The following is a 55245-nucleotide window of genomic DNA, read 5'->3' on the forward strand; positions in this document are numbered from 1 at the left end:
CGACACCTTTGTCGCCGACATCAACCTGCCGCCCGGCTCGGTGCTGGTGACGACCGACGCCAACGGCACCATCATCTCGCGCCGCCCCGATCCCGAGCGCTGGTTCGGCCACAAGGTCTCGAACACCATGCGCGACGCGATGCGCGAATCGATGAAGGGCAGCGGCCGGCGCGCCGTGGTGGTGCGCGACGACGACGACGTCGAACGCCTGCACACCTTCGCCCGCGTGGGCGCGCCTTCGCTGTCGGACTACACGGTCACGATCGGCATCCCGGTCGACACCGTGACGGCCGGCGCGCGCCGCGCCCAGCTGATGTCGCTGATCGGCCTGGCCGCCACCACCATGCTGGCCCTGCTGGCCGCCTGGCTCGCGGGCGACGTCTTGATCGTGCAGCGCGTGCGCAAACTGATGGACACGGCGCGCCGCATCGCCGCCGGCGACCTCGATGCCCGTTCCGGCATCGCCTACGACCGCGAAGAGATCGGGCGCCTGGCACTGGCCCTGGACGAGATGGCCGCGACGCTACAAAAGAAGGAAGCGGCGCGCGGCTTGGCCGAGCGCGAACTGCGCGCGGCCGACCAGCGCAAGGACGAATTCCTGGCCATGCTGGCGCACGAGCTGCGCAACCCGCTGGCGCCGATCAGCACCGGGGCGCACCTGCTGAAACTTCTCCACTCGGACAATGCGCAGATCACGCAGACCTGCGCCATCATCGCGCGCCAGGTCGAGCACATGACCGGCCTGGTGGACGATTTGCTGGACGTCTCGCGCGTGACGCGCGGCCTCGTTTCGATCTCGACCCAGGTGCTCGACCTGCGCAAGGTGATCGACGACGCGGCCGAACAGATCCGGCCCCTGATCACGACCCGGCGCCACAGCGTCGTGCTCGACCTGCCGCCGAATGCGGCCACCGTCAAGGGCGACCACAAGCGCCTGGTGCAGGTGGTGGCCAACCTCCTGAACAACGCGAACAAATACACGCCCGAGGGCGGGCACATCGCGCTGCAGCTGGTCGAGGACGGTCCGGACTACGTGCTGACCGTGAGCGACGACGGCATCGGCATGGAGCCGCAGCTGGTGGCGCGCGTATTCGACCTGTTCACCCAGGCCGAGCGCACCCCGGACCGCTCGCAGGGCGGCCTGGGCCTGGGCCTGGCGCTGGCGAAAAGCCTGGTCGAACTGCATGGCGGCACGGTGCAGGCACAGAGCCCCGGCCTGGGCCAGGGCAGCACCTTCACCGTGCGCCTGCCGCGCCACACCCAGGAGGTGCTGGCGCCGGTAGCCCAGACCAGCGGCCACACCCAGCTGGTGAAGCCGCTGAAGGTGCTGCTGGTCGACGACAACCTGGACGCCGCGCACACGCTGCAGCTGTTCCTCGCCGCCGGCGGCCACCATGTGGAGATCGCGTATTGCGGGGCCGACGCGGTGGACCTGGCGCGCGTGTTCGTCCCCGACGTCTGCCTGCTCGACATCGGCCTGCCCGACTTCGACGGCAACGAACTGGCGCGCCGCCTGCGCCGCCTGCCGCAGGCCACCGGCGCCATCCTGATCGCGATGACCGGCTACGGCCGCCAGCAGGACCGCGACGCGGCGATGGATGCGGGCTTCGATCATTACATGGTCAAGCCGGTCAATACGGTGGAGTTGTCGGATTTGCTGGCGGAGGCCGGGGCGGAGAAGCATCCGCGGTGATACGCCGCGTATCGCCGCGCGGGCATGCCCGCCCTACGGTGCACCGCCGTTCGTAGCAAGTTCACGGAACCGTGGCGTAACGTAGGGCGGGCATGCCCGCGCGGACGTACCGATGCGCTGCCCGTCCGACGCGCTCTGCCGCATTCCCGTATCATGCCGTTTCGACATGAAGGAGAATGAATGGAATCGGTAGGCGTCGTCCTCGCAATGCTGCTGGCGGTCATCGGCAGCGGTTACCTGGTGCGCCTGCTGCCCTTTGCGGTGCCGCTGCCGCTGGTGCAGATCGCCCTCGGCGCCGTGATTTCCGGGGTGTTCGGCCACGGCGTGGCGCTCGATCCCGAGATCTTCTTCCTGCTGTTCCTGCCGCCCCTGCTCTTCCTCGACGGCTGGCGCATCCCGAAGGTCGGCCTGTTCCGCGACAAGGGCACGATCCTCGAACTGGCGCTCGGCCTGGTCGTGTTCACGGTGCTGGGCGCCGGCTTCCTGATCCACTGGCTGGTGCCGACCATGCCGCTGCCGGTGGCCTTTGCGCTGGCCGCGATCGTGGCGCCCACCGATCCGGTGGCCGTGTCCTCGATCGCCGCGCGCGTGCCCATCCCGCACCGCCTGATGCACATCCTGGAAGGCGAGTCGCTGCTGAACGACGCCACCGGCCTGGTCTGCTTCCGCTTCGCCGTGGCCGCCGCCATGACCGGCGCCTTCTCGCTGGCCGACGCCTCGCTGACCTTCCTCTGGGTGGCCCTGGGCGGCATCGCCTGCGGCGTGGCGATCACCGTCAGCGTCGCCTTCATCCAGCGCGTGGCCGGCCAGCGCCTGGGCGAGGAGCCCGGTTCGCCGATCCTGGTCAACCTGCTGATTCCCTTCGGCGCCTACCTCGCGGCCGAACACCTGCACGCCTCCGGCATCCTGGCCGCGGTGGCGGCCGGCATCTCGATGAGCTATGTCGAACTGTCCGGACGGGCGCTCGCCACCACGCGCGTGCGCCGCGCCGTGGTCTGGGACACGGTGCAGTTTTCGCTGAACGGCGTGATGTTCGTGCTGCTGGGCGAACAGCTGCCCGACATCGTCGCGCGCGCCCTGCACGACGCCCGCCTCGACGAGAACATGACCGAATGGACGCTGCTCGGCACCGCGCTCCTGATCAGTCTCGGCCTGATCGTGCTGCGCCTGGTGTGGGTGTGGGTCTCGCTCAGGCTCACCATCCTGAAGGCGCGCCGCCACGGACGCCAGATCTATCGGCCTAACTTCCGGCTGGTGGTGGCGACCTCGCTGGCCGGCGTGCGCGGCGCGATCACGATGGCCGGCGTGCTGACCCTGCCGCTGGCGCTGCCGAACGGCGCGCCCTTCCCGGGCCGCGACCTCGCCATCTTCTACGCCAGCGCCGTGATCATCGTCTCGCTGCTGGTGGCCAGCATCGGCCTGCCGCGCGTGCTGCGCAACCTGGAAGTGCCGGAGGAATCGGCCGAACTGGCCGAAGAAGACCGCGCGCGCCACGACGCGGCGATTGCCGCCATCAATGCCATCGACAAGGCGGCGCACCTGCACGCCGAGCACCAGGAAGACGCCGACGTCCACGCCAGCGCCATCGACCACGTGCGCGGCGTGTACGAGCACCGCCTCGGCGTGGGCGGCCTGTACGACCCGTCGCGGGTGCGCGTGGCGGAACAGGCCGAGCGCGAATACCGTCTCGCCGCCCTGCAGGCCGAGCGCAAGGCGATCCTGGCGCTGGTGCACGGGCGCGAACTCTCGGACGAGATCGCGCGCAAGCTGCTGCGCGAGATCGACCTGGTCGAAGCGCGCTATGGATGAGGACTAGCGCGCCACGCCTGCCAGGATCGCCGCCAGCGCTTCGAGATCGACCGGCTTGACCAGGTGGTGGTCGAAGCCGGCGGCCAGCGTCGCCTTGCGGTCGTTCTCCTGGCCGTAACCGGTGACGGCGACCAGCACCGCGTCCGCCGTTTCCGGCTGGGCGCGCAGGCGCCGCGCCAGCTCGTTGCCGTCGATGCCGGGCAGGCCGATATCGAGCAGGAACACGTCCGGCGCCTCCGCGCGGCTGCGCGCCAGCGCCTGGAAGGGATCGTGTTCGACCGCCACCCGGTGGCCCGAGGCCTCGAGCAGCATCGCCAGCATGGCCGCCGCGTCGACGTTGTCGTCCACCACCATCACGCGCAGCGGACCGGCCGCCGGCGGCGTCTCTCCCGCCTCGTCGGCCGCATGGGCGCCGGCGCCCTCTTCCTGCACCAGGCGCGGCAGGCGCACCGTGAAGCGGCTGCCCTTGCCGATACCGGCGCTGCTGCAGGTGACCGCGCCATGATGCAGCTCGACCAGGCTGCGCACCAGCGCCAGCCCGAGCCCCAGTCCGCCCGAGGCACGGTCCGAGCTGCGCCGCGCCTGCGCAAACAGCTCGAAGGCGCGCGCCGCCAGTTCCGGCTCCATGCCGATGCCGTCGTCCTCGACCGCGATCACCACCTCGACGCCCTCGACGGCGACGTCGAGCTCGATGTGGCCGCCCTCGGGCGTGTACTTGGCCGCGTTGTTGAGAATGTTGACGATCACCTGCACCAGGCGCTTTTCGTCGCCCATCACCATGACCGTCCCGGACGGCAGGCGCAGCTTCAGCGTGTGGCCGCGCGCCTGGATCGGCGGCATGGCCTGTTCGACGGCATTGCCGGCGATGGCGCGGATGTCGAGCGCCTCGTTGCTGAGTTCGACCAGGCCGCGCGAGACGCGCGAGACGTCGAGCAGGTCGTCGATCAGGCCCGTCATGTGGCGCACCTGGCGGCTGATGATCCGGCTGCTGTGCTGCACCCGCTCGGCGTCGAGCCGGGGCGCCTGCAGCAGCTGCGCCGCCGCGCTGATCGGCGCCAGGGGATTTCTCAGCTCGTGCGCCAGCATGGCCAGGAACTCGTCCTTGCGCCGGCTCGATTCGCGCAGCCTTTCCTCGGATTCCTTGCGGGCGGTGATGTCGCTGGCGGCGCCGATCCATTCATAGATCTCGCCGGCCGCGTCCAGCATGGGAACGGCGCGCGAAAAGGCCCAGCCGTAGCTGCCGTCGAGGCGGCGTACGCGGTGCTCCAGTTCGTAGACGGTCCGGGTGCACATCGCCCGTTCGATCGCTTCGTGGACCAGCGCATGGTCCTCGGGCGGGATGTAGGCGTCGATCCACAGGCGGCGCGGATCGCTCGTGTCCTGCAAGAAGCCGCGCCCTTCGAGCTGGTGCAGTTCGGTCCAGTCCGGGCTCTTGCGGTAGACCACTTCGGCGCTGGCGCTGACCAGGGCCCGGAAGCGCTTTTCGCTCTCGCTCCTGGCCACCTCCGCGCGCACCATGGCCGTGACGTCGCTGGTGCTGTGCGAAATGCAGACCAGCTGCCCGTCGGGACCGAAGATCGGCGTGCTGACCGCATTCCAGAAGCGCTCCTCGAAGCGCACCTCGCCCGAGGGCAGCTCGACGCGGATCGGGTAGCGGATCGCCGGCAGGATATCGACCTGCCCGGTCGCGGCGACGCGCGCGAGCGAACGGCGCAAGTCGTCCTCGCCGGTATCGTTCGGGTCCTCGGCATTGCGCGGAAAGGCGACGAACAGGCTGGTGCCGACCAGCTCCTCGCGCCGCCGTCCGGATGCGTTCAGGAAGGCGTCGTTCACCGCGAGGATCGTTGCCTCGGGCGTGGGCGAAAGCAGATAGTGCCCGGTCGGGGAGGCATTGAAGACTGCTTCGTAGAGCGCTACTGGAACCATCGGCGGGAATACCCTGGGTAATGAACATTCGAACAACACGTCATCGGGCATCTTATCCGATTCCCGTGCAGCGGGGAACGTTAAATCGTGCCGGGAGAATGTCACAGCCGGCCTCGCCCCCATGCATGCGCCTGCGTTAGCTCCCGAACGGTGCGCGCCCGTGAGAAGCGTAAGATCGGCCGGGCCTGTTTCCAAGTTTCCACTGCGAGCCTCCTATGACCCTCGACGCCCAGACGCCGCAAGACCCGGCCCCGCTCAGCGATCCGCCCGCCGCCGCCAAGGCCGCCGGCCTGCGCTACGTCCACGACGACCGGCCCGGCATCCGGCGCGAGCCGGCCAAGGAAGGATTCGATTACTTCTCCTCCAAGGGCGAACCCGTCGAGGACGAGGCGACCCTGAAACGCATCAAGTCGCTCGCCATCCCGCCGGCCTGGACGGAGGTCTGGATCTGCCCCCAGGCCAACGGCCACCTGCAGGCCACGGGACGCGACGCGCGCGGACGCAAGCAGTACCGCTATCACCCGAAATGGCGCAGCGTGCGCGACGAGGTGAAGTACGAGCGCATGATCAATTTCGGCAAGGCCCTGCCGGCCATCCGGGCCGAGGTCGACCGCGCCCTCAAACTGCCCGGCCTGCCGCGCGAAAAAATGCTGGCGACCATCGTCTACCTGCTCGAGGCGACCATGATGCGGGTCGGGAACGAGGAATATGCGCGCACCAATAAATCCTTCGGTTTGACCACATTACGCAACCGCCACGTGAAGGTCGACGGCAGCGACGTCGAGTTCAAATTCCGGGGCAAGAGCGGCGTGTACCACAAGATCCACGTGCACGACCGGCGCCTGGCGCGCATCATCCGCAGCACGCGCGACCTGCCGGGCCAGGAACTGTTCCAGTACATCGACGAGGACGGCGAGACGCGCAGCATCGATTCGGCGGACGTCAACGATTACCTGCGTTCGATCACGGGCGAGGACTACACGGCCAAGGACTTCCGCACCTGGTCGGGAACCGTGCTGGCGGCGCTGGCCCTGCAGGAATTCGAGAAGTTCGATTCCGAGACCCAGGCCAAGAAGAACGTCGTGCGCGCCATCGAATCGGTGGCGCAAAAGCTCGGCAACACGCCCTCGGTCTGCCGCAAGTGCTACGTGCACCCGGCCGTGCTCGACGCCTACATGGAAGGCGCCGTCATCGAAGCCATGCGCGAGCGCACCGAACAGGAACTGGTCGAGGACCTGCACGCCCTGCAGCCCGAGGAAGCGGCCGTGCTGGCCATGCTGCAGCAGCGCCTGGCGCACGAAGCCGAAGCCGCCAACGGGACCCAGAAGAAAGCCGCATGATCCACCCAACCATTCGAAAGAACTTCATGACCGATAAAAACACCGTCGATTTCCAGGAAGGCCGCTGCAGCATCGAGTGCGTGGCCCAATTCGAGCACCAGGTGACCGGCGTCACCGTCTCCGAAGACAATCGCATCTTCGTCAACTTCCCGCGCTGGACCGAGGACACGGCGGTGTCCGTGGCCGAGCTGCTGGCCGACGGCAGCGTCAAGCCCTACCCGGACGAGGAATGGAACGCCTGGCGCAACGCCCGCAAGGACGAGCTGACGCCGGACGACCACTGGGTCTGCGTGCAGAGCGTCGTCGCCGACGGCCGCGGCAGCCTGTGGGTGCTCGATCCGGCCGCCCCGGCGCAAAGCCACGTGGTCGACGGCGGACCGAAGCTGGTGCGCATCGACCTGGCCACGAACAAGGTCAAACAGACCATCGCCTTCGACGAGGAGGCAGCGCCGCAAGGCTCCTACCTGAACGACGTGCGCTTTTCGCTAGAGGGCGACTATGCCTACATCACCGATTCCGGCGTGAAGGGCGCGCTGCTGGTCGTCGAGGTCGCGAGCGGCAAGGCGGCGCGCGTGCTCGACGGCGACGAGTCCACGCAAATGAAGAAGGGACTGGACGTGAAAGCCGACGGCAAGGTGCTGCGCCGTCCGGACGGACGCGGCGTCGAGTTCTCGGCCGACGGCATCGAGCTGTCGAACGATGGGCAATACCTGTACTGGCAGGCGATCAAGGGCGACACGCTCTACCGCATCAAGACCGACGCACTGCGCGGCGCCGGCATGCGCGGCGAGGATGTCTCGGGCGAAGTCGAGAATTACGGCACCAACGGCGTCAACGACGGCCTGCTGATCCCGCGCGGCACGAATCGCATGCTGCTCACCAGCGTGGAAGAGAATGCCGTGCGGATGCGCGACCTCGACAAAGGCCCGCAAGCGCCGATCCAGACCCTGGTCCAGGACGAACGCCTGCGCTGGCCCGACACCTTCAGCCAGGGACCGGACGGCACCGTCTACGTGACGACCTCGCACATCCAGGATTCGGCTTTCTTCAAGCCGGATGCGCCGCCCGCTCTGCCGACGCAGCTGTGGAAACTGCAGCCGGCCTGAGGAAGCCGTGAGCGAGGCCCTTGGCCTCGCCCCCCCCTACGACCCCGTGTGCTGGAACACCTGGCGCAGGTAGGCCATGAAAGTCTCGTCGGTGCACATCGACTTGCCGGGCGTGTCCGACAGCTTGGCCACCGGCTGGTTGTTACAGCGCGTCAGCTTCATGACGATGTTCAGGGCTTTATATGGCGTGTCGTTGGTGAGCTGGGTGCCGATGCCGAAGCCGGTCTGGGTGCGGTCGGCGAAATGGCGGTACAGGGCCAGGGCCTTCGGCACCGTCAGCGCGTCCGAGAACACCAGGCGCTTGGTTCGGGCGTCGATGCGCAGCCTGGCGTAATGCGCCAGCGCCTTTTCTCCCCACTCGGTCGGGTCGCCCGAGTCGTGGCGCAGGCCGTCGAAGAGCTTGGCGAAATACAGGTCGAAGTCGGCAAGAAAAGCGTCCATGCCGACCACGTCGGTCAGCGCGGTGCCGAGGTCGCCGCGGTATTCCTGCACCCAGTCCTCGAGCGCCGCCTTCTGGAAGTCGCGCAGGCGCACCGGGAAGGCCTGGAAGGCCTGCATGTACTCGTGTGCCATGGTCCCGATCGGCACCAGGTTGTATTTTCTCGCCAGGTGCACGTTCGAGGTGCCCTTGAAGAACTGCGGCAGCTCGCGCGCCAGCGTCGACACGACCTCGTCCTGCCACTCGCCCGAGAAGCGGCGGCGCACGCCGAAGTCGAAGAATTCGAAGGGATTGGCCCGCTTCGGCTCCGCATCGAAAGCGCGGAACTGCTCGACCTTCAGCGCCAGGCGCTTGCGCGCCTCCTCGATCGCGGCTTGCTGGTCGAAGCGGCGGAAGTACAGCTCGTTGACGATGTAGAGCACGTAGATCTCGAAGCCCATCACGTGCACGATCGGGCCGGTGGCGCGGATGCGCAGGTGCGGGCCGTCGGTCTCCACCGTGATGAACTTGCGCTGGAAGCGGAACACGGTCAAAAAGTCGGCGAAGTCGCTTTTAATGAAGCGCAGGCCGCGCAGGTAGGCGATCTCCTCGTCGGTGAACAGCATCTCGCACAGGTGGTCGAGTTCGCGTTCGACTTCTTCCTTCAGCTCGGCCAGCGGATACTCGGGCTGGTTCCGGCACAGGAATTCGTACTCGCCGTGCGCGTTCGGATGGCGGTGCAGCAGCGCCTGCCACATCGTGAATTTGTAGAGATCGGTTTCCAGCAGGCTGCGGACGATGGGCTTCATGGGTCTTCCTTTACGCCTTTTTCTTTGCGCGTTTTTTCGGCGCCAGCATGGTGCCGGTGCAGCCGGGCGTGCCGCAGCGGCACTCGAACAGCTTTTTCAGGGCCGGCGTGTGACGTTCGTCGTAGACGAGCGCGTAATTGTAGTTCAGTTCCTGGCCCGGCTCGATCGGATGCAGGGCGTGGATGTAGACCCGGCCCTCGTCCTCGTAGGCTTCGCAGTTGGGCGAGCAGGCGTGGTTGATCCAGCGCGCATCGTTTCCGCGCTTGCCGCCGTCGATGACGCGGCCGTCGTGCAGGCTGAAGTAGAAGGTGTGGTTGACCGGACCGCCGCGGTCCTCGGCGCGCTGGGTCGCCTCGTCCCAGCTGATGCGTTCGCCGCGGTATTCGATGATGCGTTCGCCGGGATCGATGTGGCGCCGGGCGAAGACGCCGTTGCCGTGGACGGGGGATTTCTTCACTTCATAGGCCGGCTCGGCCTTGGCTGCGGTTTTGGTGGGCATGTAGGGTTCGTTGACGGTCGATGCACGGATTGCATCCTTACTATTATGGTACGTTTTTACCGTCTGTGCCGCACATCAGTATCCACCGCAGTACAAATAAAAAGGCGCGCGCCGCGGACTGCATCCGCGACGCGCGCCGAAGTACCACTGCCGATTACTGGAGTTCGATCTTGCCGTACTGCCCGTGCGTCTCGTTGGCCGGCCCGGCCGTATAGAACAGGGTCGTGGTGGGCTGCTGCTGCACCCCGTTGCCGAAGGCGATGCCCCACAGGCCGTCGATGACGATCGGCGACTTGTCGGCGCGGCTGAGCGTGCCCATCAGCGCGCCGGTGGTCGGGTTGTAGGCATTGATCTTGCCGTCGCCGAAGTTCGCCACCAGCAGGCTGTTGCTGAAGTCGCCAAAGGCGGCGGGCGCGATCGCCATGCCCCATGGCGCGTTCAGGGCGCCGCCGGTAGCGACGCGGGCCACGAAAGCGCCACTCGTATCGTAGGCGTCGATCACGCCCAGGCCGGCGCCCTTCACCTCTTCCGTGCCGGCCGCGTTACGCTGCGCGTAGGAGACATAGATACGGTTGCCGGCCGCCTGGATGCCGAAGGGCGCGTAGCCGGCCGGCAGGTTCGGATCGACGAAGGCGCCGCCGGGCAGGGTCGCGCGCTGGAAGTTGGCGTCGTAGACGTCGATGCGGCTGTTGCGGAAATCGGTCGCGTAGATGAAGTTGGCGCCGTTCGCGCTGGCGATCGCCAGGCCCTTGTAGTTCGAGGCGCCGCCCGTGTCCACGGTCGTCACCGCATTGGTGCGGTTCACCGTCGGCGACCAGCCCGACACGGTGCCCGCTTCGCCGACAAAGATGAAGGGGCTGGCGCCGGTGACGCCGTTCTGGGTCACCTTGAAATCGGTGCTGGCATTGAAGACGATGCCGGTCGGCTTTGCCGGCCCGGCGCTGCCGGCAGGGATCGCGACCACCAGGGTCTGCGGCACGCCGGTGCCGTCGTACAGGGTCGAGGTCGACGTGCCCTGGTTGTTGATCCAGACGAAGCCGGTCGGGTTGAAGGCGATGCCCCAGGCATTCACCAGGTTCGGGTCGACGTGGGCGGCGGGCGCAGTGTCGGCCACCAGCACGGTCGCGGCATAGGCGCTGGTCGCGACCGGCGGCGTGACGACGGGCGGCGGCGCCGGGTCGTCGTCGTCGCCACCGCCGCAGGCAACGATGCCGGCGGCCAGGACGGCGCCGGCCAGGACGGCCCTGAACCAGGCGGCCGCTTTCGGATGAATGCTCATGGCTGCTCCTCGCGTGATGGGGTCGGGAAGATGACGTCCCGTTGATACCCGTGCGGCGCGGCGCGGTTCAAGAAGATGCGGAAAAATCGGGCCTGCTCAGAAGCCCAGGCTGGCGCCGGCGAACAGCGCGCGGGCGCGTGGGGCGCCGAGGCCGGGATCGCGCTGGCGGGCTTGCAGGCCGACTTCGATGCTGACGTCGCCGCTGCTTGTTGCGATATCGGTCGCGAGGGCGGCGCGCAGGTCGATGCGGCTGCGTGCGGCGGCCCCGTAGCCGCTCAGCCAGTGCAGCAGGCCGGCGTGGCCGGTCAGGCGCCAGCGTTCGCCGAGCGGACGAAAGCCGTTCAGTTCGAGGTAGGCGCTGCGGCCCGCGCCGTAATACGAAGGCGACAGCGACAGCCTGGCGCTGGCGTGGTCGGCGCTGATGCCGGCATAGGCCTCGACGTAGCTGTTGCGGGCGTCGCGCAGGAAGACGGCGCGGCTGACGCCCGCGTCCCAGCTCCAGCCCGAAGGCAGGCGGCGCGCGTAGCCGGCGTAGCCGATCGCCAGCGCCGTGGCGGAACTGGCGCGCAGGCGCACGCGCGAGGCGAAAGCGCCCCAGTACCAGCCGCTGTCCGCGTCGTGATCGATGCGCAGCTGCGGCGCGGGATGGCCTTCGCTCAGCGACAGGCCGCGCAGGCTGTATTCGGAGACGAGGCTGACGGTCGTACCGGTTTGTGCCTGCGCGCCGCCGCCGAGGGCAGACAGGGCGACAGTAAGGCCGGCAAGGGCTAGGGAGAGTGTTCGGCGGTCGTTGCGGCGGTCGGGATACATTGGCAAACGCAGGCTCCGGCGGCGCGCCCGAGGACTGCGCATGCTCCTATGCTACCAGCTTGTCCCGCTTGCAGGGCGAGCGTGCGCACGGTTCGCTGCTCCCCCTCCTCTTCTCCCAGGCGGCTGCGCAGCTGGGCCGGCGTGATGGCGGGCCGCAGTTCGGCCAGCAGGGCCGCCAGACCAGACACGTGCGCCGCCGCATACGAGGATCCCGTCACCAGGCCCCAGCGTGCTCCGGGCAGGCAAGTCGGCACGTCGGCGCCGGGTGCGCGCAGCGTGCCGGCCGGCGCGGCAGCCGCGCTGCCCGCCTGGGCGACCGCGATCACGCCCGGATGCGAAGCCGGAAAGCCGCCATCGAGACGGCGCGGGTCGAGCGCCCCGACCACCGCGATGCCGCGCGCCAGGGCCGCGTCCAGCAAGGCCTGCAGCAGGCGGTCGGGCGGCCCGCTCAGGCTCAGGTTGATGATCTTCGCGTCATGCATCAGCGCGTAGTTGATCGCCCGCCCCAGCGTAAAACTGTTGCAGCGCACCGGGGCGCCAGGCCGCTCCCAGCAGGCGCGCAGGGCCAGCAGCCGGGCCTGGGGCGCGACGCCGGCGATGCCGACGCCGTTTCCCGCGCGCGCGGCGATGATGCCGGCCACCGCGGTGCCATGCGCTTCCGGCACGTCGGGCGCGCCGTCGACGAAGTTCTCGTGCAGGGCCACCTGCCCAGCCAGGTCCGGGTGGGCCGGGTCGACGCCGCTGTCGATCACCGCCACCGCGACCTTGCGGCCGGTGCTGGCGCGGTGCAGCGCCGCCAGCTGCCAGTCGCGCCCGGCCGGCTGCACGCGGTAGAGCGGGTCGCCGGCGTCCATGCCTTCGTAGAGACTGACCGGCTGCGCCCACAGCACGCGCGGATCGCGCGCCAGCGCCGCCAGCGCGCGCTCGACCGGACCGCCGCCCGCCTCTTCCATCACGAAGCAGTCGACGCCGATCGCCGGCATCGGCCAGGCGTGCACCAGCTTCAGGCCGTGGCTGCCGGCCAGTTCCGCGGCCAGGCGCTTGCGCGCGGCGCGCGCCGCATCGCCGGTGTAGCCGCCACCGTAGGCGCTGTCGGGGCGGAAGTGCTGGGGCGGGAGGCGCAGCATCACCAGCACCTGGCGTGATGGTTCAGCTTGAGATGCTGCGGCCTCAGATGCTGCGGCTTCGGGCGCCGGCGCTTCCTGCTCGGCGCGGCAGGCGCTTGTGCCCAGCAGCGCCCACAGCGCCAGCGCGGCCAGGGCCAGGCGCATCACGGCCGGCCTTCGGCGCCGAGCGGCTCGGCGAGCAGCACCGCCGGCTCGGCGCGCAGCCGCGCCAGCAGCTCCGCCGCGTCTTCCTGCGGCAGGGCCAGCACCCAGGCATCGGTCACGGTCGGTCCGTCGACGATGCGCGCGCCGCTGGCCTGCACGATGCGGCGCAGTTCGCGCTCGCTCGTCTCCGGGCGGAACACGACCACGGCCTGGCCCTGCACCGCCGGCGCCGCACCCAGGCCGCGATACGCATCGCTCGCGTCGCCGCGCCAGATCAGCAGGGCCGCCAGCAGGACGATCACGCCGCACTGGGCCAGGGCGGCGCGGCGCAGCCAGCGGGGGTCGTTGGCGGCTGCCGGCGGGCGTCCAACGACAGGCGCGTCGATGCGGTCGAATAGCTTTGTCAGCGCCGCATCCGGGTCGCAGGGCGGGTCCGGCAGCTCGGCGGCAGCGCGCAGGCGGCGCAGCGTTACCAGGTCGGCGCGGCAGGCGGCGCAGTCGGCCAGGTGGGCCTCGGCCAGCGCCCTGTCCTCCCCGCCCAGGCGGCCGCTCAGCAGCCAGGGCAGGTTTTCCTGGGTGGCGCGGTGGGCGTCGTCCGGATTCGCGCGCGCGTTCATGGCCGCCCCTCGAGCTGGCCTTCGAACAGCAGCGCCAGGCGGCGCCGCGCGTGGAACAAACGGGTTTTCACGGTGTTGACGGGACAGTCCATGATCTCGGCAATCTCGGCGCAGCTCATGTCGTGATAAAAGGCCAGCTGGAAGGCGGCGCGCTGGGACAACGGCAGCGCGTCGAGCGCCGCGCCCAGCGCGTGCGCGAGGCACAGCTGTTCGAAGCGCTGTTCGGGCTGGCAGTCGGCCTCGCCGGCCAGGGCGTCGGGAAAGGATTCGAGCGGATCGTCGAGCCGGTGCAGCATCTTGCAGGCGCGCCGGTAGGCGATCGCGAACACCCAGGTCGAGACCTTGCAGCTGCCGTCGAAGGTGTCGGCCTTCTGCCAGACGACGAGCATGACGTCATTCACGATCTCCTCGATCAGCGGCGCGCTGCGCGTCATGCGCTGCAGGAAGCGCGTCAGGCGCGGGAAGTAGCTGCGGTACAGGACTTCGAAGGCGTGCCGGTCCCCGCCCGCCACCAGGCCGACCAGTTCGGCGTCCCGCTCGACCACCAGGGCGATCGGCCGCGCCGCAGGCTGCGTTTCATGGGTCCGGCAATCCACGCCTGCATCTCCGCTGTTTTCGGTGAATACCCTGCCGCGCCAAGCCGGTTCACATGCCGACCGCTTTTCATTCTACCGCCAACACACCCGATTACCTTGGAGGTAATCGCCAGGCGCCCTGCCTGAACGGAGAATTGCTTCCGTCGACACGACATTCAACCAACGGAGGAGATCATGGAACACGCTTACAGTCTCGCCAAGCAATACCTGGCCGCCTGGAACGAACGCGATACGCCCGCCCGCCGTGCCCGGGTGGCGCGCCTGTTCACGCTGGACGCCGAATACCTCGACCCGATGATGCAGGGCGCCGGCCACGACGGCATCGACGCCATGATCGCCGCGGCCCAGCACCATTTTCCGGCGCACCGCTTCGCCCTCGCCGGCACGCCCGACGGCCACCACAACGTGCTGCGCTTCGGCTGGACGCTGCACGGGCCCGACGGCGCGGAGGTGGTGCGCGGCTTCGACGTGGCGACCGTAGACCAGGATGGGCGCCTGGCGCGGGTCACCGGTTTCCTCGACGGACCGGCGGCTGCTTGAGTTCGCGGAGGGGATCGGACACAATCGGCGGCAACCCACTCAGGAGGCTCGATGGACACCTGCGCGAACGCCGCCGCCAGCGGCATTTTTCGGGACTTCGCCGCGGCCCTACGCTACTGGCGCGCCAAGCGCGGCTTCAGCCAGCTGCGCTTGTCGACCGAGAGCGATATCTCGCAGCGCCACCTGAGCTTCCTCGAAACGGGACGCGCCCAGCCGGGGCGCGAGCTGATCCTGAAACTCGGCCTCGTGCTCGACATCCCGCTGCGCCAGCGCAATGCCATGCTGCTGGCCGCCGGCTTTGCGCCGGCCTACCGCGAGCGCGCGCTGACGGACCCTGAACTGGACGCCGTCAAGCAGGCGCTCGACTTCATGCTGGCCCAGGCCGCGCCTTATCCGGCGCTCGTCGTGGACCGCCTGTGGAACCTGCTGATGCACAACGAGCCGGCCGCGCGCATGCTGCGCTTCTTCCTCGGCATGCCGGTGGACGCGCCGATTCCCGGCGACGGCGCGGTCAATGTATTAAAGATGACGCTGGATCCGAACGGGCTGCGGCGCTGGATCGTCAACTGGGAAGACGTGTGCACGGACTTGCTGCACTGGGTGCAGCGCGAGGCCATGGGAGATGGGCCCGAGAGCGAAGCGGCGGTGCTGCTGGACGAGCTGATGGGCTTGCCCGGCATCGAGGCGGCTGCGCGCCAGCCGAATCTCGATCGGCGCGCCCTGCCCTTCCTGCCGGTGATCTTGAGCCGCGACGGCGTGGAGCTGAATCTGTTCACGACCATTACCACGCTCGGGACGCCGCACGATGTGACGGTGCACGAGCTGCGGCTGGAGTCCTTCTTTCCGGCGGATGAGGCGAGCAGGCAGTGGTTTCAGGCGCTGTAGAGTCGACGCGGTCGTCATGGGGAGTCGCCGCATTCGCCGCATGCACCTGTTTGGGTGCTTGCGTTGGCGTTGATTGCTGGAAAGCCAATATCATGTCAGGATAGACATTTTTTTTGGCGCTGCCATGACAGATATAGTCGTTCTCTTGCCTGCCCTGCTCGGAATTCTCTTCATCGCCTGGTCCTTACGCCTGGCTGCGCGATTGCTGGGTCTACGAAATTACGTGTCCTGGAAACTCTGTTTCATATTTTCCTTGATCCTCTTTTCGCTCGCCCTCGCAAGAAAAGCCAGTGGCCTGGTCTTGAGCGACCATATGCCGCCATTGCTGGGTATGCTTATCGGCGTCGCGTTTTCGCTGGCAATCGGTAGCTGGTTCTTCGGCAAGTATGCAAAGGGCCCAGCCATGCATCCTCTTGGATGGCAAACGGGCGCGAAACTAACCGCTTGCTCGTTTGCGCTTGTCGGCCTTCCCGCGCTCGCCCTGTTTGCCTTGGGGCGACTCCTGGTCGGCTGAGCCTTGCAGACGGTCACACCGAGCGAGGACGCCGGCGTCAATCAATATCATCAGCCGCCCAGGTCTTCCTCGCGGAACTCGATCCCCATTCCGGGCGCACTATCCCGGTCCGCTTCCTGCTTGCGCAACTCCACCCGCCGGATCTTCCCCGAAATCGTCTTAGGCAACTCGCGGAACTCGATGCGACGGATCCGTTTATAGGGCGCCAGCCGCTCGCGCGCAAAGGCGAAGATCTCCTTGGCCAGCTCACGGCTCGGCTCGACGCCCTGGCGCAGGGTAATGAAAGCCTTCGGCACCGACAGGCGCAGCGGATCGGGGCTCGGCACGATGGCCGCTTCCAGCACCATCTCATGCTCGATCAGCACGCTCTCCAGTTCGAAGGGACTGATCCGATAATCGCTCGACTTGAACACGTCGTCGTTGCGGCCGACGTAAAAATAATAGCCATCCTCGTCGACCTGGGCCGTGTCGCCAGTGTGGTAGTGTCCGGCGCGCATGACGTCCGCGGTCTTTTCCTCATCGCCTTCGTAGCCCAGCATCAGCGCCAGGGGCCGCGCATCGAGCTTCACCGAGATCTCGCCCTCCTGCGCCGGCTGGTCGTCCAGATCCAGCAAGGCGATGCTGTAGCCGGGCAGCGGGCGTCCCATCGAGCCAGGCTTGACCAGCTGGCCCGGCGGATTACCGATCTGGGCCGTCGTCTCGGTCTGGCCGAAGCCGTCGCGGATGCGGATGCCCCAGGCGCGTTCGACCTGTTCGATGACTTCCGGGTTGAGCGGTTCGCCCGCGCCCACCAGTTCGCGCAGCGGCGGTTTCCACTGGCTCAGGTCTTCCTTGATCAGCATGCGCCAGACCGTCGGCGGCGCGCACAGCGAGGTGACGCCGCAGCGCTGCACGGTTTCCAGCGCCGCTTTCGCGCTGAAGCGCTCGTAGTTGTAGACGAACACGGTGGCGCCGGCGTTCCAGGGCGCGAAGAAGCAGCTCCAGGCATGCTTGGCCCAGCCGGGCGAGGAGATGTTCCAGTGCACGTCGCCCTTCTGCAGGCCGATCCAGTACATGGTCGACAGGTGGCCGACCGGGTAGCTCTGGTGGCTGTGCAGCACCAGCTTGGGGCGCGCCGTGGTGCCCGAGGTGAAGTAAAGCAGCAGCGGATCGCTGGCGCGCGTCTCGCCTTTCGGCGTGAACACGCTCAGCACGCGGCGGCACTCGTTGAAATCGTGCCAGCCGTCGATGCTGCCGCCGACGGCGATGCGCGTGTAGTTGCCCTTGACGCCTTCGAACTTGTGCGCCTCCGATACCTGGGCGATCACGTGGCGCACGCGGCCGCGCGCCAATCGGTCTTCCAGGTCGGCGGTCGAGACCAGCATCGTGGTCGGCACCAGCACGGCGCCGAGCTTGATCCCGGCCAGCATGATCTCCCACAGCTCGACCCGGTTCGGCAGCATCAGCAGCACGCGGTCGCCGCGCTCGACGCCGCATTGCTGCAGGTATTGCGCGACCTGGTTCGAGCGCGCGGACATGTCGGCAAACGAGATCTTCTGTTCGCGGCCGTCCTCTTCGACGACCCAGAGCGCGGGTGCGTGATTGTCCTTCGCTTCCTGGTCGAAGAAGTCGAGCGCCCAGTTGAAGGTGTCGAGCTTGGGCGCCTGGTAGTCGCGGTAGGCGGTGTCGTAGTCGGTGCGGTGCTGTTGCAGGAAGTCGCGTGTCTGGACGAAACGCTGGTATGGGGTCATGTTGTCTCCTGTGCGGTTACGGGCCGGCAGCGCGCAGGCCGGGACGCCTGCCCGGCGCGGCCTTGCGTTTTTATTATCGATAGGCGCACCCATTGTGCCATGGCTTGGCGCCTGCCGGCAGCTGCGCCGGCGCGATGAAGCGTACGCTCAGGGCCGGCGCCGCAAGGGTACGGCGAACTCGTCCTGCGGCTGCATCATGTCGATCACCCGGCAGTCGCCGCACATCTTGAGGCGGTCCAGGTTGCCGGCAAAGGCGCCGTGCTGCGACAGTTTCGAGAGCATGGTCTCGATCATGTGCAGGGTGCCGAAGGGCTTGCTGCAGCGGATGCAGTGGAAAGGCTGGGATTCGTTCAGCACCACGGTCTGCTTGCGGGTCTCGCCGAAGGCCATGCGCGGCACCAGGGTGATCGCGTTTTCCGGGCAGGTATTGGCGCACAGGCCGCATTGCACGCAGTTCTGCTCGACGAAGCGCAGTTGCGGGGCGTTCGGCGTGTCCATCACGGCCGAGGACGGACAGGCGCCGACGCAGGCCATGCACAGGCTGCAGGACTGCTTGTTCACGGCGATGGCGCCGAAGGGTGCGCCGGCCGGGAGCGGCACGCTTTGGGGCTGCCGGCGCGCGTGGCGGAACAGGTGGTCGAGCGCGTAGTCGAGCGTGTTGCGCTTGTCCTGGGCCAGGTTGAAGGTGGCAGGCTGGGCCGGGGTCTCGCCGCGTGGCGCATGCTGCAGCGCGAGCGCCAGTTCCTGCGGAGTGCTCACGCGCAGCAGCTGGAAGTGCGGGCCGGCGTATTCGAGGCCGTCGAGCACGGTCTGGGCGACGCGCATCTGGGTGTCGAGCGCGGCGGCGTATTGCGGTGCCTCAAGCTCCGTCATCAGGACCGTAACGCCGGCCGCGCCGTAGCACAGGCTGGTCAGCCACAGGTCGATGCCGGTCGAGGCCGTGTGATGCAGGGCCAGCGGGATCACGCGGCCGGGCAGCTCGTCGGCTTGCGCCGCCAGGAGCGGCGCCCCGCCCTCGCCATGGAACAGCAGCACCGGATCTTCTCCGCCGGCTTCGAAGTAGGCGCGCAGGGCCGCCTTGATGCGGCTGCCGGTGTGCGCGGGCGACGGATAGTTGTAGCTCATCGCCCCGGTCGGGCAGACCGTGCCGCAGGCGCCGCAGCCGGCGCACAAATACGGGTTGACCTTGATGCGGTCGCCGTCGCCGGTAATCGCCTTGGCCGAGCAGACGTCGATGCAGGCGTTGCAGCCGGTCAGCCCGTTGCGGCTGTGGGCGCACAGGCGTTCCTTGTAGGCGAAGTATTTCGGCTTTTCGAAGTCGCCCGTCATCTCCATCATCTCGGCGGCGGCCGCGCGGCGCGCGCCTTCATCGAGGCCCGGCGCGTAATAGCCGTGCGGATGCTGGTGCGTCGAGATCAGCGGGCTCGGTGCCAGGTCGAGCACGAGGTCGAACTTGCCCTGCTGGGGCGCCTGCCCGGGCGCCTGCCAGCGCGCCTCGAAGGCGCCGAGCCAGCCGGCGACGGCCACCGCGCGCGCGGCGAAGACGGGGTACGGGCGCTCGCCGACTTCAAACTCGTCGAGCAGCACCAGGGTGACCGGCAGGCTGGTCGCCAGGTGATCGGCCCAGGCCAGGGCCTGCGCCGCGCTGCCGACGACCAGGGTGCGCCCGCTCGAGCGGTAGCTGACCGTGGACGCGGCCTCGAAGGGAGCAATGGCGTCGGCCGCCAGGATGGCGGCGGTCTTGGCAAGGGCGTTGCGGCGTTCCTGCAGCGGATCGCCGGCCTGCCCTTCCATCAATCGGATATTCATGCGTGGCCTTGGGTGAATTGCATTCGGGTGAATTGCGGGTAATACCTGCCGTGGACTGCCATGCCGATCAAGCCTTCGTCTCCGCATTGTGCGCGTCCGGGCTGTGGAGCGCAATGGGGGCGGGATGCTCGTCGGTGGCGGAGTTTGCCGGCAGCGGGAACGGGACGGGCGCGGGCTGGAACTGGACAACGCTGTCCGGATCCGCCGCTTCTTCGATGGCGGCGGCGCCCTGCTCCGGCTCGGCCCTTGCCAGCGCCGCGTCTTCCTCGGCGCTCGCTTCCTCCGGAGTCGGGGCAGTGCCGGCGGCCAGGCGCGCCAGCTCGGCCTGTACCTCCTCGGGACGGCGCAGCACGCCGCGCGCATGGTCGAGCGCGGCGAGCATGGTGCTCGAAACCGGATCGGGTTTGTTGTAATCGTCCATGTACATGTCGAGCCGGTCCAGCACCTTGAAATGCGGATCGGCGAACAGTTTTTTCAGCGCCAGGCGCCGCACGTCCTTGTCCACGCCCTGGCTGACGAAGGCGGAAAAGTCGGACTCGTGGGTCAGCCGGGCGGCATCCTCGAGCGTGGGCAGCGCCTGCTCGGAGGCGGCGGGCCGGGCCGCATCGGCAGTCGGGACGGGCGCAGCGGGTGCCGGCGGCGGTGCAGGTGCCGGTGCTTCGGCGACGGCTTCGCCGCCGCTTGCCTCGCTGCTTGCCTTCATGCGCGCCCAGCGGCGCAGGAATCCTTCTTCGGGCATCAGTCGTCCTTACCCGTGCTGGCGGCCGCGGCGCGGCTTGGGCGTGTAGTGCTCGCGCAGGTAGCCGGCGACCCAGGCGTAGATCTCGGCCGGCATCGTGACGCCGTCCGCCGATTCGCCGGAATCGAACATGCGCGTGCCCTCGACATAGCTGACCGAGGCGCGCGCGGGAATCGCGCGGCCCTCTTCCATGCGCCACAGCACGAAGACCTTCGACTCCGGCGCCATCATGTTCTCGTAATAGCCCTCGTTCTCGTCGGTATAGAGCTCGAGTTCGAGGCCGGAAACGAGGTAATAGTCGCGCTCCGGGCTTTCGCCCAGCACCTGCAGGCGCGGCAGGTTACCGCGGTCGGGCACGACGCCGACGGCGGACCAGGCCTCGTCGGCCCAGCGGTGCTGCAGCGCGCGGCGCTGCATGATCACCGCGATCGGCATGCTGGCCATCTTCATTGTTTCTCGACCTTCACTGGTTCTTCACTTCCTTCGAATTGCCCTTGTCGACCGCCGGCGAGGCGCCCTTCGGCATTGCCTGGGTCTGCTGTTTCTTGACGTCCGGGCTGGGCGAGGCCGTGCCCAGCTTTTCGCTCTTGATCGGCACGTTGGCCGACTGCAGCGCCTGCGGGCTGCGCGGCGCGGCGCCGCCGCCCGGCGAGGCGGCGGCGTTGCCGGCCGGGGTGCCGGTGATCGTGTTCGCCGAGACGCCTGTGGCGCGCGGCGACACACCCGGCATCGGCGTGCCGGTGACGGCCACGCCGGTGGTCTGGACCGCCTGCGGCTTGGCCCCGCTCAGGGCGGCGCCCGCCGGCGCGCCGGTGGCCGCGGGTCCCGGCGCCGGCACGCCGGCCGCGGCCGCACCTGCCGTCGGCGCCCCGGCAACAGGGCTTGCGGCCGGCGCCGGCGCGGCCGCGATCGCCACCGGCGCATGCGTCTTCCAGCCCTGGCTGGCCGCGCGCGAACGCCAGCGCGCGCTGACCGCGTCCATCGAGGCTGCCAACTGTTCTTTGGCCTTTGCGGCATCCGCGTCCGCCGCCGCCTTCTTGGCCGCAGCGGCCTGCTGCTGCGCCGGCGTCGGCGCCGGCAAGGCGGCCCAGGCGAAGCCACTGGCGCCGGCACAGGCCGCAGCCAGCACAATGTGCATGGTTCGATTCAGCATCATTTGCCCCCCGTCAGCGTGCCTGGCGCCGCGGCCGGCTTGCTGTCCTGATTGGTGGCGCTGCCCGCACCCACCGGCGTGATGCCGGCTGCCGGCGCATTGGCCGGCATGTTGCCGCTGTCGCCGGGCGGCTTGTTGCCGGGCTGGGCCGCGCTGGCGGGCGGCGTAGCCCCCTGCGAGGGCCCCTGTCCGGTTTCGGTGACGGTGCCGCCCAGGGCCGCACCGCCAGTGGTGCCGCCGGCGCCGCCGGCAATGCCCGGCGTACCGCCGGCATAGGCCGCATTCGTTTCCGGCTTGGGGCTGCGCGCCATCACCTGGCCGCTGGTCAGGCCGCCGGCCGTCACCTGCCCGGGAAACTTGGTCTGGATCACGCCATCCTTCGGATTCGTATGGCCGCGGTCGCAGCCGGTCAGCGCCGTACAGGCAGCGACCAGGCTGAGTGTAAGTAGGGATGCTTTCATCGATGACCTCAGTGTGCGGGACCCGGACGCGGCGCGCTCGGCGGCACCGTACCCGGACGCTGGTTCGTGCTGCCAGGCGCGGCCCCCGATTTGGCCTCCTCGTACCACAGCGCGTGGTGCGTCTTCGCCCAGTTCTCGTCGACGCTGCCCTCGCGCATGGCCTGGTAGGCGCCGGGCGAACCGAGGGTGCCGAGATAGATGTGACCCATGGCCCCGACCATGTACAGCGTCGCGCCGATGATGTGCAGGTAGTTCGCCATCTGCAGCACGTAGCGGGTCTGGCCGAAGGTGACGAAGTCCAGGATCAGGCCGGTGATCGACATCACCAGGCCCAGCATCACGACGCCGCCCCAGAACCAGGTTTTTTCGCCGGCGTTGAAGAAGCCGGCCGGCACGTGCTTCTGGTTCACCAGTCCCCCGCCCGACTTGACCCACTGCCAGTCGATGCGGTTGAAGAAGTTGCGGCGCAGGAAGGTGAAGAACATCAGGATCGAGCACAGGATGAACAGCGGGCCGACCACGTTGTGCACGTACTTGCTGATGATCGCGATCCATGAAAACACGGTATGCCCCATCCACGGCAGCAGGATCTTCTTGCCGAACATGATGATGATGCCGGTAATCGCCAGCGCGATGAAGGTATAGGCCGTCGCCCAGTGCACGTGGCGTTCCCAGCCGGTGAAGCGCTGGATGCGCCGGCCGGTCGGCGACGGCTCCAGCGCCGCCGGGCGGAAGGCGCGCCAGAACACGAAGATCAGGAAAGGCACCACCAGCAGGACGGTGCCCGTGATCAGCGCGATCGGGCCGTTGCGCAGCAGGCGCCAGGTATTGCCGCCGCGCTGGACGATGACGTTCGCTTCGGTGCTGCCGTACTGCCCCAGGTAGTGGCGGTCGACGTGCACGCGGCCGGAGGCGGCGTCGCCGAGGCCGGGCTCGCGCACGGAGGAATCCCCCTCGACCTGCAGCATGGTCTGCTCCTCGGCATAGGCCGGTTTCGCATCCTTGTTCGGCACCCCGGCCCAGCTCGGCGCCATCAAGGAGAAGGACAACAGCGCGCACATCAGCGCAAGGACCGCGCGCAAGGCGGTGAAATGAGCTCGCATGGCGCTCTCCTAGGGATTGGCGCGGTTGTACTCGTTCTGCTGGGCGTTGCGATTGATGATCGCAGCGGACCAGGAGAGCTTGTCGTTGTGAAACAGCGTCTGGTAGTGGCGCGGATCCTTCTTGCCCGCGTACTGGCCCTTCATCCAGGCCGGATGCTGTTCGACTTCGAGGCAGCCGGACAAAACGAGAACCAGCGGCAGCAGCAGGATGAGATGGATTTTTTTCATGTCGGCAGGCTCCCCGGATCGTTCTGGGTGTCCCCGGGCTTCTGGTTCACGCGCGGCAGGTCGCCCAGGGCCTTGCGCTGGCCGCCGCGCTTGTTCGGGCCGTAGGCGATCTTCCAGCCCCACAGCTCCGGACCGTAGCCGCGGGTTTCGACGCGCTGGCGGTAGATGTCGGCGATCAGGTTGGCCTCGCCGCCCAGCAGCGCCTTGGTGCCGCACATCTCGGCGCAGGCCGGCAGCTTGCCCTCGGCGATGCGGTTGCGGCCGTATTTCTTGAATTCGGCTTCCGAGGTATCCGGTTCCGGACCGCCGGCGCAGAAGGTGCACTTGTCCATCTTGCCGCGGTGCGCGAACAGGCCCGTTTCCGGGAACTGCGGCGCCCCGAAGGGGCAGGCGAAGTGGCAGTAGCCGCAGCCGATGCACTGGTCCTTGCTGTGCAGGACGATGCCGTCCTCGGTGTGGTAGATGCAGTTGGTCGGGCACACGGCCAGGCAAGGCGCGTCGGTGCAGTGCATGCAGGCGATCGAGACCGAGCGTTCGCCGGGCGCGCCGTCGTTGATGGTGACGACGCGGCGCCGGTTCACGCCCCAGGGCGTCTCGTGTTCGTTCTTGCAGGCGGTCACGCAGCCGTTGCAGTCGATGCAGCGCTCGGTGTCGCAAATGAATTTCATCCTTGCGGACATGGTGTTCTCCCTGTTTCCGTTACCGCAGTGTCACTCAGGCGCGCACGACGCGGCAGAGCGATACCTTGGTTTCCTGCATCATCGTGACGGCGTCGTAGCCATAGCTCCAGCCGGTATTGATCGCTTCGCCGCGCACCGTCGGCGCCCCGTCTTCCGGATAGTGGCGCTCGAGATCCTCGCCCATCCACCAGCCGCCGAAGTGGAACGGCGCCCACACCATGCCGACCGGCACCCGCTCGGTGACCATCGCCATCATCTTCAGGCGCGCGCCGGTCGGGGTCTCGATCCAGACGTAGTCGCCCAGCTTGGCGCCGATCTGGATCGCGTCCTTCGGATTGACTTCGACGAACATGTTCTGCTGCAGCTCGGCCAGCCAGGGGTTGGAACGGGTTTCCTCGCCCCCGCCCTCGTACTCGACCAGGCGGCCCGAAGTCATGATCATCGGGAAGTCCTTCGAGAAGTCGACCTCCTGCACCGACTTGTAGAGCGTCGGCAGGCGCAGGAAATTGGCCTTGTCGTCGTAGGTCGGGTACTTGGCGACCAGGTCGCGGCGCGGCGACATCAGCGGCTCGCGGTGGGTCGGGATCGGGTCCGGGAAATTCCACACGTTGCAGCGGGCGCGCGCATTGCCGAAGGGCGAGCAGCCGTGGGCGATGACCACGCGGATGATGCCGCCCGAGTTGTCGGTCTTCCAGTTCTTGCCTTCGGCCAGGGCTTGCTCCTGGGGCGTCAGTTCGGACCACCAGCCCAGCTTTTTCAGGAACACGTGGTCGAATTCCGGGTAGCCGGTATCAAGTTCGGAACCCTTGTTGGTCGAGCCGTCGGCCGCCAGCAGGGTCTGGCCGTTGTGCTCGACGCCCCAGTTGGCGCGGAAGGCCAGGCCGCCCTCGGCCACGCTCTTGTTGAGGTCGTACAGGATGGGCGTGCCCGGGTGCTTCATTTCCGGCGTGCCCCAGCACGGCCACGGCAGGCCGTAGTAGTCGCCCTTGCAGGGACCGGACTCGGCGCGCAGCGTGGTCGGGTTGAAGGTGTGCTTGTTCTCCATGTGCAGCTTCAGGCGCTCCGGCGAACAGCCCGTGTAGCCGATGGTCCAGCAGGAGCGGTTGATCTCGCGCAGGATGTCCTCGATCACGGGCTCGTTCTGCACGACCTTGATGTTCTTGCACAGTTCGTTGTGGAAGCCGAACTTCTTGGCGAACAGGTACATGATCTCGTGGTCGGTCTTGCATTCGAACAGCGGCGCGATCACGCGTTCGCGCCACTGGATCGAGCGGTTCGAGGCGGTGCAGGAACCTTGCGTCTCGAACTGCGAAGCCGCAGGCAGCAGATACACGCCGTCGGTACGGCCGTGCATCGCCGCCGTCATGCTCGGATACGGGTCGATCACGACCAGCATGTCGAGCTTCTGCATGGCCGCCTTCATGTCGGGCAGGCGGGTCTGGCTGTTCGGCGCGTGCCCCCAGTAGATACAGGCTTTCAGGTTGGCCGGCTGGTCGATGTACTGGTTCTGCTCGTTCACGGCGTCGAACCAGCGCGAGACCGTGATGCCCGGCTTTTCCATCAGCTCCTTGGAGCCGAAGCGCGACAGGATCCAGTTGTAGTCGACGCCCCAGACGTTGGCGAAGTGCTTCCAGGAGCCTTCGGCCAGGCCGTAGTAGCCGGGCAGCGAGTCGCCGTTGGGGCCGACGTCGGTGGCGCCCTGCACGTTGTCGTGGCCGCGGTAGATGTTGGCGCCGCCGCCCGGCACGCCGATGTTGCCGAGCGCCAGCTGCAGGATCGACAGCGCGCGCACGTTGGCGGTGCCGACGTGGTGCTGGGTGATGCCCATGCACCAGACCACCGAGGAGGGACGGTTCTTGGCCAGCATCTCGGCCGCCATGCGCACCGAGGCTTCCGGCACGCCGGTGATGTCGGAGACTTTATCCGGCGTCCATTTCGCCACTTCCTTGCGCACGTCGTCCATGCCGTAGGTACGCGCGGCGATGTATTCCTTGTCTTCCCAGCCGTTGTTGAAAATGTGCCAGAGGATGCCCCAGACCAGCGGGATGTCGGTGCCGGGGCGCACGCGCACGTAGTGGTGGGCGAAGCGTGCCGTGCGGGTGAAGCGCGGGTCGACCACGATCATCTTCGCGCCCAGCTCCTTGGCGTGCAGGAAGTGCAGCATCGAGATCGGGTGGGCCTCGGCGGGATTCGAACCGATGAACATCACGGCCTTGCTGTAGTGCAGGTCGTTGAAGGAGTTCGTCATGGCACCGTAGCCGAAGGTCTGGGCCACGCCGGCGACGGTGGTCGAGTGGCAGATGCGCGCCTGGTGGTCGCAGTTGTTCGAGCCCCAGAAGGACATGAACTTGCGCAGCAGGTAGGCCTGCTCGTTGTTGTGCTTCGAGCTGCCGATGAGCATCAGGGAGTCCGGACCGGACTGCTGGCGCAGCTGCAGCAGCTTGTCGCCGATCTCGTTGATCGCCTGGTCCCAGGAGATGCGGGTGTACTTGCCGTTGACCAGCTTCATCGGGTAGCGCAGGCGGTGCTCGCCGAAGCCGTGCTCGCGCACCGAGGCGCCCTTGGCGCAGTGGGCGCCCATGTTGAGCGGCGACTCGAAGGCCGCCTCCTGGCGCACCCAGACGCCGTTCTGGACGATGGCGTTGACCGAGCAGCCGACCGAGCAGTGGCTGCAGACGGTGCGTTTCAGTTCGGTCTTGACGGGGTCCGCCGCGACGTCGGCATCGGCGGCCGTGGCCGGCTCGATCACGTTCAGCGGCAGTTGACGCGCCAGCGCCCCGGCGCCGGCCGCGACGCCGGCGCCCACCAGGAACTTGCGCCGTTTGAGGCCCTTGTCGGATGAACTCTTAACTAAAGACATGGCTGGTCTCCGGGGTCGCTCACCAGTAGGCGGCGGTTTTGTAGTAGGTACGGATGTGCTCGGTCTCATGGTAGCCGCGCTTTACTTCAGGCTGCGCGGCTTCCGCGGGCTTGAGCTCGGGCTTGGCTTCGGCGCCGCCGGCCACCGCGGCAAGTGCGCCCAGCGGCGCCGCTTTCAGGAAGCTGCGGCGCGCCGGATTCGGCTGCTTGGTTTGTTCGTCCATTGCATCACCCTCGCTACGTGTTTGCTCAAACATCGACGCCCTCCTCCACGGCGAAGGCTTCGGCTTCGATTGCCAGCAGCGCCGCAACGAATGCCGCGACCAGCCGGTAGAAATTGGCGCCCTCGGCGTTCTGCATGTCCTTCAGGCAGCGCGCGTACCAGGGCGCGATGCGCGAATCGAAAAAGCGCTTCTGGCGGCCGAGCGGCTGGCGTGGAATGCCGCCGCCGCCCGCGATCAGGACCCGCATCGTCTCGCACAGGGCGCCCAGATGGTCTTCCGATTCGGCGACGCCGCGCACGCGCCCGATGCCGAAGGCGGCGAGATCGGTGCGCAGCTCGGCCAGCGGCGTGTCGTTCATGAAGCCCGACAGGTAGAGCGAACCGTAGGGATTCAGGGCCGGCGTGCCGCTGCTGACGAAGAGCGCGTCGAATTCCTCGGCGACGGCATCGGCGTCCATGACGCTGGACGCCAGCACCAGCTTTTCCCAGGCGTCGGCCAGCTGGTGGTCGCCGCCCTCGGCCAGGATCGGGTCGGCCGCGGCCAGGCCGGCCAGCAGCGCCGCGTCGGGCGGCGCCAGCAGCAGGCGCGCCGCGAGGGCGTACAGATCGCTTCTTGCCTGGTCTTCGGGTGGGAGCGGCAATGCTACGGTAACCGCCGCAGCAACGGCGGCGGCGACAGGAGCGCCGGGCCGGACGACTTCGTGCGCCGTCATGGGAGAAGTACTTGGTGATGCTGACTGCATAGACACTGGCGCTCCGTTAATAAATCTTCATCGAAAGTGTAGTCTCTCGTCCGTCGAAGGCGCGCACGTTTGGAACACTCGTGCATAAGCGGCACAGTCGGCTCAGCGCATCCCGGCCGCATGCATGAGGCCGCGGATGAGCGTGGCCACCAGCCAGAGCGTTGCCACCCCGCCCGCCCACAGCACGAGCAGCCAGCCGAGCCTGCGCAGCCAGGTGCGCTCGCGACGCATCAGTGGTACCCCGCGTCGGCCTTGACCTTGCCGCGAAACACCCAGTACGACCAGACCGTGTACATCAGGATCACGGGCAGGATGAAGAGCGTGCCGACCAGCGCGAAGCCCTGGCTGCTCGGAGGCGATGCAGCCTCCCAGATGGTGATGAAGGGCGGCACGATGTGCGGCCAGATGCTGATCGCCATGCCCGTATAGCCGAGGAAGACCAGGGCCAGCGCGGAGACGAAAGGCAGGCGGTGCGGCCTGCCCTTGAGCGAGCCGAGCAGGACGATAATCGAAAGCAAGACCAGCACCGGCACCGGCATCAGGAAGGCGATGTTCGGGAAGCTGAACCAGCGCGCGGCCACGGCGGCGTCGCGCAGCGGGGTCCAGATGCTGACCACGACGATGGCGCCCAGCAGCATCAGGGCGAAGGGCTTGGCCACCTCGATCATGCGCTCGTGCAGCTCGCCTTCGGTCTTCATCACCAGCCAGGTGCTGCCCAGCAGGGTGTAGGCGATCATCACGCCGAAACCGGCCAGCAGCGGGAACGGGGCGATCCAGTCGAGCGGGCCGCCGGCATAGCTGCGTCCCGAGACGGTGATACCGTCGAGGAAGGCGCCGAGCGACACGCCCTGGAAGAAGGAAGCGACCACCGAGCCGCCGATGAAGGCCTTGTCCCACAGGTGGCGCCGGTGGTCCTTGGCCTTGAAGCGGAACTCGAAGGCCACGCCGCGGAAGACCAGGCCGATCAGCATGAAGATCAGCGGCAGGTAGAGCCCGGACAGGATGATCGAGTAAGCCACGGGAAAAGCCGCCAGCAGCCCTTCTCCGCCCAGCACCAGCCAGGTCTCGTTGCCGTCCCAGACCGGCGCGACCGTGTTCATCATGGTGTCGCGGTCGCGCTTTTCCTTGACGAATGGAAACAGCATGCCGATGCCGAGATCGAAGCCGTCCAGCACCACGTACATGAAGACGGCAAAATAAATGATGACGGCCCAGATGACCGAGGTGTCGATGCCCATCTCACCCTCCCTTGCCGTCGCGGTCCAGCGCGGCGCCGCGGCCGATGCCGTCCGGATTGTCGTCGCCATCGCCGTCGCTATCGTCGTCATTGCCGACGTCGGCCGCCGACAAGGGCCGCATCGGCGTGCGCCCTTCTCCCGGTCCGCCGGCGGTAGCCCGGTGCAGCTCGAAGGCCTGCGGCCCCTTCTTCATCATGCGCAGCACGTAGACCGTGCCGGCGCCGAACACGAAGAAATAGGCGATCACGAACAGCCCGAGCGTGAGCGCCAGCGCGCCGGCGCCGTGCGGCGAAACCGCGTCCGCCGTGCGCAGCACGCCGTATACCACCCAGGGCTGGCGCCCGACCTCGGTGGTGACCCAGCCGGCCAGGATGGCGACCAGGCCTGCCGGACCCATCCACAGCGCGGCGCGCAAGAAAGGCCGCGTGGTGAAGATCCGCCCACGCCGCCGCAGCAGCAGGCTCCAGGCGCCGAGGGCGATCATCAGGAGGCCCAGGCCCACCATCAGCCGGAAGCTCCAGAACACGATCAGGGAATTCGGCCTTTCCTCGCGCGGGAACTCCTTCAGGCCGCGGAACTGCCCGTTCCACGAGTGCGTGAGAATCAGGCTGCCCAGGTGCGGGACGCCGACCGCATAGCGCGTTTTCTCGGCCTCCATGTCGGGAATCCCGAACAGCAGCAAGGGCACCGCCTCGCCGGGCTCGTTCTGCCAGTGCCCTTCCATCGCGGCCAGCTTGGCCGGCTGGTGCTCGAGCGTGTTGAGGCCATGGAAGTCGCCGATCACGGCCTGGATCGGCGCGACCAGCAGGATCATCCACATCGCCATCGACAGCATCTTACGCACCGCCGGGTTGTCCCTTTTACGCAGTAATTGCCACGCACCGGTGGCACCGACGATCAGGGCGGTGGTCAGGTAGGCCGCCACCACCATGTGCATCAGGCGATACGGAAAGGAGGGATTGAACACGATCGCCAGCCAGTCGGCGGGCACCATGCGGTTGCCCTCGATGGCATAGCCTTGCGGCGTCTGCATCCAGCTGTTGGCGGCCAGGATCCAGGTCGCGGAAATCAGCGTGCCGACGGCGACCATGCAAGTGGCAAGGAAATGCAGGCCGGGGCCGACCCGGGTCCAGCCGAACAGCATCACGCCAAGAAAGCCCGCTTCCAGGAAGAAGGCGGTCAGCACCTCGTAGGCCAGCACCGGCCCCATGATGGAGCCGGCGAATTCGGACATGTAGCTCCAGTTGGTGCCGATCTGGTAGGCCATCACGATGCCCGAGACCACGCCCATGCCGAACATGACGGCGAAGATCTTCAGCCAGAAGTGGTAGAGGTCGACGTAGACCTGGCGCCTGGTGCGCAGCCAGGACAGTTCGAGCACGGCCAGGTAGCTGGCAAGGCCGATGGTCACCGCCGGGAACAGGATGTGGAAGGACATCGTAAACGCGAACTGGATGCGTGCCAGGTCCAATGCCGACAGGCCGAACATGTGTTCTCCTCTGGATGCGGTGTCCGGAATCTAGCACGACAGTGGGGGCGCACGATTGCCCGATTGACCAGAGCAGAGCTTCGTCTAGCCGGATGCGTGCGCGCTCTTGCACCGTTGTATCAACCTATTCCAAGCGGATAACAATGTCCGGAACGCTGGGAGCGCGCCGCTGACCGGTCTATAATCCGCTTAACCATTCAATGTCTTCGAACCGATGAGCCAGGCCATCCACTTCCCCAACAGCGCACCGGTCAGCCTGGGCGCCATCAAGGCCAGCTGCGCCGCCTGCAGCATGCATCAGCTGTGCCTGCCGATGGGCCTGGACGATGCCGACATCAACCGCCTCGACCAGATCATCGGCAGCCGGCGCCGTCTTGTACGCGACGAGCGCCTGTACGCCATGGGCGAGCCTTTCCGCAGCCTGTACGCGGTGCGCTACGGCCATTTCAAGACCTACCAGATCAACGCGGCCGGCGAGCAGCAGATCACGGGTTTCCAGATGGCCGGCGAACTGCTGGGCATGGATGCGATCAGCGGCGACCGCTACCACTGCGACGCCGTCGCGCTGGAAGACAGCGAAGTCTGCGAAATTCCGTTCGCGCGCCTGGAAGAACTGTTCGGCCACGTGCCGACCCTGTTGCGTCACTTCCACAGGATCATGAGCCAGGAAATCACGCGCGAGCAAAACGTCATGCTGCTACTCGGCAATATGCGCGCCGAGCAGCGCTTTGCCGTCTTCCTGGTCAATCTGTCGGCCCGCTATGCCGCGCGCGGCTACTCGAGTACGGAATTCGGCCTGCGCATGTCGCGCGAAGACATCGGCAATTACCTCGGTCTGACCATCGAAAGCGTCAGCCGCCTGCTCTCGCGCTTCAAGAAGCAGGGCTGGATCGAAGTGGACAAGCGCGAAGTCAAGCTGCTCGACCCGGCCAAGCTGAAGGCGATCGCCGCCGGAACCGACCAGTGCGCTCCGATGTCCTGAAGCGTTTTTTCAGAAGGTAATCTGCACCGAGGACGCGCTGCGTGTAGCCGCGCCGTGGAACACGGCTTCGATGTTGTTACCGTCCGGATCGAGCACGAAGGCGGCGTAGTAGCCCGGATGATAGGGACGCTCGCCGGGCGCGCCGTTGTCCTTGCCGCCGGCGTTTAATGCTGCCTGGTAGAAGGCATCGACCATGGCGCGGCCGGCGGCCTGGAAGGCCAGGTGGAGGCGGCCGGTCAGCTTGCCCTGGGCGGCCTGGCTGTCGGCGGTGGAGACGAACAGTTCGTCGTACCAGAAATAATCGTCGCCCTCGCCGCCCAAGGGGATGCGAAGTGTCTCGAAGATCGCGGTGTAGAAGCTGCGGGAGGCTGGCAGGTCCTTGACCACCAGCTGGATGTGGTCGATCAGGCGGCCGCGGTGGAGTTGCTGGGTTTCCATTGTTGTGCTCCTGGTGAAAACACACTGGATGACCGCGCAGCTTCGCCATTATTCGTGACAGCCGCGCACCGTAGGGTGGGCATGCCCACGCGTTTTCGTACTTTACCTCACCCGAAAAACAATCGAATCCGATACGGCGCGAGGCCAGCAAGACCTTGGGGCAGCACCACAGCACGAACGCGTGGGCATGCCCACCCTACGTTACACCGCAGCCAACGACTGTCGGCGGCGGTGCGAACAATTAGGCCTTCGCCTTTTCCTTGGCGATCCAGCCATCCACCAACTGCCCCAGCACGTCCAGCGGCACCGAGCCGGCGCCCAGCACCATGTCATGGAATGCCGGCAGCGAGAACTTCGGTCCCAGTTCCGCCTTCGCCTTCTCGCGCAGTTCGACGATGCGCAGCATGCCGATCATGTAGGCCGTGGCCTGGCCCGGCCAGACGACGTAGCGGTCGACTTCCTCGACGTTGATGCCGTAGTCGACCGCCTGCTGGCGCGTCCAGCCCTTGGTATGCAGGCCGGTGTCGACGACGAGGCGCCGCGCGCGGAACAGTTCCGAGCCGAGGGCGCCGAGCAGGCCGGGGACGTCATTCTCGTACCAGCCCTGCTCCACCGCCAGGCGTTCGGTGTACAGCGCCCAGCCCTCGCTGTGCGCGCTGCCGCCGCTGAAGATGCGCTGGCTGCGGTATTTCGGGATGCCGGCCAGCTCCTGCTGGATCGCCAGCTGGAAGTGGTGGCCCGGCACGGCCTCGTGGTAGGACAGGCTGCGCATGCGGATCATGTCGAACTTCGGACCGCGCAGCGGCACCCAGAACACGCCCGGGCGGCTGCCGTCCGGCGCCGGCAGGCTGTAGTGGGCGGCGGCCGAGGCTTCGGTCAGCGGCGGCTCGCGCAACACGTCGACCGGCGCGCGCGGCTTCAGGTTGAACAGCGACTCGCTGCGCGCCTGCGCATCCTTCACCATTTCCTTGTACTTCGCCAGGATGGCGGGACGCGGGTCCTCGTCTGCCTTCGGCTGGAAGGTCGCGTCGAGCGCCTTCATGCGTGCCTCGATGCTGCCCTCGTTGAAACCGAGCGCACGCAGGTGCTTGTCCATCTCGCCTTCCAGGCGCGCCACCTCGCGCAGGCCGATCGCATGGATCTCGTCGGCAGTCAAGCTGGTGCTGGTGAAGTTGGCGATCGCGCGGTCGTAGGCGGCGCGGCCATTCGGCAGGCGCGAGACGCCGGCCGTGTCATTCGTCTTCGGATGCAGTTCGACCATGAAGCCCTGCACCCGCACATAGGCCGGGCGGATCTTGTCCTCGACGATGCGGGTGGCGCGCGCGATCGCCGCCGTGCGCGCCTCGGGCGTCAGGTCCTTCAGCTCGGCGCTGCGCTTTTCCAACGAGGCGACCAGTACGTTCTGGCTTGCCGCCGGCTTGAGGAAGGTATCGACCTGGTACTGGGCGCGCTCGAGGATGAAGCGCGGCGGGATCAATTTACGTTCGGTGGCGCTGCGGGCGCGCGCCAGCGCCTCGTCCATGCGCGTACTCACCTGCTCCAGGCGCGCCAGCCAGGAATCGACGTCCTGCGCGTTGCGCATCGGGTGGGTCTGGGTGAGGAAGTTGACCAGCCCGACCTGCGGGCCGCCGAACTGCGAGAACACGAAGTTGTAGTCTTCGAAGGGCTCATTGGCGATCACGTTCGAGAGCGACCAGCGCATGACCAGGGCCGAAATCCTCTGGGTTTCGTCCAGCGAACCCGCCAGGAACTTGTCGAGGCGGGTCATGCCGGTCTTCGCCACGGCGACCATCTGCTTGCGCCGGGCCGGGGTCTGCGGCGTCAGCTGGCGGTCGAGCGCGGCCTGTTCGGTTCCGCTGAAGTACTGGGTGCTGCTGGCCAGCTGCGGGTTCATGCGCACCCAGTCGTTGGCGAAGCGCTCGGCCCAGGCGTCGAAGGCCGCGTTCGGCTTGACGGCGGCGGCCTTCGGCACTGGCGCAGCGAGCGCGGCGTCGGGGGCGACGGCGGCTGCGAGCGCGAGGGGAACGAACAGGGTGGCGAGGGCGGCGCGCAGGCGGCGCTGGGAGGAAATCGGCATGGTCTCTCTAATCGTTATCATCTGGCGAAGTGCCGCGCCAAATCTAACATGGATGAGCCGTACCGAACAGCCTCCCCCTGCCGCTCGCGGCGAGGCGTATTTACGGGGCCGTGTCGGCGAGAATCGCAAGCCGTGCGTCGCGCGCCGGGCTCCAGCTGCGCGCCAGGCGCCATTGCCGCCCCTCGTCCTCGATCACGACCTGCCAGTGGGTCATCTCCAGATTCGGGATGGGCACCACAAAGCCGCCCTGCCCGTCGGGAAAGGCATCCAGCACCAGGTCCTTCGCCGGCTGGGTCGGGTGGGCCAGGTGGATGCGGAACGGCGCCGCCATCGGCCGGGCGAAACTCGACAAACGCCCTGCAAGGCGGCCGTCCTCGTAGCGCGCATCGAACTGCAGGCGCAGCGCGCCGGCCATGCGGTCGCGCCGCAGGTCCTGGTTGATCGCCTTGCCCTGCTTGTAATAGTCGTCGACCACCATGGCGTCGGGCTGGCGCACGGCCAGCAGCACCGTCACCAGGGTCGCGAGCATGACGGCGGCCGGGCCGAGCATGATGAACCACGGCCAGCGGTGACGGTACCAGGGGGCTCGCTGCATGATTGTCTGCATGGTGTTCTCCTCAATGCGGCACGATGAAGGCCGCTTCCTCGCGCACGGTGACGGAGTCGTCGTCCAGCGCCGTAACGGAAAATGTGATGCGATGCGAGCCCGCCTTGCCGCCAGCCTCCGCGCGCACGCGCACCGGCAGCGCGCGCGTGGCAGCGCCGCCGATCTCGACCACCTCCTCGTCGACGATGACCGCGCCGGGCAGGCCCGCCACCGCGATGCGCAGCAGGCGCGGCTCCTCGCTGGTGTTCATCAACTGCAGCCGGTAGACGTTCTCGATGCGGCCATCCTCCACCTCGCGTCCCATCGAGCCGCGGTCTCGGATCACGTCCACTTTCAAGGGCACGCGCAGCGCCAGCGAGGTACTCATCCCCGCCACCATCAGCGCCAGCACGGCTGCATAACCGAGCACGCGTGGGCGAAGAAGGCGGTGCTTTACCTGCGCAGCGCTCCAGCCATTGGCGAGCGCATTCTCGGTCGCGTAGCGGATCAGTCCCTTCGGCTTCTCCACCTTCTCCATCACCGTGTCGCAGGCGTCGATGCAGGCGGCGCAGCCGATGCATTCGTACTGCAGGCCGCGCCGGATGTCGATCCCGGTCGGGCAGACCTGCACGCACAGGGTGCAGTCGATGCAGTCGCCCAGCTTGTCGCCAGGTTGACGCGCACCGGGACGACGTGGTTCGCCGCGGGCGCGGTCGTAGGTGACGACCAGGGTGTCCTTGTCGAACATCGCGCTCTGGAAGCGCGCATACGGGCACATGTACTTGCAGACCTGTTCGCGCAGCCAGCCGGCGTTGCCATAGGTGGCCAGGCCGTAGAACAGCACCCAGAAGGATTCCCAGCCCCCCAGGTCCAGGTGGCGCACGCCTGCCAGCAGCGATTCGATCGGCGTGAAATAGCCGACGAAACTGAAGCCGGTCCACAGCGCCAGCGCCAGCCAGGCCGCGTGCTTGGCCGCCTTCTTGCCGACCTTTTCCCCGTTCCAGGGCTGGCGGTCGAGCCGGATGCGGGCGCTGCGCGCGCCTTCGATGCGGCGCTCGATCCACAGGAAGAGTTCCGTGTACACGGTCTGCGGACAGGCGTAGCCGCACCAGATCCGCCCCGCCACCGTGGTGACCAGGAACAGGCCGTAGGCGCAGATGATCAGCAGGCCGGCCAGGTAGATGAAATCCTGCGGCCAGAGCACCAGCCCGAACAGGTGGAACTTGCGCGCGCCGAGGTCGAACAGCACGGCCTGGCGCCCGTTGTATTGAATCCACGGCAGGCCGTAGAACAGCAGCTGGGTCAGCCAGACGCAGGCCCAGCGCAGCGTCGCGTAGCGGCCCTTCACCTCGCGCGGGTAGATTTCCTCGCGCGGGGCGTACATCTTGATGACCGCTTCCTTGGGGGCGTTCATTTTGCGGCCACCGTTTTATCAGCGACGGGATTCGACAGGCTCCACACATAGGCGGCCAGCACGTGTACCTTGGCGTCGCCCAGGAATTCGCCAAAGGCCGGCATCGTGTTGGTACGTCCCTTGCGGATCGTCTCCATGACCGTCTCGGCGCTGCCGCCGTACAGCCAGACTTTATCGGACAGATTCGGCGCACCGAGCATCTGGTTGCCCTTGCCTTCCACGCCATGGCAGGCCACGCAGGCGGCGAATTTCGGCTTGCCGAAGGCGACCTGGATCGGGTCGGCGGTGAGACCGGACAGGTTGCGCACGTAATGCGCCACGGCTTCGACGTCCTTGTCCGATCCGAGCGCCGCACCCATCGGCGGCATCTGGCCGATGCGGCCGGCCATGATGGTCTTCTTGATCGTGGCGGGATCGCCGCCGTGCAGCCAGTCGGCATCAAGCAGGTTCGGGAAGCCCTTGTTGCCGCGTGCGTCGGAACCGTGGCACTGGGCGCAGTAGTTCATGAACATGCGCTCGCCGATGGCGCGCGCCTGCGGATCGGCCGCCACCGCCTCGATCGGCTGGCCGGCGTAGCGCGCGAACAGCGGGCCGAAGTCGGCGTCCGCCTTTTTCAACTCGGCCTTGTATTCGGCGCCCGAATTCCATCCCAGCTTGCCGGCATAGCTGCCCAGTCCCGGATACAGCACCAGGTAGCCCACGGCGAAGACGATCGTCAGGTAGAACAGCACCATCCACCAGCGCGGCATGGGCGTATTCAGTTCGGTCAGGTCCTCGTCCCAGACGTGGCCCGTGGTCTTCTCCGGCTGGCCGTCAACACCGATCTTTGCCTTGTGGGTCGATTGCGCCCACAGCAGGATGCCGCAGCCGGCGATCGACAGCACCGTGATCAGGGCGATGTACCAGTTCCAGAAGCCGCTCGTAAAATCACTCATGGTCGGCCTCCCTGTCCGCGAAAGGCAGGCTGGCCGCGGCGTCGAAATCGGCGCTGCGCTTGAGCAGGAAGGTCCACAGAATGATGCCGACGAAAGTGGCAAACGACACCACGGTCATCACGCTGCTCGCGCTGTCGAAAAGTCGTTGGATGTTCATCTCTAATTCCTCGTCTTGATTTGCGTGCCCAGGCCCTGCAGGTAGGCGATGAGCGCGTCCTGCTCGCTCTTGTCGGCCAGTTCGGCCGGGGCATTCCTGATATCGTCTTCCGTGTAGGGCACGGCCAGCAGTTTCATCGCGCGCATTTTCGGCACGATCTCGTCCGGCTTCAGCTTCGTGCTCGCCAGCCACGGGTAGCCGGGCATGTTCGATTCCGGCACCACGTCGCGCGGGTTGTCGAGGTGGGTGCGATGCCATTCGTCGCTGTAGCGTCCGCCCACGCGCGCCAGGTCGGGACCCGTGCGCTTGCTGCCCCACTGGAAGGGATGGTCGTAGACGAACTCCCCCGCTACCGAATAGTGGCCATAGCGCTCGGTCTCGGCGCGGAAGGGGCGGATCATCTGCGAGTGGCAGTTGTAGCAGCCTTCGCGAATGTAAATGTCGCGGCCCGCCAGGCGCAGCGGCGAATACGGCTTCAGGCCAGCGACCGGCTCGGTGGTCGATTTCTGGAAGAACAGCGGCACGATCTCGACCAGGCCGCCAAAGGAGATCACGAGAATCACGAGGCCGATCAGCAGCCAGGGGTTCTTCTCGATCCATTCATGGGTAAAGTTTTTCATGGTGCGTTCTTTCAGGCTCAGGCGGGGTTCGGCACATGGGCTTCCACGTGCGCACTCTTGTGCGGCTGCGGGATCGGGACATCGACGTTCACCGTGCCGGCCAGGGTCTTCCAGGTATTGAAGGCCATCATCGCCATGCCCGACAGGTAGAGGAAGCCGCCCGTGAAACGGATCACGTAGTAGGGATAGGTCGCCTTCACGCTCTCGGCAAAGGTGTAGGTGAGCGTGCCGTCGGCATTCACCGCCCGCCACATCAGGCCCTGCATCACGCCGGCAATCCACATCGAGGCGATGTAGAGGACGATGCCGATGGTCGCCACCCAAAAGTGGGTTTCGACCAGCTGGGTGCTCCACATCTCCTTTTTGCCGGCCAGGCGCGGGATCAGGTAGTAGATCGAACCCATCGTGATGAAGCCGACCCAGCCCAGCGCGCCGGCATGGACGTGGGCGACGGTCCAGTCGGTGTAGTGCGACAGCGAGTTGATGGTTTTAATCGACATCATCGGGCCCTCGAAGGTGGCCATGCCGTAGAACGAGAGCGAGACGATCAGGAATTTCAGGATCGGATCGGAACGCAGCTTGTGCCAGGCGCCCGACAGCGTCATCACGCCATTGATCATGCCGCCCCAGCTCGGCGCCAGCAGGATCAGGGAAAACACCATGCCCAGCGACTGGGTCCAGTCCGGCAACGCGGTGTAATGCAGGTGGTGCGGTCCCGCCCACATGTAGGTGAAGATCAGCGCCCAGAAGTGGACGATCGACAGGCGGTAGGAGTACACGGGACGCTCGGCCTGCTTCGGGATGAAGTAATAGACCATGCCGAGGTAGCCCGCGGTGAGGATGAAGCCGACCGCGTTATGGCCGTACCACCACTGGATCATCGCGTCCTGCACGCCGGCGTAGACCGAATAGGACTTGAAGGCCGAGACCGGGACCACCGCGCCGTTCACGATGTGCAGCACGGCCACCGCGATGATGTAGGCGCCGAAGAACCAGTTGGCGACATAGATGTGCTGCACCTTGCGCTTGACGATGGTGCCGAAGAAGACCACCGCATACGCGACCCAGACCACGGTGATCAGCAAGGCGATCGGCCACTCGAGCTCCGCGTACTCCTTCCCGCGCGTAAAGCCCATCGGCAGCGTGACGGCGGCCGCCACCAGCACGGCTTGCCAGCCCCAGAAGGTAAAGGCGGCGAGCCGGTCCGAGAACAGGCGGACCTGGCAGGTACGCTGCACGACGTAGTACGAGGTGGCGAACAGGCCGCAGATGCCGAAGGCGAAGATGACCGCGTTCGTGTGAAGCGGACGCAAGCGTCCGTAGGACAGCCAGGGAATGTCGAAGTTGAGCGCCGGCCAGGCAAGCTGGGCGGCGATGAAGACACCGGCGGCCATGCCGATCACGCCCCAGACGACCGTGGCGATGGCAAACTGGCGCACGATCTTGTAGTTATAGTTTAGACTGCTTTTCAAGATACTCTCCCGAGTGGATTGCTGCGATGACACAGGGAGAGTAGATTTCTGGACCTTAAAAATCCTTGATGTGAATCAAAATGTTCAGTTTCATTGGATATGGAGGGAGATGTTGGCGCCCCGCTACGCCGGCCTCGATCAGAGTTTCAAGGAAACCGCATTCGAATCCATCAAGGGCTGTAACGGACAGCCTGTCTTGATACCGGGCCGGCTGTCCCAACCAAATCAGGAAGCCACCATGCCCATCTCGCAATCCCTCCACGACGAAGTCGCCAAGAAACTGCAGGACGCGCGCGAAGCCGCCCTCGCCACTGTGCGCACCCGCACCGATAGCCCGGGCGACGAAGCGCCGAGCATCTCGCCGATGGCCCACGCCGGCCAGAACGACGATGCGCCGACCGCCGAAATGATCGCCCACAACGAAGAACACTTCGCCGACCACGAAACCGCCCTGCTGCACGAAATCGACGCCGCCATCGGCCGGCTCGAATCCGGCGGCTACGGCATCTGCGAATCCTGCGGCTGCGAGATTCCGGAACAACGCCTGCTGGCCACGCCGACCGTGCGTACCTGCGTGCCCTGCCAGGAGCGCATCGAGAAGGAAGAAGGCACAGGGCGTGGGCCGACCATGTGATACCTGCTCAACCCGTGCTGTCGTCGTCCCTCAGGATGCGTAGCGCGGGGCCCTCGAGGTCCTCGAACTGGCCGCTGTCGGCCGCGCCGAAGAAGACCCAGACGGCGAGCGCCACCAGAACCAGGCTCAGGGGAATCAACAGGTACAAGGCTTCCATTTCACTTCCTTAAACGGAGTGCATTGAGCACGACGATGGCCGAACTGGCGGCCATGCCGATGCTGGACAACCAGGGGTTGAGCAGGCCGCTCGCCGCGGCCGGAATCGCCAGCAGGTTGTAGGCGCTGGCCCAGGCCAGGTTCTGGCGGATCACGCGCAGCGTGCGCCTTGCCGTGTCCGCGGCGTCGAACAGCGGGGCCAGGCTGTCGCCCAGCAGTACGCCGTCCGCATGCAGCTGGGCCAGCGCCGCGCCCTGCCCCATCGCGAACGACACATCGGCGCCGCGCAGCACGGCGGCGTCGTTGACGCCATCGCCCACCATCGCCACCACCGCGCCTTCCTCCTGCAGGCGCCGCACGTAGGCCAGCTTCTCGTGCGGCAGCTGGCCGCCGACCGCGCGCTCGATGCCCGCCTGGCGGGCCAGCGCCTCCACCGCCGGCGTGGCGTCGCCGCTGAGCAGGATCACGGACTTGCCGGCCTGCTCGAAGCGGCGCACCAGTTCGCAGGCTTCGGGACGCAGCGTATCGGCGATATCGAAGCAGGCCAGCCAGGCGCCCGCGCGGCCGAGCCAGACGGTGCCGGCGTCAAGCCGCGTATCGGGCAAGCGCGCACGTCCCGCCAGCGGCGCGACGAAGGCGGCGCTGCCCAGGCGGTAGGCGACGCCGTCGACGCTGCCCGCGATCCCCTGCCCCATCACATAGTCGATGCCCTCGGCCGCCACAAGCGCCGGCGCCGCCGCCCGGACCGCCTCGGCCAAGGGATGCGCATTGCCGGCTTCCAGCGCGGCGGCGATGCGCAGGCAGGCTCCCTTATCCAGCCGGCCCAGCACGTGGGTGGCGCGCACGCGCGGCCGGCCCAGGGTCAGCGTGCCGGTCTTGTCGAACACGACATGGGTGGCGCGCTCCAGGGTTTCGAGCGTATGTGGGCTGACGGCCAGCACGCCGCGCCTGAGCAGGCTGCCGGTGGCCGCGGCCAGCGCGGTCGGCGTGGCCAGCGACAGCGCGCACGGGCAGGTCACGACCAGCACCGCGATCGTCGCCGGCAGCGCGCGCGCCGGGTCAAGGAAGGACCAGCCCAGATAGACAAGCGCGGCCAGCACCAGCAAGCCCGCCACCGACCAGGCGGCGACGCGGTCGGCCCACAGCGACACGACCGGCTTGCCCTGCCCCGCCTGTTCCACCAGGCGCATGAGAATCGCCAGCGTGCTCTCGCCCGCGGCCGCCGTCACCCGCAGCACGACGGCCTGGGCCACGTTGACGGCGCCACCGGGCAGCGTATCGCCCGGCCCCATGCGCCGTGTTGCGCTCTCTCCGCTCAGGAGCGACAGGTCGGCCTCGGTTGCGCCCTCCACAATGACGCCGTCGGCCGGCACCGCCGCGCCGGGCGCGACCAGCACCAGATCGCCCGCACGCAGGCGGCTTGCTGCGATCAGTTCGGTGGCGCGCCCCTGTGGGTAATCGAGCAGGCGCTGGGCGGATGCCGGCAAGGCATCCTGGAGCGCGGCCAGCGCGCTTGCGGCGCGGCGACGCGCGTCCAGCTCGAGATAGCGGCTACCCAGCAGCAGGAAGATGAACATCGTGACGGAATCGAACCAGATCTCCCCCTCCCCGCGCAGCAGCGCCACGGTGCTGCCGATGAAGGCGGCGCCGATGCCCAGCGCCACCGGCACGTCCATGCCAGGCAAGCCGCGGCGCAGGTCACGCCAGGCATTCGCGAAGAACGGTCGCGCCGAGTACAGCACGGCGGGCAGCGTCAGGAGAAAGGATGCCCAGCCCATCAGGGTGCGCATGTCGGCATCCATCGTGCCGTCGGCAGCCATGTAGACGGGGACGGCGTACATCATCACCTGCATCATCGCCAGGCCGGCTACGAACAGCTGGCGGAACAGGGTGCGGCGCTCGCGCGCCAGGTGCTCGCCGTGGCGGCGCGCATCGAAGGGATAGGCCGTGTAGCCGATCGCGCGCAGCGCGCGCAGGATGGTGCTGATTCGGCACCCGGCCGGGTCCCAGCGCACCTGCAGGCGCGCCGTACTCACGTTCAGGGTCGCTTCCAGCACGCCCGGCAAGGCCGCCACGCGGCGTTCGATCAGCCAGACGCAGGCGGCGCAGCGGATGCCCTCCACGCTGAAGCCGCCCGCGCCCGTATTGCCCGCTTCGTCGAACAGGTCCAGTTCCGCTGCGCCCGCCTCCTCCACGCGCGCGCCGAAGTCCGCGCGGGTCGCGTAGTAGTCGTCGCAGCCGGCATCGACGATGGCCTGGGCCGCGGCGGCGCAGCCGGGGCAGCACATGTCCTGTTTGACCCCGCCGATGCGCGCCTGCCAGCGCGGCCCGTCGGGCAGCGGCAGGCCGCAGTGAAAGCAGCCGGTCAGCTCGCGCGCGATCGCGTTCATGGCGCCACACACAAAGCCGAGAGCCAGCTGGCGGGCAGCCCACCAGCTGCGCGCGCGAGGCCCAACAGGCCGAAGCCGAGCACGATCGCGCCGCAGACCAGGCGCACGGCCCGCTTCTGCAGCCAGCCGCGCAGGCGCGCGCCGGCCAGCCCGAGCGCCATCATCATCGGCAGCGTGCCGAGGCCGAAGGCCAGCATCACGGCTGCGCCATGCGCGGCCGAGCCGCTCAGCATCGCGGTCACCAGCACGCTGTAGACCATCGCGCAGGGCAGCCAGCCCCACAGGGCACCGGCCGCGAACATGCGGCCGCCTGTGTCGGGCGGCCCCACACGGCGCAGCAGAGGAGCCACATGCTGCCAGAGACGGCGGCCGCCGTCCTCGATGCGGGCCACGCCGCGCCAGAGATCCATCAGGTACAGGCCGAGCGCGGCCAGCATCAGGTTGGCCGCGATATAGGCCGCACCCTGCAGCAGCGGCAGCGCGCTCCAGCGCGCCGCACCGCCGGCCAGCCCCCCAGCCAGCGCACCGGCGGCCGCGTAGCTTGCGATCCGTCCCGCGTTATAGGCCAGCGTGCGCGCAGCCGGTGTCGCATCGACCGCGTGCAGCGCAATCACGGGAGAACCAGGACGCACACGCGGCGGCGCCAGCGACAGCGCGCCGACGATCCCGCCGCACATGCCGGCGCAGTGGACGCTGCCCAGCAGGCCCACGACGAACAGCGGGAACAGGGAGACGCTCATGTCAGACACGCATTTCAAACAGTCTTCGAGTAGCGCGGCGCAGTGTCGGGCACGGCAAGATAGCGGTCGAACACCATGCACAGGTTGCGAATCAGCAGGCGCCCGCGCATCGTCACCGTGATCCACTCGCCGTCCATCGTGAGCAACCCGTCGCGCGCGTAATGGCGCAGTACGGCCAGTTCGGGCGCGAAGTAGGTAGCGAAGGCGATCGGGAAGGCCTGTTCGATAGCGGAAATCGACAGCTCGAACTGGCACATCAGTTTCTGGATGATGGCGCGGCGCAGCAGGTCGTCCATCCCGAGCGCGACGCCGCGCACGACGGGCAACTCGTTGTTGTCGAGGGCTTCGTAATAGGCTTCCAGCGTCTTCGCGTTCTGGCTGTAGGTGGCGCCCACCGCGCTGATGGCCGAGACGCCGCAGGACACCAGGTCGCTGTCGGCATGGGTCGAATAACCCTGGAAGTTGCGGTGCAGGCGGCCCTGGCGCTGGGCGATGGCGAGGTCGTCGTCGGGCTTGGCGAAATGGTCCATGCCGATGTAGACGTAGCCGGCTTCGGTCAGGCGCTCGATGCACAGCGCCAGCATGTCCAGCTTCTCGCCGCTCGATGGCATGTCCGCTTCCAGGATGCGGCGCTGCGGCTTGAAGACGTGCGGCAGGTGGGCGTAGTGGTAGAGCGAGATGCGGTCCGGACTGGCGTCGATGACCTTCGCGATGGTGGCGGCCATGGTTTCCAGGTTCTGCTTGGGCAGGCCGTAGATCAGGTCGATGCTGATCGAACGGAAGCCGGCGTCGCGCGCGGCGGCGATGATGGCGCGCGTCTCGGCCTCGGGCTGGACGCGGTTGACGGCCTTCTGCACGTCCGGATCGAAGTCCTGTACGCCCAGGCTGATGCGGTTGAATCCCTGGCGCCGCAGGCTGTGCACGCGCTCGGCTGACACGGTGCGCGGATCGACCTCGATCGAATACTCGCCCACCTCGTCCGGCGCGAAACGGAAGCTGCGGCGCAGGTGCACCATCAGGTCTCCCATCTGTTCATCAAGCAGGTAGGTCGGCGTGCCGCCGCCGAAGTGCAGCTGCTCGACCTCGTTCATGCCGGCGAACAGCGCGCCCTGCATCGCGATCTCGCGCTTCAGGTAGCCGAGATAGGTGCTCGCCTTCTCGCGGTTCCTGGTGACGATCTTGTTGCACGCGCAGTAGTAGCAGACCGTGTCGCAGAACGGGATGTGCAGGTAGAGCGACATCGGCCGCGCCGCACCGCGCGTACGCACCGCCGCCACCGCGTGCAGGTAGTCGCGGTAGCCGAAGCTGTCGCTGAAACGGTCGGCCGTCGGATACGAGGTGTAGCGCGGACCGTTCTTGCCGAGACGGTTGATCAGTTCGCCGTCGAACTCGACCTTGCTGCGCAATGGAACCGGGGGAAGCGGCGCCGTGCGGACCGCCGGGGTGGAAAGCTGCTGCTGATGCATGTGGACTCCTGCTGCCTGCCGCGTCGCGGGCTGCGAGACGGCTTGATGAGGAGGAGTCTATTGAGGCGGGTCAGCGAAATCCTTGATTTGGATCAAAATTGGCTGAGCTGGGCGGCGAAGCTCAGGCCGCCACCCCGAACTTGAACACCGACAGCGCCTGCGCCAGCCGCTTCGCCTCCTCCGCCACATTATTCGACGCCGCCGCCGACTGCTCGACCAGCGCCGCATTCTGGCGCGTGATCGCATCGAGCGCGGCCATGGCGGCATTCACTTCGCCCAGCTCGCCGCCCTGGGCGCGGCTGGCCTCGGTGATGTCGTGCATGATGCCGGCCGCGTCCTGCACCGAGGCGACCACTTCGCGCATGGTCTGGCCCGCTTCGCCGACCAGCAGATTGCCCTGCTCGACCTTCTCTACCGAGTCCTCGATCAGGGCCTTGATTTCCTTTGCCGCGCCGGCCGAGCGCTGGGCCAGGCTGCGCACTTCGCCGGCGACCACCGCGAAGCCGCGGCCCTGCTCGCCCGCGCGCGCCGCTTCCACCGCCGCGTTCAGGGCCAGAATATTGGTCTGGAAGGCGATGCCGTCGATCAGGCCGATGATGTCGACGATGCGGGTCGCCGAGGCGCTGATCTGGCCCATGGTCGCGCCCACGCGCTCGACCGCGTCGCCGCCGCGGCCGGCCACGCCCGCCGCCGCACCCACCAGGCCGTCGGCGCGGCGCGCGCTGTCGGCATTGCGGCCGGCGGCGCCCGCTACCTGACCGATGCTGGCCACCGTCTGCTCAAGGCTGGCGGCCTGGGATTCGGTGCGCCCGGCCAGGTCGAGGTTGCCGCTGGCGATGTCGCGCGTGGTCTGTTCGATCTCGCGCACGTTGCTGCGCACGTCGCCGACGATGGCCTGCAAATTGATGTTCAGCTGGCGCAGCGCGCGCAGGAGGTGGCCAAACTCGGGGCCGAATTCGTCGCTGCGCCCGGTGTCGGGCATGTGCGACAGGTCGCCGCCGGCGAGCGCATGCACGGCCTCGATCGCTTCGCCCAGCGGCGCGACGATGGCCCGGCGCAGGGCGGCCCAGGCTGCCAGGGTGCCCAGGACGCCGAGCGCGGCCAGGCCCTGCCAGAGGGGACCGCTTGCTACCAGGCCGAGCGCGGCCAGCAGCAGCGCCTGGCCGCCCATCGCCACGCCCAGGCGGCGTCCCAGCGGCCAGTGGCGCAGGCCCTGCAGGCGCGCAGCCAGGCCGGTACGCACGGCGCGGCCGCCGCGGATCGTCAGCGCGCCCTGCTCGCCGGCGCGGAACTTGCGGTACAGCTCGGTCGCAGCGGCAACCTGTGCGCGCGTGGGCGCGGTGCGCACCGACATGTAGCCGACGATCCGGCCCGCTTCCTTGACCGGCACCACGTTCGCCACCACCCAATAGAAGTCGCCGTTCTTGCGGCGGTTCTTGACCATGCCGGTCCAGGGCCGGCCGGACTGCAGCGTTTGCCAGAGGTCGGCGAAGGCTTCGGGCGGCATGTCGGGATGGCGCACGATGTTGTGCGCCTTGCCCAGCAGCTCGTGTTCCTCGAAACCGCTGACCTCGATGAAGCTGGGGTTGACGTAGGTGATGCGGCCCTTGGTATCGGTCTTCGAGACGATGGACTGGCCTGCTTCCATCCGGTATTCGATGCCGGTGACCGGCAAATTAGTGCGCACTGCGTTCTCCAGTATTGCCGTAAGGCAAAAATCAAAGACGCGATTTTAGGTCAGGCGCATTCACGGAATCCTTGATCTAGGTCAAATATTTCTGCTTGACTGTTCGAAACCGCGAGTTTGTGCTGGGCCCGCTACAAGCGCGGTCGATGCTAATATTGTCGAATGGACAATCTTACCCATTCCCTGGTCGGGCTTGCGCTCGGCGAACTGACCCATCGCCTGCTGCCGGCGCCGCCCGACGCCTCCGCGGCCAGCACGCGCCGCCGCCTGCTCCTGACCAGCGCAGCACTGGCCAGCAATTTCCCCGACCTCGACCTGGTGCTGACGCCGCTCGCCCCGGCGCCGCTCGGCTACCTGCTGCACCACCGCGGCCACACGCATACCCTGCTCTACGCGCTGCCGCAGGCCTTGCTGCTGCTGGCCGCGCTGTGGCTGTGCTGGCCGGCGGCGCGCGCCCTGCTGCGCACGGACGCGGCAACCCGCCGCGGACTTGCCGCCGCGATCGTGGCCGGCCTGCTGCTGCATTTCGGCATGGATGCCCTGAACGTGTACGGCATCCACCCGTTCGCGCCGTTCGACCCTCGCTGGTACTACGGCGATGCCGTGTTCATCGTCGAACCCGTGTTCTGGGTGGCGCTGGGCACGCCGCTGGCGGCGCACGTCGCGCGGCGCGGCTGGCGCCGGCTGCTGCTGGGCTTGCTGCTGGTGGTGCCGCTGCTGTTCACATTGAAAGGCTTCCTGCAATGGGGTTCGTATCTCCTGCTGGCGGCATTGTGGGCGCTGGCGCTGGTGCTGACACGGCGCCTGGGCGAACGGGCGGCGCTGCTGGCCGGGGTCGCCGTGACGGCCGGCTTCGTGCTGCTGCAGGGCGCGATGGCCGGCCAGGCGCGCGAGGCCTTGCGCGCGGCGCTGCGCCAGCACGACCCGGCGGCGCAGATCCTTGACCTGCCCCTGTCCGCGTTTCCGGCCAATCCATTGTGCTGGGGCGCGATCGCCATCACGCGCGAGGGAGCGGACGCCTACCGCATCCGCCGGGGCGTGCTGAGCCTGGCGCCGGGCATCGCGCCGGCCGCTTCCTGCCCGCCGGCAATCGGCGGCGTGCAGGTGACGGAAGGGACGGCCCCGGTCGCCTGGGCCTGGGAAGAGCAAGGCTCGATCGCGGCGCTGCGCGGGCGGATGGCGCGCGACTGCCGCTTCGAGGCCTGGCTGCGTTTTGCGCGCGCGCCCTCGCTGGCCAAGGGCGGCGCCACCGACGTGCGCTTCGGCATTCCGGGTGCGCCGAATTTCTCGACCCTGCCCATCGATACCGGCGCCGCCACAGCCTGCCCGCGCCATGTTCCGCAATGGGGTTTTCCGCGCGCCGACCTCCTCGGCCTGCACTAGCTTCGGCCCGCGGTCAAGCCCCGCGCATTGTCGAGTTGGTAACAAAACACGGCCATTTCAATTGTCGGGCAGACAACGACATCATGCGGTATGCTTAACCCACAGTTACAGTCTCGTGAAGAGTAGCCAACGGGGCTGTTCGCTGCGGCTGGCCTGACGCGAGGAGATTGGATGATCCCGAAACGATTACTCTGCATTTCGCCCGACGACCTGGTGGCAGTCGACCTGCTGCGGGCGGACATGCCCGACTGGCACATCCGCACCGTGCGCAGTTTCGACGAGGCGCGCTCGGAACTGCGCCAGGAGCCTTACCTGGTCGGGTTGTTGATGCAGGTGATCGGCGGACGGCCGCATCTCGAGGTCGAGCGCTTCCTGCGCGAGCACAGCCAGGTGCACTGGGTGGGAGTCGCCAAGGCCGACACCCTGGCGGCGCCGGCCTGGCGCGACCTGGTGGCCGACTACCTGTGCGACTACCACACGCTGCCGCTCGACACCCGGCGCCTGGCCCACACGCTCGGCCATTCGCATGGGCACGCCCTGCTGCGCCGGCCGCGTCCGCGTCCGGGCACGGCGCCCTCTTCCCTGATCGGCAGCTGCGACGCCATGCTGCGCCTGCGCAGCCAGGTCGAGCGGGTCGCCAAGGTCGATGCGCCGGTGCTGATCTGGGGCGAAAGCGGCAGCGGCAAGGAACTCACGGCCCAGGCCATCCACCGCCAGTCGCTGCGCTCGACCGGCCCCCTGGTGCCGATCAATTGCGGCGCGATCGCCCCCAACCTGATCCACTCCGAACTGTTCGGCTACGAGCGCGGCGCCTTCACCGGCGCGGCGCGCGACAAGGTCGGCCTGATCGAGTCGGCCAACGGCGGCACGCTCTTCCTCGACGAAATCGGCGACCTGCCGAAAGACCTGCAGGCGAACCTGCTGCGCTTCCTGCAGGATAAAACCATCATCCGGCTCGGCGCCACGCGCACCATTCCCGTGGACGTGCGCGTCATCTCGGCCTCGCACGTGGACCTGCAAAAGGCGGTGGCGCGCGGCGATTTTCGCGAAGACCTGTACTACCGGCTCTCGGTGCTGCCGGTCACAGTGCCCTCGCTGCGCGAACGGCGCGAAGACCTGGTCGAACTGGCCGAACACTTCTTCCAGCTGCATGCAGCCGACAAGTCGCCGCGCCTGAAGGGCTTCAGCAGCAAGGCCCTGGCGGCCATCGCGGCCCACGACTGGCCCGGCAATGTGCGCGAGCTGATCAACCGGGTGCGGCGCGCCCTTGTCATGGCCGACGGCAAGTGGATCGAGCCGGACGACCTCGACCTCACCGTACCCTCGCCGCCGATCGAGGCCGTGCTCGACGACGCGCGCTGCAGCTCCGAGCGCCTCGCGATCCGCGCCTGCCTCGACCGCACCGGCCAGAACGTCAGCCGCGCCGCGCGCGACCTCGGCGTCTCGCGCACGACGATGTACCGCCTGCTTGCCAAGCACGGCATGCGGCCCTGAGCCACCCCGCTTCCCTCCCGCCTTTCCGTTTCCCTCTTGTTAGCCGGCCCAGGCGGCGCAGCGCGCTGCTCGCCTGCGTTCGCCTATCGCGGCACTTAGCTCAGGCACAACCCCTCGACTATCCGCCCCGGGCAGCGTCACGCGCCAGGAAGCGGCAACTAGGCCGTTCTCCCCCAGCCGGGTGCCGCGGGCGCCGTACCGCCGTGTCAGCTCAAGTGCGACAGTGTCCGCGTCCAGCTCGGCAAAACGGTACACAAATGTTCCGAATCCGGTACACCTCGCATCCGTTAGATTCCTAACAACAATTCTCACGCGCAATTTCGTCATTTCGTAGAGGAATTATGCTTTTGTATCAAGGATTTGAGAATACTCATCCGCAGCCTGGCATCGCTCTTGCATATACCCGAGTTCAGCTGGTCCGCATGCCAGTCGAACTCAACCACTTACACCCTAGGGGAATTTGCATGAACAAGACTTTGCTCGTTACCGCCCTGTCGCTCGCTTTCGGTCTGAATGCCCAAGCCCAGACGACGGATCCGACCACCGACAATTCCGACAATTCGACTGTCACCCGTACCGTGACGCGTACCACTGACAATTCCAACCAGGGGAACAATTCGTCGACCAACGACAACTCGAATCAAGGCAATAATTCGTCGACCAACTCGACCGACAATTCGAACCAGGGCAACAATTCCTCGACCAACACGGCTGACAACTCGAACCAGGGTAACGATTCGTCGTCGCGCGACAACTCGAACCAGGGCAACGATTCGTCGACCCACACGGCCGACAATTCGAACCAGAACAACGATTCGTCCTCGCGCGACAGCTCGGGCCAGAACAACAGCAGCGGCGCATCGCGCGCCGCCGGCACCGGCGCTGTCGCCGCCAACAACGGCGGCTCGGCAACGTCGACCTTCTCGAACTCCTTCAACACCTCGAGCGCCACGGCGAACAGCACCCTGAACGGCACCGTGACGGGCAACTCGATCAGCAACATCGGCAACATCGCCAACAACATGGGCAACGCCAACGGCGGGCGCGCAACCGGCGGCGCAGGTGCAGCCGGCATGGGCGGCAATGCACGCGGCGACGGCGGCGCGGGCGCGGCCGGCAGCGGCGGCCAGGCAGCATCGGGTTCGACCGGCGGCAACGCCTCGAGCGGCGGCGCCAACGGCGGCAGCGCCATGGCCGGCGCGGCGACGGCAGGCTCCGGCGGCGCCGGCGGCCTGGCTTCGAACGCATCGAGCGGTTCGGGCGCCGAAGGCGGTGCGGGCGGTTCGGGTGGTTCGGGCGGCTCGAGCGGCAATGCCGGCGGCGGCACGGCCGGTGACGGCGGCAACTCGGGCCGTACCGTGGCAGGCGCCGGCGGCGCAGGCGGCGGCACCGGCTCGGCAACGGGCGGCGCAGGCGGCAACGGCGCAGCCGGTGCAGCGGGCGGCATGGGCGGCGCAGGCGCGGCCGGCGGCCGTGGCGCGGCTGGCGGCATGGTGAGCACGGGCGGCGCGACCGCGACCGGCGATACCTCGGGCGCGGGCTCCTCGGCCGGCGGCAACATGGCATCGAGCGGCAGCGGCGCATCGACCCCGGATTCGACCGGCGGCGCCAGCGGCGCGGCTGACGGCGGCGCATCGACCAGCACCGGCGGCACCAACACCGGCGCGTCGAACACCGCATCGACCGGCACCGGCACGGGCGGCGCAGGCGGCGCGGGTGCGGCAGGCGGCGCAGGCGGCGCGGGTGCTGCAGGCGGCGCAGGCGGCACGGCAGGTTCGGGCGCCACCGCTTCGAACACCTCGGGTTCGGGCGCAGCGGGCGGCACGGCAACGGGCGGCACCGGCGGCGCAGGCGGCTCGGCAACGGCCGGCACCTCGACCGGCGGCGCAGGCGCGGCAGCCGGCGCGGGCGGTGCGGGCGGCTCGACCGGCCTGGCATCGAACACCGGCGGCGCAGGTTCGTCGGGCGGCGCAGCGACCTCGGGCAGCGCCACCAGCGGCACGGCGACCTCGGGCACGGCAACGGGCGGCACCGGCGGCGCAGGCGGGGGCGGCGGCACCGGCACCGGCGCCGCGGGCGCCGCCAGCGGCGCCAACACCGCGGGCACCGGCACCGGCGGCGCCGGCGGCGCGGCCACCGGCGGCGCGGGCGGCACCAACATGGTCGACGCGGGCTCCTTCGACATGTCGAACGCCATGACCAACGTCGGCCAGTCGGCTGCCGGCGTGATGGTCGTCAGCCAGAACAACGGCTTCTCGTCCCTGATCCAGCAAAGCGTCAACGTCCAGAGCAACCTGGCCGTCGGCCCATAAGCTGACTCACGCAATGTAGTACCGGACTGCCGCGCCCTTCCCCGGCGCGGCAGTTTTCCGGATTCAGGGAGAGACGATGAACACGATTTTTGTATTGCGCAGGCCGTTCCAGGCTTGCACCCTCGCGCTGGCAGCCGCCCTGGCGGGCCAGGCAGGCGCCGCCGAACCGGCCGCACTGACGGCGGAACAGATCGGCACCCCGGCCATCGCCGGCATCGAACAGCTGTTCGCGGCGACGCCCGCACCGCTGCAGGAGAAACACACCCTTTCCATCGGCGGCGCCCAGGTCGAGGCCGTCGATCTCGGCACGCTCGAACACGAACGCGGCCGCGAAGATACGGTCCGCCAGGACACCAGGCTCAACGGCGACGTGGCGAACAACAGCGCCGTCAACGTCCAGACAGGATCGAACTCGATCGATTCCGGCTCCTTCGCCAACATGTCCGGCATTCCGGTCGTGATCCAGAACAGCGGCGCCAATGTCCTGATCCAGAACGCCACCGTCATCAACTTGCAGTTCCAATGAGACACCGTCTGTTTGCCTGCACGCTTGCACTCCTGCTCGGCACGGCCGGCATGCAGGCTGACGCGCAGGCTGCCGAACTGTCGCTGCCCAGCGGCATGCGCGTCGGCAGCATGCCCGTCAAGAGCATGAAGGACCTGCGCTTCCAGGCCACCCTGCGCCAGCAGTACGACTTCAGCTGCGGCTCGGCCGCGCTGGCCACGCTGCTGACCCACCACTACGGCACGCCGACGACGGAACAGGACGCCTTCCAGGCGATGTTCACGACGGGCGACCAGCAAAAGATCCGGCGCGAGGGCTTTTCGCTGCTCGACATGCAGCGCTTCCTGAAAAGCCGTGGCTTCACGGCCAACGGCTTCCAGCTGCCGCTCGACAAACTGATCGAAGCGAAGCTGCCCGCCATCGTGCTCGTCTCCGACAACGGCTATCACCATTTCGTCGTGGTCAAGGGCGCGCAGGACGGGCGCATCCTGCTGGGCGACCCGTCGCGCGGCACGCGCCTGATGGCGCGCGAGCGCTTCGAATCGATCTGGGCCAACCGGATCCTGTTCGTGATCCACGAAGCCCCCGTCAAACCCGGCTTCAACCTGGCGGCCGACTGGCGCAATGCGCCGCGGGCACCGCTCGACGAAGGCGCGCTGCGCTCGCTCGACAGCATCTACGGGTTGCCGAAGTTCGGCCCCGGCGAATTTTAAGGAATTTGTATGCGCCTACTCCCTTCCCTGCCGCTCCTCCTGCTGTCGATGGCGGGCGCGGTACCGGCAGCAGCGGCAGCACCGGACGAAGCGCCGCCCACGGCCTTCGACGCCGCCAATGCCGTCGACAGCGCCACCCTCGGCGAAGCGCGCGGCGGCTTCCTGACCGGCGACGGCCTGATGGTCAATCTCGGCCTGGAGCGCCTGGTCAGCATCAACGGCAACGTTGTCGAACGCACCGAATTGCAGCTGGGCGACATCGGCAAGCTGGCCCGCGGCGAAGCAAGCCTGCCCGCCGAAGCGCTCGGCGAGCTGCGCCTGATCCAGAACGGCGACGTGCGCAGCCTGGCCGGCAATGCCCAGAACCTGCTGGGCGGCACCATCATCCAGAACTCGCTGAACGACCAGCTGATCAAGAACCAGACCTCCATCAACGCCACCGTCAACACCGCTGGAATGTTACGTGCGCTCAATTTTGGCACAAGCCTGAATAATGCTTTGTCAACAGCCGTCGCACCCCGCTGACGGCTCAATATCATGGAGAGATGTATGCAGAAATTCCCGGCGCTATGTGCTGGAGCACTCGCCGTCAGTGCTGCCTTCTGCGCCTTGCCGGCGCAGGCGCAATCGGTGGAGGAACTGGTCGAGCAGGTCAAGGCGATGCGCCAGCAGCTCGACTCGCAGCGTGCGCGCATCGACGAACTCGAGCGCGACGTGCGCACGGCGCGTGCCACGGCACCGCAGCCTGTGCCGGTCCCGGCTCCCGTTCCGGCGACCCGGAACGCCCCGATGCTGGCCGGCGGCGCCGTCTCGAAAGAAGCGCTCGAAGGCGCGCGCGGCACCGGCAATGCGCCGCTCGATCCCGCCGCGGGTTCGCCACTGGCCGGCGGCCTGACCGTGCCCGCATCCGGCAGCCAGCTCGACGCCATGCGCGGCACGGGCGGTACACCGCAGCAGCCGGCCGCACCGGCCGCACCCGTGGGCGGACCGGCCAGCGCACCGACCGCGCCGACCAACACCGCCGCCGTCGGCCGTGCCCCGAGCGAGAACGGCCGTCCGCGCGAAGTCGCTCCGATCTTCGAGCAGCCCGGCGTGCTGACCCCGCGCGGCAAATACGTCTTCGAACCGGCCTTCCAGTACGCCTACTCGTCGAGCAACCGCGTGGCTCTGGTCGGCTATACCGTGATCCCGGCCCTGCTGATCGGCCTGGTAGACGTGCGCGAAGTGAAACGCAATACCAGCACCGCCACCGTCACCCTGCGCCGCGGCCTGACCAACCGTTTCGAGGTCGAGGCCAAACTGCCTTACGTCTACCGCAGCGACGCCACCGTCAGCCGCGAAGTCTTCACCGGCACCGCGGTCGAGCGCGCTTTCGAGACCAGCGGCAAGGCGGTCGGCGACGTCGAACTGGCGGCGCGCTACCAGCTCAACGACGGCGGCGTCGACAAGCCCTTCTTCATCGGCGGCCTGCGTTTCAAATCGCGCACCGGCAAGGACCCGTTCGAAGTCACGACCGACTGCCAGCGCCGCTGTGTCGGCGAAAACATCACCGGTTCCGGCCTGCCGCTGGAACTGCCCACCGGTTCCGGCTTCTACTCGCTGCAGCCGAGTTTGACCTGGCTGTTCCCGTCGGATCCGGCCGTGTTCTTCGGCAGCTTCAGCTACCTGCACAACTTCAAGCGCGACGTCTCGCGCACCGTGCTGAACGGCGAACAGGAGTCGCTCGGCGAAGTCGCGCCGGGCGGCGTGTTCGGCTTCAATTTCGGCATGGGCCTGGCGCTCAACGACAAGGCCTCGTTCAGCGTCGGCTACGACCACAACTCGGTCGCCCGTACCAAGCAGAACGGGGTGACGGTGCCGGGCTCGGTGCGCATGCAGCTGGGCACCCTGCTGATCGGCTACTCCTACCGCCTCGACAACAAGAAAACCCTCAGCGTGGCCGTCGGCGCCGGCCTGACGCGCGATACGCCGGACGTCACGCTGATGGTGCGGGTGCCGATGTCGTTCTGAGTTTTCTTCCGTCTCAACGGGCACGCCTGGCCGGCTTCGGCCGGGCGCGGGCCCCTGAACTGTTCAGTTGTTGACCGTGAGCTTTTACACCGATTTACGCTAGCGCGCCGGCCTTCGCCAGTCGCGCTGGCCCAGGTCCGCGCTAGACTTTCCCCGGACACCCGTTCAGCGACCTGAGGAAATCGTATGGAAACGCCCGCGCTCGTTGCAACCCTGATGGAACGCGCCCGCCTGGTGATGCAATTCGGCATCTGCCACGCCTACGACCTGTTCGTCCGGCCCCATGTACCCGCCCCTCCCAAATACGATCCGGCAGCGGATCGCGCAGCGCGACGCCGCGCGCTGCGAGCGCGGCGGCGGCTAGAACGCCCCCACATAGTTCTCGGCCAGCGCCGTGCGCATCGCCCGCGAGGCCACGACGTTCTCCAGCTCCGCGCGCTGGATGCGGCGCTCGAAGGGAGACGCGTCGGCAAAGGTATGCAGCAGGCGCGTCATCCACCACGAGAA

Annotated in this window: 53 protein-coding genes (2 of these 53 running past the window's edge); 16 read left to right on the forward strand and 37 right to left on the reverse strand. The window is 67.6% G+C overall.

The window, feature by feature from the left end:
- Positions 1-1693, forward strand: the 3' portion of a protein-coding gene (locus ACFPQ5_RS12435; RefSeq protein WP_379755719.1) for an ATP-binding protein. The gene continues 554 nt to the left of window position 1, outside the view; only the last 1693 of its 2247 coding nucleotides appear in the window; its start codon lies off the left edge, out of view; the stop codon is at positions 1691-1693.
- Positions 1694-1873: 180 nt separating this feature from the next.
- Positions 1874-3502 (forward strand): Na+/H+ antiporter, encoded by a 1629-nt coding sequence (locus ACFPQ5_RS12440; protein WP_379755722.1) that lies wholly within the window; start codon positions 1874-1876, stop codon positions 3500-3502.
- 3 nt (positions 3503-3505) lie between these two features.
- Here ACFPQ5_RS12440 and ACFPQ5_RS12445 read toward each other — a convergent pair whose 3' ends face one another.
- A complete protein-coding gene (locus tag ACFPQ5_RS12445; protein WP_379755725.1) occupies positions 3506-5428 on the reverse strand; it encodes a PAS domain-containing hybrid sensor histidine kinase/response regulator in 1923 nt (640 codons plus the stop codon).
- Between the two features lie 215 nt (positions 5429-5643).
- Here ACFPQ5_RS12445 and ACFPQ5_RS12450 point away from each other — a divergent pair, with 215 nt between their 5' ends.
- On the forward strand, positions 5644-6768 hold the full coding sequence (locus ACFPQ5_RS12450; protein ID WP_379755728.1) for a DNA topoisomerase IB: 1125 nt from the start codon (positions 5644-5646) through the stop codon (positions 6766-6768).
- Between the two features lie 26 nt (positions 6769-6794).
- Positions 6795-7874 (forward strand): L-dopachrome tautomerase-related protein, encoded by a 1080-nt coding sequence (locus tag ACFPQ5_RS12455; RefSeq protein ID WP_379755731.1) that lies wholly within the window; start codon positions 6795-6797, stop codon positions 7872-7874.
- A 36-nt stretch (positions 7875-7910) separates the two neighbouring features.
- Here ACFPQ5_RS12455 and pncB read toward each other — a convergent pair whose 3' ends face one another.
- The 7 genes from pncB to ACFPQ5_RS12490 all read right to left on the reverse strand — a co-directional run bounded on the left by pncB (position 7911) and on the right by ACFPQ5_RS12490 (position 14173).
- A complete protein-coding gene (gene pncB, locus ACFPQ5_RS12460) occupies positions 7911-9101 on the reverse strand; it encodes a nicotinate phosphoribosyltransferase (RefSeq protein WP_379755734.1) in 1191 nt (396 codons plus the stop codon).
- Positions 9102-9111: 10 nt separating this feature from the next.
- Entirely contained in the window at positions 9112-9600 is a 489-nt protein-coding gene (locus ACFPQ5_RS12465; RefSeq protein WP_379755737.1) for an SET domain-containing protein, read from the reverse strand.
- Between the two features lie 154 nt (positions 9601-9754).
- Positions 9755-10879, reverse strand: coding sequence for a TIGR03118 family protein (locus ACFPQ5_RS12470; protein ID WP_379755740.1), 1125 nt, complete (start codon positions 10877-10879; stop codon positions 9755-9757).
- Positions 10880-10975: 96 nt separating this feature from the next.
- The gene (locus ACFPQ5_RS12475; RefSeq protein WP_379755743.1) at positions 10976-11689 is read right to left on the reverse strand and encodes a TorF family putative porin; all 714 of its coding nucleotides are present in this window, start codon (positions 11687-11689) and stop codon (positions 10976-10978) included.
- On the reverse strand, positions 11647-12960 hold the full coding sequence (locus ACFPQ5_RS12480) for a S8 family peptidase (RefSeq protein WP_379760101.1): 1314 nt from the start codon (positions 12958-12960) through the stop codon (positions 11647-11649). The genes ACFPQ5_RS12475 and ACFPQ5_RS12480 overlap by 43 nt, the downstream gene beginning before the upstream one ends.
- Positions 12960-13577, reverse strand: a complete 618-nt coding sequence (locus ACFPQ5_RS12485) for a zf-HC2 domain-containing protein (protein ID WP_379755746.1) — start codon at positions 13575-13577, stop codon at positions 12960-12962. Before ACFPQ5_RS12485 ends, ACFPQ5_RS12480 begins: the two co-directional genes overlap by 1 nt.
- Positions 13574-14173: an RNA polymerase sigma factor gene (locus ACFPQ5_RS12490; RefSeq protein ID WP_379755749.1), complete on the reverse strand. Its 600-nt coding sequence runs from the start codon at positions 14171-14173 to the stop codon at positions 13574-13576. Before ACFPQ5_RS12490 ends, ACFPQ5_RS12485 begins: the two co-directional genes overlap by 4 nt.
- 174 nt (positions 14174-14347) lie before the next feature.
- On the opposite strand from ACFPQ5_RS12490, the gene ACFPQ5_RS12495 reads away from it, so the two are divergent.
- From ACFPQ5_RS12495 to ACFPQ5_RS12505, 3 genes are all read left to right on the forward strand, one after another.
- Positions 14348-14713, forward strand: coding sequence for a nuclear transport factor 2 family protein (locus tag ACFPQ5_RS12495; RefSeq protein WP_379755752.1), 366 nt, complete (start codon positions 14348-14350; stop codon positions 14711-14713).
- Between the two features lie 51 nt (positions 14714-14764).
- A complete protein-coding gene (locus ACFPQ5_RS12500) occupies positions 14765-15598 on the forward strand; it encodes a helix-turn-helix domain-containing protein (RefSeq protein WP_379755755.1) in 834 nt (277 codons plus the stop codon).
- Between the two features lie 73 nt (positions 15599-15671).
- The gene (locus ACFPQ5_RS12505) at positions 15672-16112 is read left to right on the forward strand and encodes a hypothetical protein (RefSeq protein WP_379755758.1); all 441 of its coding nucleotides are present in this window, start codon (positions 15672-15674) and stop codon (positions 16110-16112) included.
- Between the two features lie 50 nt (positions 16113-16162).
- Here ACFPQ5_RS12505 and ACFPQ5_RS12510 read toward each other — a convergent pair whose 3' ends face one another.
- From ACFPQ5_RS12510 to ACFPQ5_RS12580, 15 genes are all read right to left on the reverse strand, one after another.
- Positions 16163-17842: an AMP-binding protein gene (locus tag ACFPQ5_RS12510; protein WP_379755761.1), complete on the reverse strand. Its 1680-nt coding sequence runs from the start codon at positions 17840-17842 to the stop codon at positions 16163-16165.
- Between the two features lie 147 nt (positions 17843-17989).
- Positions 17990-19651: a 4Fe-4S binding protein gene (locus ACFPQ5_RS12515; protein WP_379755764.1), complete on the reverse strand. Its 1662-nt coding sequence runs from the start codon at positions 19649-19651 to the stop codon at positions 17990-17992.
- Positions 19652-19718: 67 nt separating this feature from the next.
- Positions 19719-20390 carry a DUF3306 domain-containing protein gene (locus ACFPQ5_RS12520; protein WP_379755767.1) on the reverse strand — a complete coding sequence of 224 codons (672 nt, stop codon included), beginning with the start codon at positions 20388-20390 and terminating at the stop codon, positions 19719-19721.
- Between the two features lie 9 nt (positions 20391-20399).
- The gene (locus tag ACFPQ5_RS12525) at positions 20400-20840 is read right to left on the reverse strand and encodes a DUF3305 domain-containing protein (RefSeq protein ID WP_379755770.1); all 441 of its coding nucleotides are present in this window, start codon (positions 20838-20840) and stop codon (positions 20400-20402) included.
- Between the two features lie 13 nt (positions 20841-20853).
- Positions 20854-21528, reverse strand: a complete 675-nt coding sequence (locus ACFPQ5_RS12530; RefSeq protein ID WP_379755773.1) for a hypothetical protein — start codon at positions 21526-21528, stop codon at positions 20854-20856.
- A 14-nt stretch (positions 21529-21542) separates the two neighbouring features.
- Positions 21543-22004, reverse strand: coding sequence for a hypothetical protein (locus ACFPQ5_RS12535; RefSeq protein ID WP_379755776.1), 462 nt, complete (start codon positions 22002-22004; stop codon positions 21543-21545).
- Positions 22005-22012: 8 nt separating this feature from the next.
- Positions 22013-23107, reverse strand: a complete 1095-nt coding sequence (locus ACFPQ5_RS12540) for a formate dehydrogenase subunit gamma (RefSeq protein ID WP_379755779.1) — start codon at positions 23105-23107, stop codon at positions 22013-22015.
- Positions 23108-23116: 9 nt separating this feature from the next.
- Positions 23117-23335 carry a hypothetical protein gene (locus tag ACFPQ5_RS12545; protein ID WP_379755782.1) on the reverse strand — a complete coding sequence of 73 codons (219 nt, stop codon included), beginning with the start codon at positions 23333-23335 and terminating at the stop codon, positions 23117-23119.
- Positions 23332-24015, reverse strand: coding sequence for a formate dehydrogenase FDH3 subunit beta (fdh3B, locus tag ACFPQ5_RS12550; protein WP_379755785.1), 684 nt, complete (start codon positions 24013-24015; stop codon positions 23332-23334). Before fdh3B ends, ACFPQ5_RS12545 begins: the two co-directional genes overlap by 4 nt.
- Positions 24016-24049: 34 nt before the next feature.
- The gene (locus tag ACFPQ5_RS12555) at positions 24050-26875 is read right to left on the reverse strand and encodes a formate dehydrogenase subunit alpha (protein WP_379755788.1); all 2826 of its coding nucleotides are present in this window, start codon (positions 26873-26875) and stop codon (positions 24050-24052) included.
- A 19-nt stretch (positions 26876-26894) separates the two neighbouring features.
- Positions 26895-27098, reverse strand: a complete 204-nt coding sequence (locus tag ACFPQ5_RS12560; RefSeq protein WP_379755791.1) for a twin-arginine translocation signal domain-containing protein — start codon at positions 27096-27098, stop codon at positions 26895-26897.
- A gap of 25 nt (positions 27099-27123) precedes the next feature.
- Positions 27124-27810 (reverse strand): TorD/DmsD family molecular chaperone, encoded by a 687-nt coding sequence (locus ACFPQ5_RS12565; RefSeq protein WP_379755794.1) that lies wholly within the window; start codon positions 27808-27810, stop codon positions 27124-27126.
- A gap of 132 nt (positions 27811-27942) precedes the next feature.
- The gene (locus ACFPQ5_RS12570; RefSeq protein ID WP_379755797.1) at positions 27943-28071 is read right to left on the reverse strand and encodes a DUF2474 domain-containing protein; all 129 of its coding nucleotides are present in this window, start codon (positions 28069-28071) and stop codon (positions 27943-27945) included.
- A complete protein-coding gene (cydB, locus tag ACFPQ5_RS12575) occupies positions 28071-29078 on the reverse strand; it encodes a cytochrome d ubiquinol oxidase subunit II (RefSeq protein ID WP_379755800.1) in 1008 nt (335 codons plus the stop codon). Before cydB ends, ACFPQ5_RS12570 begins: the two co-directional genes overlap by 1 nt.
- Position 29079: 1 nt before the next feature.
- Entirely contained in the window at positions 29080-30567 is a 1488-nt protein-coding gene (locus tag ACFPQ5_RS12580; protein ID WP_379755803.1) for a cytochrome ubiquinol oxidase subunit I, read from the reverse strand.
- Between the two features lie 214 nt (positions 30568-30781).
- Between ACFPQ5_RS12580 and fnr the strand changes: the two genes are divergently transcribed.
- Positions 30782-31549: a fumarate/nitrate reduction transcriptional regulator Fnr gene (gene fnr, locus ACFPQ5_RS12585; protein ID WP_379755805.1), complete on the forward strand. Its 768-nt coding sequence runs from the start codon at positions 30782-30784 to the stop codon at positions 31547-31549.
- Between the two features lie 9 nt (positions 31550-31558).
- Here fnr and ACFPQ5_RS12590 read toward each other — a convergent pair whose 3' ends face one another.
- The 8 genes from ACFPQ5_RS12590 to ccoN all read right to left on the reverse strand — a co-directional run bounded on the left by ACFPQ5_RS12590 (position 31559) and on the right by ccoN (position 39248).
- A complete protein-coding gene (locus ACFPQ5_RS12590) occupies positions 31559-31987 on the reverse strand; it encodes a VOC family protein (RefSeq protein ID WP_379755808.1) in 429 nt (142 codons plus the stop codon).
- A gap of 241 nt (positions 31988-32228) precedes the next feature.
- Positions 32229-34064, reverse strand: a complete 1836-nt coding sequence (locus tag ACFPQ5_RS12595) for a DUF885 domain-containing protein (RefSeq protein WP_379755811.1) — start codon at positions 34062-34064, stop codon at positions 32229-32231.
- A gap of 100 nt (positions 34065-34164) precedes the next feature.
- A complete protein-coding gene (locus ACFPQ5_RS12600; protein WP_379755814.1) occupies positions 34165-34671 on the reverse strand; it encodes a FixH family protein in 507 nt (168 codons plus the stop codon).
- Positions 34672-34681: 10 nt separating this feature from the next.
- Positions 34682-36064, reverse strand: a complete 1383-nt coding sequence (gene ccoG, locus ACFPQ5_RS12605) for a cytochrome c oxidase accessory protein CcoG (RefSeq protein WP_379755817.1) — start codon at positions 36062-36064, stop codon at positions 34682-34684.
- Positions 36061-36999: a cytochrome-c oxidase, cbb3-type subunit III gene (gene ccoP / locus ACFPQ5_RS12610; protein ID WP_379755820.1), complete on the reverse strand. Its 939-nt coding sequence runs from the start codon at positions 36997-36999 to the stop codon at positions 36061-36063. Before ccoP ends, ccoG begins: the two co-directional genes overlap by 4 nt.
- Positions 36992-37156: a cbb3-type cytochrome oxidase subunit 3 gene (locus ACFPQ5_RS12615; RefSeq protein ID WP_379755823.1), complete on the reverse strand. Its 165-nt coding sequence runs from the start codon at positions 37154-37156 to the stop codon at positions 36992-36994. Before ACFPQ5_RS12615 ends, ccoP begins: the two co-directional genes overlap by 8 nt.
- Positions 37157-37158: 2 nt before the next feature.
- On the reverse strand, positions 37159-37776 hold the full coding sequence (ccoO, locus tag ACFPQ5_RS12620; protein WP_379755826.1) for a cytochrome-c oxidase, cbb3-type subunit II: 618 nt from the start codon (positions 37774-37776) through the stop codon (positions 37159-37161).
- Positions 37777-37793: 17 nt separating this feature from the next.
- Positions 37794-39248 (reverse strand): cytochrome-c oxidase, cbb3-type subunit I, encoded by a 1455-nt coding sequence (gene ccoN, locus ACFPQ5_RS12625; protein ID WP_379755829.1) that lies wholly within the window; start codon positions 39246-39248, stop codon positions 37794-37796.
- A gap of 238 nt (positions 39249-39486) precedes the next feature.
- Between ccoN and ACFPQ5_RS12630 the strand changes: the two genes are divergently transcribed.
- Positions 39487-39882, forward strand: coding sequence for a TraR/DksA family transcriptional regulator (locus ACFPQ5_RS12630; RefSeq protein ID WP_379755832.1), 396 nt, complete (start codon positions 39487-39489; stop codon positions 39880-39882).
- 7 nt (positions 39883-39889) lie between these two features.
- Here the strand turns inward: ACFPQ5_RS12630 and ccoS are convergent, their stop codons facing one another.
- From ccoS to ACFPQ5_RS12655, 5 genes are all read right to left on the reverse strand, one after another.
- A complete protein-coding gene (gene ccoS / locus ACFPQ5_RS12635) occupies positions 39890-40039 on the reverse strand; it encodes a cbb3-type cytochrome oxidase assembly protein CcoS (RefSeq protein ID WP_136223539.1) in 150 nt (49 codons plus the stop codon).
- A gap of 1 nt (position 40040) precedes the next feature.
- A complete protein-coding gene (locus ACFPQ5_RS12640; RefSeq protein ID WP_379755835.1) occupies positions 40041-42428 on the reverse strand; it encodes a heavy metal translocating P-type ATPase in 2388 nt (795 codons plus the stop codon).
- A complete protein-coding gene (locus tag ACFPQ5_RS12645) occupies positions 42425-43168 on the reverse strand; it encodes a sulfite exporter TauE/SafE family protein (RefSeq protein ID WP_379755838.1) in 744 nt (247 codons plus the stop codon). Before ACFPQ5_RS12645 ends, ACFPQ5_RS12640 begins: the two co-directional genes overlap by 4 nt.
- A 14-nt stretch (positions 43169-43182) precedes the next feature.
- Positions 43183-44634: an oxygen-independent coproporphyrinogen III oxidase gene (gene hemN / locus ACFPQ5_RS12650; RefSeq protein WP_379755841.1), complete on the reverse strand. Its 1452-nt coding sequence runs from the start codon at positions 44632-44634 to the stop codon at positions 43183-43185.
- A gap of 121 nt (positions 44635-44755) precedes the next feature.
- On the reverse strand, positions 44756-46321 hold the full coding sequence (locus tag ACFPQ5_RS12655; protein WP_379755844.1) for a methyl-accepting chemotaxis protein: 1566 nt from the start codon (positions 46319-46321) through the stop codon (positions 44756-44758).
- A 162-nt stretch (positions 46322-46483) separates the two neighbouring features.
- On the opposite strand from ACFPQ5_RS12655, the gene ACFPQ5_RS12660 reads away from it, so the two are divergent.
- From ACFPQ5_RS12660 to ACFPQ5_RS12690, 7 genes are all read left to right on the forward strand, one after another.
- The gene (locus ACFPQ5_RS12660; protein ID WP_379755847.1) at positions 46484-47704 is read left to right on the forward strand and encodes a metal-dependent hydrolase; all 1221 of its coding nucleotides are present in this window, start codon (positions 46484-46486) and stop codon (positions 47702-47704) included.
- Between the two features lie 171 nt (positions 47705-47875).
- Complete coding sequence (locus tag ACFPQ5_RS12665; RefSeq protein ID WP_379755850.1) at positions 47876-49198, forward strand: sigma-54 dependent transcriptional regulator; 1323 nt, start codon at positions 47876-47878, stop codon at positions 49196-49198.
- Between the two features lie 464 nt (positions 49199-49662).
- Positions 49663-51510 (forward strand): hypothetical protein, encoded by a 1848-nt coding sequence (locus tag ACFPQ5_RS12670; RefSeq protein WP_379755853.1) that lies wholly within the window; start codon positions 49663-49665, stop codon positions 51508-51510.
- Positions 51511-51586: 76 nt separating this feature from the next.
- A complete protein-coding gene (locus ACFPQ5_RS12675; RefSeq protein WP_379755856.1) occupies positions 51587-52036 on the forward strand; it encodes a hypothetical protein in 450 nt (149 codons plus the stop codon).
- Complete coding sequence (locus ACFPQ5_RS12680) at positions 52033-52728, forward strand: C39 family peptidase (protein ID WP_379755859.1); 696 nt, start codon at positions 52033-52035, stop codon at positions 52726-52728. Before ACFPQ5_RS12675 ends, ACFPQ5_RS12680 begins: the two co-directional genes overlap by 4 nt.
- Before the next feature lie 9 nt (positions 52729-52737).
- Positions 52738-53253, forward strand: coding sequence for a hypothetical protein (locus ACFPQ5_RS12685; protein WP_379755862.1), 516 nt, complete (start codon positions 52738-52740; stop codon positions 53251-53253).
- A 24-nt stretch (positions 53254-53277) separates the two neighbouring features.
- Entirely contained in the window at positions 53278-54738 is a 1461-nt protein-coding gene (locus ACFPQ5_RS12690) for an acetate kinase (protein WP_379755865.1), read from the forward strand.
- Positions 54739-55098: 360 nt separating this feature from the next.
- On the opposite strand, the gene ACFPQ5_RS12695 is transcribed toward ACFPQ5_RS12690, so the two are convergent.
- Positions 55099-55245, reverse strand: the end of a protein-coding gene (locus tag ACFPQ5_RS12695) for a 4-hydroxybenzoate 3-monooxygenase (RefSeq protein ID WP_379755868.1). 1020 nt of this gene lie beyond the right edge of the window; the window shows 147 of its 1167 coding nt (coding positions 1021-1167); its start codon lies off the right edge, out of view; the stop codon is at positions 55099-55101.

The organism is Massilia suwonensis, from assembly GCF_042655665.1.
In the GTDB taxonomy this organism is placed as follows: Bacteria; Pseudomonadota; Gammaproteobacteria; order Burkholderiales; family Burkholderiaceae_D; genus Telluria; species Telluria suwonensis.

Excerpts from the sequence above, each read along its gene's own strand:
- ACFPQ5_RS12440 (WP_379755722.1), top strand. The coding sequence starts at position 1,874 with ATGGAATCGGTAGGCGTCGTCCTCGCAATGCTGCTGGCGGTCATCGGC.
- ACFPQ5_RS12445 (WP_379755725.1), bottom strand. The coding sequence starts at position 5,428 with ATGGTTCCAGTAGCGCTCTACGAAGCAGTCTTCAATGCCTCCCCGACC.
- ACFPQ5_RS12450 (WP_379755728.1), top strand. The coding sequence starts at position 5,644 with ATGACCCTCGACGCCCAGACGCCGCAAGACCCGGCCCCGCTCAGCGAT.
- ACFPQ5_RS12455 (WP_379755731.1), top strand. The coding sequence starts at position 6,795 with ATGACCGATAAAAACACCGTCGATTTCCAGGAAGGCCGCTGCAGCATC.
- pncB (WP_379755734.1), bottom strand. The coding sequence starts at position 9,101 with ATGAAGCCCATCGTCCGCAGCCTGCTGGAAACCGATCTCTACAAATTC.
- ACFPQ5_RS12465 (WP_379755737.1), bottom strand. The coding sequence starts at position 9,600 with ATGCCCACCAAAACCGCAGCCAAGGCCGAGCCGGCCTATGAAGTGAAG.
- ACFPQ5_RS12470 (WP_379755740.1), bottom strand. The coding sequence starts at position 10,879 with ATGAGCATTCATCCGAAAGCGGCCGCCTGGTTCAGGGCCGTCCTGGCC.
- ACFPQ5_RS12475 (WP_379755743.1), bottom strand. The coding sequence starts at position 11,689 with ATGTATCCCGACCGCCGCAACGACCGCCGAACACTCTCCCTAGCCCTT.
- ACFPQ5_RS12480 (WP_379760101.1), bottom strand. The coding sequence starts at position 12,960 with ATGCGCCTGGCCCTGGCCGCGCTGGCGCTGTGGGCGCTGCTGGGCACA.
- ACFPQ5_RS12485 (WP_379755746.1), bottom strand. The coding sequence starts at position 13,577 with ATGAACGCGCGCGCGAATCCGGACGACGCCCACCGCGCCACCCAGGAA.
- ACFPQ5_RS12495 (WP_379755752.1), top strand. The coding sequence starts at position 14,348 with ATGGAACACGCTTACAGTCTCGCCAAGCAATACCTGGCCGCCTGGAAC.
- ACFPQ5_RS12500 (WP_379755755.1), top strand. The coding sequence starts at position 14,765 with ATGGACACCTGCGCGAACGCCGCCGCCAGCGGCATTTTTCGGGACTTC.
- ACFPQ5_RS12510 (WP_379755761.1), bottom strand. The coding sequence starts at position 17,842 with ATGACCCCATACCAGCGTTTCGTCCAGACACGCGACTTCCTGCAACAG.
- ACFPQ5_RS12515 (WP_379755764.1), bottom strand. The coding sequence starts at position 19,651 with ATGAATATCCGATTGATGGAAGGGCAGGCCGGCGATCCGCTGCAGGAA.
- ACFPQ5_RS12520 (WP_379755767.1), bottom strand. The coding sequence starts at position 20,390 with ATGCCCGAAGAAGGATTCCTGCGCCGCTGGGCGCGCATGAAGGCAAGC.
- ACFPQ5_RS12525 (WP_379755770.1), bottom strand. The coding sequence starts at position 20,840 with ATGAAGATGGCCAGCATGCCGATCGCGGTGATCATGCAGCGCCGCGCG.
- ACFPQ5_RS12530 (WP_379755773.1), bottom strand. The coding sequence starts at position 21,528 with ATGCACATTGTGCTGGCTGCGGCCTGTGCCGGCGCCAGTGGCTTCGCC.
- ACFPQ5_RS12535 (WP_379755776.1), bottom strand. The coding sequence starts at position 22,004 with ATGAAAGCATCCCTACTTACACTCAGCCTGGTCGCTGCCTGTACGGCG.
- ACFPQ5_RS12540 (WP_379755779.1), bottom strand. The coding sequence starts at position 23,107 with ATGCGAGCTCATTTCACCGCCTTGCGCGCGGTCCTTGCGCTGATGTGC.
- ACFPQ5_RS12545 (WP_379755782.1), bottom strand. The coding sequence starts at position 23,335 with ATGAAAAAAATCCATCTCATCCTGCTGCTGCCGCTGGTTCTCGTTTTG.
- fdh3B (WP_379755785.1), bottom strand. The coding sequence starts at position 24,015 with ATGTCCGCAAGGATGAAATTCATTTGCGACACCGAGCGCTGCATCGAC.
- ACFPQ5_RS12555 (WP_379755788.1), bottom strand. The coding sequence starts at position 26,875 with ATGTCTTTAGTTAAGAGTTCATCCGACAAGGGCCTCAAACGGCGCAAG.
- ACFPQ5_RS12560 (WP_379755791.1), bottom strand. The coding sequence starts at position 27,098 with ATGGACGAACAAACCAAGCAGCCGAATCCGGCGCGCCGCAGCTTCCTG.
- ACFPQ5_RS12565 (WP_379755794.1), bottom strand. The coding sequence starts at position 27,810 with ATGACGGCGCACGAAGTCGTCCGGCCCGGCGCTCCTGTCGCCGCCGCC.
- ACFPQ5_RS12570 (WP_379755797.1), bottom strand. The coding sequence starts at position 28,071 with ATGCGTCGCGAGCGCACCTGGCTGCGCAGGCTCGGCTGGCTGCTCGTG.
- cydB (WP_379755800.1), bottom strand. The coding sequence starts at position 29,078 with ATGGGCATCGACACCTCGGTCATCTGGGCCGTCATCATTTATTTTGCC.
- ACFPQ5_RS12580 (WP_379755803.1), bottom strand. The coding sequence starts at position 30,567 with ATGTTCGGCCTGTCGGCATTGGACCTGGCACGCATCCAGTTCGCGTTT.
- fnr (WP_379755805.1), top strand. The coding sequence starts at position 30,782 with ATGAGCCAGGCCATCCACTTCCCCAACAGCGCACCGGTCAGCCTGGGC.
- ACFPQ5_RS12590 (WP_379755808.1), bottom strand. The coding sequence starts at position 31,987 with ATGGAAACCCAGCAACTCCACCGCGGCCGCCTGATCGACCACATCCAG.
- ACFPQ5_RS12595 (WP_379755811.1), bottom strand. The coding sequence starts at position 34,064 with ATGCCGATTTCCTCCCAGCGCCGCCTGCGCGCCGCCCTCGCCACCCTG.
- ACFPQ5_RS12600 (WP_379755814.1), bottom strand. The coding sequence starts at position 34,671 with ATGCAGACAATCATGCAGCGAGCCCCCTGGTACCGTCACCGCTGGCCG.
- ccoG (WP_379755817.1), bottom strand. The coding sequence starts at position 36,064 with ATGAACGCCCCCAAGGAAGCGGTCATCAAGATGTACGCCCCGCGCGAG.
- ccoP (WP_379755820.1), bottom strand. The coding sequence starts at position 36,999 with ATGAGTGATTTTACGAGCGGCTTCTGGAACTGGTACATCGCCCTGATC.
- ACFPQ5_RS12615 (WP_379755823.1), bottom strand. The coding sequence starts at position 37,156 with ATGAACATCCAACGACTTTTCGACAGCGCGAGCAGCGTGATGACCGTG.
- ccoO (WP_379755826.1), bottom strand. The coding sequence starts at position 37,776 with ATGAAAAACTTTACCCATGAATGGATCGAGAAGAACCCCTGGCTGCTG.
- ACFPQ5_RS12630 (WP_379755832.1), top strand. The coding sequence starts at position 39,487 with ATGCCCATCTCGCAATCCCTCCACGACGAAGTCGCCAAGAAACTGCAG.
- ccoS (WP_136223539.1), bottom strand. The coding sequence starts at position 40,039 with ATGGAAGCCTTGTACCTGTTGATTCCCCTGAGCCTGGTTCTGGTGGCG.
- ACFPQ5_RS12640 (WP_379755835.1), bottom strand. The coding sequence starts at position 42,428 with ATGAACGCGATCGCGCGCGAGCTGACCGGCTGCTTTCACTGCGGCCTG.
- ACFPQ5_RS12645 (WP_379755838.1), bottom strand. The coding sequence starts at position 43,168 with ATGAGCGTCTCCCTGTTCCCGCTGTTCGTCGTGGGCCTGCTGGGCAGC.
- hemN (WP_379755841.1), bottom strand. The coding sequence starts at position 44,634 with ATGCATCAGCAGCAGCTTTCCACCCCGGCGGTCCGCACGGCGCCGCTT.
- ACFPQ5_RS12660 (WP_379755847.1), top strand. The coding sequence starts at position 46,484 with ATGGACAATCTTACCCATTCCCTGGTCGGGCTTGCGCTCGGCGAACTG.
- ACFPQ5_RS12665 (WP_379755850.1), top strand. The coding sequence starts at position 47,876 with ATGATCCCGAAACGATTACTCTGCATTTCGCCCGACGACCTGGTGGCA.
- ACFPQ5_RS12670 (WP_379755853.1), top strand. The coding sequence starts at position 49,663 with ATGAACAAGACTTTGCTCGTTACCGCCCTGTCGCTCGCTTTCGGTCTG.
- ACFPQ5_RS12675 (WP_379755856.1), top strand. The coding sequence starts at position 51,587 with ATGAACACGATTTTTGTATTGCGCAGGCCGTTCCAGGCTTGCACCCTC.
- ACFPQ5_RS12680 (WP_379755859.1), top strand. The coding sequence starts at position 52,033 with ATGAGACACCGTCTGTTTGCCTGCACGCTTGCACTCCTGCTCGGCACG.
- ACFPQ5_RS12685 (WP_379755862.1), top strand. The coding sequence starts at position 52,738 with ATGCGCCTACTCCCTTCCCTGCCGCTCCTCCTGCTGTCGATGGCGGGC.
- ACFPQ5_RS12690 (WP_379755865.1), top strand. The coding sequence starts at position 53,278 with ATGCAGAAATTCCCGGCGCTATGTGCTGGAGCACTCGCCGTCAGTGCT.